The sequence below is a fragment of the Pantoea sp. OXWO6B1 genome, assembly GCF_001641135.1.
GTDB classification, from domain to species: Bacteria; Pseudomonadota; Gammaproteobacteria; order Enterobacterales; family Enterobacteriaceae; genus Pantoea; species Pantoea allii.
The window spans coordinates 200,566-253,399 of the sequence record NZ_LWLR01000001.1 but is presented as its reverse complement, the minus strand read 5'-3'; the positions used below and the strand labels follow the sequence as shown (position 1 = coordinate 253,399).

Annotated in this window: 72 protein-coding genes, 1 tRNA gene, 1 rRNA gene and 2 other annotated features (1 of these 76 cut by a window edge); of the genes, 59 read left to right on the top strand and 15 right to left on the bottom strand. The window is 52.1% G+C overall.

The window, feature by feature from the left end:
• On the bottom strand, positions 1 to 913 hold the beginning of the coding sequence (locus A6A26_RS03570; protein ID WP_063877491.1) for a YccS/YhfK family putative transporter. It extends 1,163 nt beyond the left edge of the window; only the first 913 of its 2,076 coding nucleotides appear in the window; the start codon lies at positions 911 to 913; its stop codon lies off the left edge, out of view.
• A gap of 58 nt (positions 914 to 971) precedes the next feature.
• Positions 972 to 1,604: a cAMP-activated global transcriptional regulator CRP gene (gene crp / locus A6A26_RS03565; RefSeq protein WP_000242758.1), complete on the bottom strand. Its 633-nt coding sequence runs from the start codon at positions 1,602 to 1,604 to the stop codon at positions 972 to 974.
• Positions 1,605 to 1,909: 305 nt separating this feature from the next.
• Here crp and A6A26_RS03560 point away from each other — a divergent pair, with 305 nt between their 5' ends.
• Positions 1,910 to 2,314 (top strand): OsmC family protein, encoded by a 405-nt coding sequence (locus A6A26_RS03560; RefSeq protein ID WP_063877490.1) that lies wholly within the window; start codon positions 1,910 to 1,912, stop codon positions 2,312 to 2,314.
• A 29-nt stretch (positions 2,315 to 2,343) separates the two neighbouring features.
• Here A6A26_RS03560 and A6A26_RS03555 read toward each other — a convergent pair whose 3' ends face one another.
• From A6A26_RS03555 to A6A26_RS03545, 3 genes are all read right to left on the bottom strand, one after another.
• Positions 2,344 to 3,213: a phosphoribulokinase gene (locus A6A26_RS03555; protein ID WP_063877489.1), complete on the bottom strand. Its 870-nt coding sequence runs from the start codon at positions 3,211 to 3,213 to the stop codon at positions 2,344 to 2,346.
• Between the two features lie 61 nt (positions 3,214 to 3,274).
• Positions 3,275 to 3,493, bottom strand: coding sequence for a YheU family protein (locus tag A6A26_RS03550; protein ID WP_063877488.1), 219 nt, complete (start codon positions 3,491 to 3,493; stop codon positions 3,275 to 3,277).
• A gap of 4 nt (positions 3,494 to 3,497) precedes the next feature.
• On the bottom strand, positions 3,498 to 4,514 hold the full coding sequence (locus A6A26_RS03545) for a hydrolase (RefSeq protein ID WP_063877487.1): 1,017 nt from the start codon (positions 4,512 to 4,514) through the stop codon (positions 3,498 to 3,500).
• 54 nt (positions 4,515 to 4,568) lie between these two features.
• Between A6A26_RS03545 and A6A26_RS03540 the strand changes: the two genes are divergently transcribed.
• Positions 4,569 to 5,171 (top strand): LysE family translocator, encoded by a 603-nt coding sequence (locus A6A26_RS03540; protein WP_063877486.1) that lies wholly within the window; start codon positions 4,569 to 4,571, stop codon positions 5,169 to 5,171.
• A gap of 2 nt (positions 5,172 to 5,173) precedes the next feature.
• On the opposite strand, the gene A6A26_RS03535 is transcribed toward A6A26_RS03540, so the two are convergent.
• Positions 5,174 to 6,154, bottom strand: coding sequence for a LacI family DNA-binding transcriptional regulator (locus tag A6A26_RS03535; protein ID WP_063877485.1), 981 nt, complete (start codon positions 6,152 to 6,154; stop codon positions 5,174 to 5,176).
• 235 nt (positions 6,155 to 6,389) lie between these two features.
• On the opposite strand from A6A26_RS03535, the gene tauA reads away from it, so the two are divergent.
• From tauA to tauD, 4 genes are read left to right on the top strand one after another with little or no spacing between them, the layout of a single operon-like run.
• Positions 6,390 to 7,367, top strand: a complete 978-nt coding sequence (gene tauA / locus A6A26_RS03530; protein WP_063877484.1) for a taurine ABC transporter substrate-binding protein — start codon at positions 6,390 to 6,392, stop codon at positions 7,365 to 7,367.
• 10 nt (positions 7,368 to 7,377) lie between these two features.
• Complete coding sequence (gene tauB / locus A6A26_RS03525; RefSeq protein ID WP_063877483.1) at positions 7,378 to 8,145, top strand: taurine ABC transporter ATP-binding subunit; 768 nt, start codon at positions 7,378 to 7,380, stop codon at positions 8,143 to 8,145.
• Complete coding sequence (tauC, locus tag A6A26_RS03520) at positions 8,142 to 8,972, top strand: taurine ABC transporter permease TauC (RefSeq protein ID WP_063877482.1); 831 nt, start codon at positions 8,142 to 8,144, stop codon at positions 8,970 to 8,972. The genes tauB and tauC overlap by 4 nt, the downstream gene beginning before the upstream one ends.
• Positions 8,969 to 9,808, top strand: coding sequence for a taurine dioxygenase (gene tauD, locus A6A26_RS03515; protein ID WP_063877481.1), 840 nt, complete (start codon positions 8,969 to 8,971; stop codon positions 9,806 to 9,808). Before tauC ends, tauD begins: the two co-directional genes overlap by 4 nt.
• 75 nt (positions 9,809 to 9,883) lie before the next feature.
• On the opposite strand, the gene A6A26_RS03510 is transcribed toward tauD, so the two are convergent.
• Positions 9,884 to 11,788 carry an ABC transporter ATP-binding protein gene (locus A6A26_RS03510; protein WP_063877480.1) on the bottom strand — a complete coding sequence of 635 codons (1,905 nt, stop codon included), beginning with the start codon at positions 11,786 to 11,788 and terminating at the stop codon, positions 9,884 to 9,886.
• Positions 11,789 to 11,899: 111 nt separating this feature from the next.
• On the opposite strand from A6A26_RS03510, the gene kefG reads away from it, so the two are divergent.
• The 4 genes from kefG to slyD all read left to right on the top strand — a co-directional run bounded on the left by kefG (position 11,900) and on the right by slyD (position 15,238).
• Complete coding sequence (gene kefG / locus A6A26_RS03505; RefSeq protein WP_063877479.1) at positions 11,900 to 12,451, top strand: glutathione-regulated potassium-efflux system ancillary protein KefG; 552 nt, start codon at positions 11,900 to 11,902, stop codon at positions 12,449 to 12,451.
• Positions 12,452 to 14,257: a glutathione-regulated potassium-efflux system protein KefB gene (kefB, locus tag A6A26_RS03500; protein ID WP_063877478.1), complete on the top strand. Its 1,806-nt coding sequence runs from the start codon at positions 12,452 to 12,454 to the stop codon at positions 14,255 to 14,257. It abuts the gene before it with no gap.
• A gap of 23 nt (positions 14,258 to 14,280) precedes the next feature.
• Positions 14,281 to 14,475 (top strand): YheV family putative zinc ribbon protein, encoded by a 195-nt coding sequence (locus A6A26_RS03495; RefSeq protein WP_063877477.1) that lies wholly within the window; start codon positions 14,281 to 14,283, stop codon positions 14,473 to 14,475.
• A 196-nt stretch (positions 14,476 to 14,671) separates the two neighbouring features.
• Positions 14,672 to 15,238, top strand: a complete 567-nt coding sequence (slyD, locus tag A6A26_RS03490) for a peptidylprolyl isomerase (RefSeq protein ID WP_063877476.1) — start codon at positions 14,672 to 14,674, stop codon at positions 15,236 to 15,238.
• A 91-nt stretch (positions 15,239 to 15,329) separates the two neighbouring features.
• On the opposite strand, the gene A6A26_RS03485 is transcribed toward slyD, so the two are convergent.
• Positions 15,330 to 15,548 carry a protein SlyX gene (locus tag A6A26_RS03485; protein WP_013027478.1) on the bottom strand — a complete coding sequence of 73 codons (219 nt, stop codon included), beginning with the start codon at positions 15,546 to 15,548 and terminating at the stop codon, positions 15,330 to 15,332.
• A gap of 269 nt (positions 15,549 to 15,817) precedes the next feature.
• On the opposite strand from A6A26_RS03485, the gene fkpA reads away from it, so the two are divergent.
• The 11 genes from fkpA (at position 15,818) to bfr (ending at position 24,062) form a co-directional block, all read left to right on the top strand.
• Positions 15,818 to 16,654 carry an FKBP-type peptidyl-prolyl cis-trans isomerase gene (fkpA, locus tag A6A26_RS03480; RefSeq protein WP_024471368.1) on the top strand — a complete coding sequence of 279 codons (837 nt, stop codon included), beginning with the start codon at positions 15,818 to 15,820 and terminating at the stop codon, positions 16,652 to 16,654.
• A 162-nt stretch (positions 16,655 to 16,816) separates the two neighbouring features.
• Positions 16,817 to 17,539 carry a helix-turn-helix transcriptional regulator gene (locus A6A26_RS03475; protein ID WP_063877475.1) on the top strand — a complete coding sequence of 241 codons (723 nt, stop codon included), beginning with the start codon at positions 16,817 to 16,819 and terminating at the stop codon, positions 17,537 to 17,539.
• A complete protein-coding gene (tusD, locus tag A6A26_RS03470; protein WP_063877474.1) occupies positions 17,539 to 17,925 on the top strand; it encodes a sulfurtransferase complex subunit TusD in 387 nt (128 codons plus the stop codon). Before A6A26_RS03475 ends, tusD begins: the two co-directional genes overlap by 1 nt.
• Positions 17,925 to 18,284 carry a sulfurtransferase complex subunit TusC gene (gene tusC / locus A6A26_RS03465; RefSeq protein ID WP_063877473.1) on the top strand — a complete coding sequence of 120 codons (360 nt, stop codon included), beginning with the start codon at positions 17,925 to 17,927 and terminating at the stop codon, positions 18,282 to 18,284. The genes tusD and tusC overlap by 1 nt, the downstream gene beginning before the upstream one ends.
• Before the next feature lie 9 nt (positions 18,285 to 18,293).
• Positions 18,294 to 18,581 (top strand): sulfurtransferase complex subunit TusB, encoded by a 288-nt coding sequence (gene tusB, locus A6A26_RS03460; protein WP_063877472.1) that lies wholly within the window; start codon positions 18,294 to 18,296, stop codon positions 18,579 to 18,581.
• A gap of 128 nt (positions 18,582 to 18,709) precedes the next feature.
• Positions 18,710 to 19,084, top strand: a complete 375-nt coding sequence (gene rpsL, locus A6A26_RS03455) for a 30S ribosomal protein S12 (RefSeq protein ID WP_006120575.1) — start codon at positions 18,710 to 18,712, stop codon at positions 19,082 to 19,084.
• A 96-nt stretch (positions 19,085 to 19,180) separates the two neighbouring features.
• Complete coding sequence (rpsG, locus tag A6A26_RS03450; RefSeq protein WP_063877471.1) at positions 19,181 to 19,651, top strand: 30S ribosomal protein S7; 471 nt, start codon at positions 19,181 to 19,183, stop codon at positions 19,649 to 19,651.
• Between the two features lie 93 nt (positions 19,652 to 19,744).
• Positions 19,745 to 21,859, top strand: a complete 2,115-nt coding sequence (fusA, locus tag A6A26_RS03445) for an elongation factor G (RefSeq protein ID WP_063877470.1) — start codon at positions 19,745 to 19,747, stop codon at positions 21,857 to 21,859.
• A 68-nt stretch (positions 21,860 to 21,927) separates the two neighbouring features.
• Entirely contained in the window at positions 21,928 to 23,112 is a 1,185-nt protein-coding gene (gene tuf / locus A6A26_RS03440) for an elongation factor Tu (RefSeq protein WP_013027471.1), read from the top strand.
• Positions 23,113 to 23,288: 176 nt separating this feature from the next.
• Positions 23,289 to 23,483 carry a bacterioferritin-associated ferredoxin gene (gene bfd / locus A6A26_RS03435; protein ID WP_063877469.1) on the top strand — a complete coding sequence of 65 codons (195 nt, stop codon included), beginning with the start codon at positions 23,289 to 23,291 and terminating at the stop codon, positions 23,481 to 23,483.
• A gap of 105 nt (positions 23,484 to 23,588) precedes the next feature.
• Complete coding sequence (gene bfr / locus A6A26_RS03430; protein ID WP_063877468.1) at positions 23,589 to 24,062, top strand: bacterioferritin; 474 nt, start codon at positions 23,589 to 23,591, stop codon at positions 24,060 to 24,062.
• On the opposite strand, the gene A6A26_RS03425 is transcribed toward bfr, so the two are convergent.
• A complete protein-coding gene (locus A6A26_RS03425; RefSeq protein WP_063877467.1) occupies positions 24,049 to 24,822 on the bottom strand; it encodes a prepilin peptidase in 774 nt (257 codons plus the stop codon). The two genes, bfr and A6A26_RS03425, sit on opposite strands and share 14 nt — an antisense overlap.
• A gap of 404 nt (positions 24,823 to 25,226) precedes the next feature.
• On the opposite strand from A6A26_RS03425, the gene rpsJ reads away from it, so the two are divergent.
• From rpsJ to A6A26_RS03280, 30 genes are all read left to right on the top strand, one after another.
• Positions 25,227 to 25,538: a 30S ribosomal protein S10 gene (gene rpsJ / locus A6A26_RS03420; protein ID WP_006120582.1), complete on the top strand. Its 312-nt coding sequence runs from the start codon at positions 25,227 to 25,229 to the stop codon at positions 25,536 to 25,538.
• Positions 25,539 to 25,570: 32 nt separating this feature from the next.
• Entirely contained in the window at positions 25,571 to 26,200 is a 630-nt protein-coding gene (rplC, locus tag A6A26_RS03415; RefSeq protein WP_013027467.1) for a 50S ribosomal protein L3, read from the top strand.
• 10 nt (positions 26,201 to 26,210) lie between these two features.
• Positions 26,211 to 26,816, top strand: coding sequence for a 50S ribosomal protein L4 (gene rplD / locus A6A26_RS03410; protein WP_063877466.1), 606 nt, complete (start codon positions 26,211 to 26,213; stop codon positions 26,814 to 26,816).
• Positions 26,813 to 27,115, top strand: coding sequence for a 50S ribosomal protein L23 (gene rplW / locus A6A26_RS03405; RefSeq protein ID WP_006120585.1), 303 nt, complete (start codon positions 26,813 to 26,815; stop codon positions 27,113 to 27,115). Before rplD ends, rplW begins: the two co-directional genes overlap by 4 nt.
• Before the next feature lie 17 nt (positions 27,116 to 27,132).
• Entirely contained in the window at positions 27,133 to 27,954 is an 822-nt protein-coding gene (gene rplB / locus A6A26_RS03400) for a 50S ribosomal protein L2 (protein WP_063877465.1), read from the top strand.
• 16 nt (positions 27,955 to 27,970) lie between these two features.
• Positions 27,971 to 28,249, top strand: a complete 279-nt coding sequence (rpsS, locus tag A6A26_RS03395) for a 30S ribosomal protein S19 (protein ID WP_001138115.1) — start codon at positions 27,971 to 27,973, stop codon at positions 28,247 to 28,249.
• Positions 28,250 to 28,262: 13 nt separating this feature from the next.
• Positions 28,263 to 28,595 (top strand): 50S ribosomal protein L22, encoded by a 333-nt coding sequence (gene rplV / locus A6A26_RS03390; RefSeq protein ID WP_002919773.1) that lies wholly within the window; start codon positions 28,263 to 28,265, stop codon positions 28,593 to 28,595.
• 17 nt (positions 28,596 to 28,612) lie between these two features.
• On the top strand, positions 28,613 to 29,311 hold the full coding sequence (gene rpsC / locus A6A26_RS03385; RefSeq protein ID WP_006120587.1) for a 30S ribosomal protein S3: 699 nt from the start codon (positions 28,613 to 28,615) through the stop codon (positions 29,309 to 29,311).
• An 11-nt stretch (positions 29,312 to 29,322) separates the two neighbouring features.
• Entirely contained in the window at positions 29,323 to 29,733 is a 411-nt protein-coding gene (gene rplP, locus A6A26_RS03380; protein ID WP_002438716.1) for a 50S ribosomal protein L16, read from the top strand.
• Positions 29,733 to 29,924, top strand: a complete 192-nt coding sequence (gene rpmC, locus A6A26_RS03375) for a 50S ribosomal protein L29 (RefSeq protein ID WP_006120588.1) — start codon at positions 29,733 to 29,735, stop codon at positions 29,922 to 29,924. The genes rplP and rpmC overlap by 1 nt, the downstream gene beginning before the upstream one ends.
• Positions 29,924 to 30,178 carry a 30S ribosomal protein S17 gene (gene rpsQ, locus A6A26_RS03370; RefSeq protein ID WP_006120589.1) on the top strand — a complete coding sequence of 85 codons (255 nt, stop codon included), beginning with the start codon at positions 29,924 to 29,926 and terminating at the stop codon, positions 30,176 to 30,178. Before rpmC ends, rpsQ begins: the two co-directional genes overlap by 1 nt.
• Positions 30,179 to 30,346: 168 nt before the next feature.
• Complete coding sequence (rplN, locus tag A6A26_RS03365) at positions 30,347 to 30,718, top strand: 50S ribosomal protein L14 (protein ID WP_006120590.1); 372 nt, start codon at positions 30,347 to 30,349, stop codon at positions 30,716 to 30,718.
• Between the two features lie 10 nt (positions 30,719 to 30,728).
• On the top strand, positions 30,729 to 31,043 hold the full coding sequence (gene rplX / locus A6A26_RS03360) for a 50S ribosomal protein L24 (RefSeq protein ID WP_003850150.1): 315 nt from the start codon (positions 30,729 to 30,731) through the stop codon (positions 31,041 to 31,043).
• 14 nt (positions 31,044 to 31,057) lie between these two features.
• Positions 31,058 to 31,597, top strand: coding sequence for a 50S ribosomal protein L5 (gene rplE, locus A6A26_RS03355; protein WP_006120591.1), 540 nt, complete (start codon positions 31,058 to 31,060; stop codon positions 31,595 to 31,597).
• Positions 31,598 to 31,611: 14 nt separating this feature from the next.
• Positions 31,612 to 31,917, top strand: a complete 306-nt coding sequence (gene rpsN, locus A6A26_RS03350; protein WP_006120592.1) for a 30S ribosomal protein S14 — start codon at positions 31,612 to 31,614, stop codon at positions 31,915 to 31,917.
• 32 nt (positions 31,918 to 31,949) lie between these two features.
• On the top strand, positions 31,950 to 32,342 hold the full coding sequence (gene rpsH / locus A6A26_RS03345) for a 30S ribosomal protein S8 (protein WP_013027465.1): 393 nt from the start codon (positions 31,950 to 31,952) through the stop codon (positions 32,340 to 32,342).
• Between the two features lie 12 nt (positions 32,343 to 32,354).
• Complete coding sequence (gene rplF / locus A6A26_RS03340) at positions 32,355 to 32,888, top strand: 50S ribosomal protein L6 (protein WP_063877464.1); 534 nt, start codon at positions 32,355 to 32,357, stop codon at positions 32,886 to 32,888.
• Between the two features lie 9 nt (positions 32,889 to 32,897).
• Positions 32,898 to 33,251: a 50S ribosomal protein L18 gene (gene rplR, locus A6A26_RS03335; protein WP_013027463.1), complete on the top strand. Its 354-nt coding sequence runs from the start codon at positions 32,898 to 32,900 to the stop codon at positions 33,249 to 33,251.
• 14 nt (positions 33,252 to 33,265) lie between these two features.
• On the top strand, positions 33,266 to 33,766 hold the full coding sequence (gene rpsE / locus A6A26_RS03330; protein WP_006120595.1) for a 30S ribosomal protein S5: 501 nt from the start codon (positions 33,266 to 33,268) through the stop codon (positions 33,764 to 33,766).
• A gap of 5 nt (positions 33,767 to 33,771) precedes the next feature.
• A complete protein-coding gene (gene rpmD / locus A6A26_RS03325) occupies positions 33,772 to 33,951 on the top strand; it encodes a 50S ribosomal protein L30 (RefSeq protein WP_013027462.1) in 180 nt (59 codons plus the stop codon).
• A 3-nt stretch (positions 33,952 to 33,954) separates the two neighbouring features.
• Entirely contained in the window at positions 33,955 to 34,389 is a 435-nt protein-coding gene (rplO, locus tag A6A26_RS03320; protein ID WP_063877463.1) for a 50S ribosomal protein L15, read from the top strand.
• Positions 34,390 to 34,396: 7 nt separating this feature from the next.
• On the top strand, positions 34,397 to 35,728 hold the full coding sequence (gene secY, locus A6A26_RS03315) for a preprotein translocase subunit SecY (protein ID WP_063877462.1): 1,332 nt from the start codon (positions 34,397 to 34,399) through the stop codon (positions 35,726 to 35,728).
• Between the two features lie 32 nt (positions 35,729 to 35,760).
• The gene (gene rpmJ / locus A6A26_RS24585; protein WP_004160566.1) at positions 35,761 to 35,877 is read left to right on the top strand and encodes a 50S ribosomal protein L36; all 117 of its coding nucleotides are present in this window, start codon (positions 35,761 to 35,763) and stop codon (positions 35,875 to 35,877) included.
• A 144-nt stretch (positions 35,878 to 36,021) separates the two neighbouring features.
• The gene (gene rpsM / locus A6A26_RS03310; protein ID WP_003850176.1) at positions 36,022 to 36,378 is read left to right on the top strand and encodes a 30S ribosomal protein S13; all 357 of its coding nucleotides are present in this window, start codon (positions 36,022 to 36,024) and stop codon (positions 36,376 to 36,378) included.
• A gap of 16 nt (positions 36,379 to 36,394) precedes the next feature.
• A complete protein-coding gene (rpsK, locus tag A6A26_RS03305; protein ID WP_004160563.1) occupies positions 36,395 to 36,784 on the top strand; it encodes a 30S ribosomal protein S11 in 390 nt (129 codons plus the stop codon).
• A 33-nt stretch (positions 36,785 to 36,817) separates the two neighbouring features.
• Positions 36,818 to 37,438, top strand: coding sequence for a 30S ribosomal protein S4 (gene rpsD / locus A6A26_RS03300; RefSeq protein ID WP_063877461.1), 621 nt, complete (start codon positions 36,818 to 36,820; stop codon positions 37,436 to 37,438).
• Between the two features lie 25 nt (positions 37,439 to 37,463).
• A complete protein-coding gene (gene rpoA, locus A6A26_RS03295; RefSeq protein ID WP_033741519.1) occupies positions 37,464 to 38,453 on the top strand; it encodes a DNA-directed RNA polymerase subunit alpha in 990 nt (329 codons plus the stop codon).
• Between the two features lie 40 nt (positions 38,454 to 38,493).
• Complete coding sequence (gene rplQ / locus A6A26_RS03290) at positions 38,494 to 38,880, top strand: 50S ribosomal protein L17 (RefSeq protein ID WP_003850180.1); 387 nt, start codon at positions 38,494 to 38,496, stop codon at positions 38,878 to 38,880.
• Positions 38,881 to 38,973: 93 nt separating this feature from the next.
• Positions 38,974 to 39,342: a DnaJ family domain-containing protein gene (locus A6A26_RS03285; protein WP_063877460.1), complete on the top strand. Its 369-nt coding sequence runs from the start codon at positions 38,974 to 38,976 to the stop codon at positions 39,340 to 39,342.
• Positions 39,343 to 39,442: 100 nt separating this feature from the next.
• Positions 39,443 to 39,682, top strand: coding sequence for an alternative ribosome-rescue factor A (locus A6A26_RS03280; RefSeq protein WP_063877459.1), 240 nt, complete (start codon positions 39,443 to 39,445; stop codon positions 39,680 to 39,682).
• Here A6A26_RS03280 and mscL read toward each other — a convergent pair.
• From mscL to def, 5 genes are all read right to left on the bottom strand, one after another.
• Complete coding sequence (mscL, locus tag A6A26_RS03275; RefSeq protein ID WP_063877458.1) at positions 39,679 to 40,089, bottom strand: large-conductance mechanosensitive channel protein MscL; 411 nt, start codon at positions 40,087 to 40,089, stop codon at positions 39,679 to 39,681. The two genes, A6A26_RS03280 and mscL, sit on opposite strands and share 4 nt — an antisense overlap.
• A gap of 108 nt (positions 40,090 to 40,197) precedes the next feature.
• The gene (trkA, locus tag A6A26_RS03270; protein ID WP_063877457.1) at positions 40,198 to 41,574 is read right to left on the bottom strand and encodes a Trk system potassium transporter TrkA; all 1,377 of its coding nucleotides are present in this window, start codon (positions 41,572 to 41,574) and stop codon (positions 40,198 to 40,200) included.
• A 17-nt stretch (positions 41,575 to 41,591) separates the two neighbouring features.
• On the bottom strand, positions 41,592 to 42,893 hold the full coding sequence (gene rsmB / locus A6A26_RS03265) for a 16S rRNA (cytosine(967)-C(5))-methyltransferase RsmB (RefSeq protein WP_063877456.1): 1,302 nt from the start codon (positions 42,891 to 42,893) through the stop codon (positions 41,592 to 41,594).
• Positions 42,894 to 42,941: 48 nt separating this feature from the next.
• Positions 42,942 to 43,886 (bottom strand): methionyl-tRNA formyltransferase, encoded by a 945-nt coding sequence (gene fmt, locus A6A26_RS03260; RefSeq protein WP_063877455.1) that lies wholly within the window; start codon positions 43,884 to 43,886, stop codon positions 42,942 to 42,944.
• A 20-nt stretch (positions 43,887 to 43,906) separates the two neighbouring features.
• On the bottom strand, positions 43,907 to 44,419 hold the full coding sequence (def, locus tag A6A26_RS03255; RefSeq protein ID WP_063877454.1) for a peptide deformylase: 513 nt from the start codon (positions 44,417 to 44,419) through the stop codon (positions 43,907 to 43,909).
• Positions 44,420 to 44,536: 117 nt separating this feature from the next.
• On the opposite strand from def, the gene dprA reads away from it, so the two are divergent.
• From dprA to A6A26_RS03225, 6 genes are read left to right on the top strand one after another with little or no spacing between them, the layout of a single operon-like run.
• Positions 44,537 to 45,661: a DNA-protecting protein DprA gene (dprA, locus tag A6A26_RS03250; protein ID WP_063877453.1), complete on the top strand. Its 1,125-nt coding sequence runs from the start codon at positions 44,537 to 44,539 to the stop codon at positions 45,659 to 45,661.
• On the top strand, positions 45,633 to 46,106 hold the full coding sequence (gene smg / locus A6A26_RS03245; protein ID WP_013027451.1) for a DUF494 family protein Smg: 474 nt from the start codon (positions 45,633 to 45,635) through the stop codon (positions 46,104 to 46,106). The genes dprA and smg overlap by 29 nt, the downstream gene beginning before the upstream one ends.
• A gap of 23 nt (positions 46,107 to 46,129) precedes the next feature.
• The gene (locus A6A26_RS03240) at positions 46,130 to 46,675 is read left to right on the top strand and encodes a DNA topoisomerase family protein (RefSeq protein ID WP_063877452.1); all 546 of its coding nucleotides are present in this window, start codon (positions 46,130 to 46,132) and stop codon (positions 46,673 to 46,675) included.
• Between the two features lie 9 nt (positions 46,676 to 46,684).
• On the top strand, positions 46,685 to 47,257 hold the full coding sequence (gene tsaC / locus A6A26_RS03235; protein ID WP_063877451.1) for an L-threonylcarbamoyladenylate synthase type 1 TsaC: 573 nt from the start codon (positions 46,685 to 46,687) through the stop codon (positions 47,255 to 47,257).
• A 3-nt stretch (positions 47,258 to 47,260) separates the two neighbouring features.
• The gene (aroE, locus tag A6A26_RS03230; RefSeq protein WP_063877450.1) at positions 47,261 to 48,079 is read left to right on the top strand and encodes a shikimate dehydrogenase; all 819 of its coding nucleotides are present in this window, start codon (positions 47,261 to 47,263) and stop codon (positions 48,077 to 48,079) included.
• The gene (locus tag A6A26_RS03225; RefSeq protein WP_063877449.1) at positions 48,076 to 48,333 is read left to right on the top strand and encodes a DUF1488 family protein; all 258 of its coding nucleotides are present in this window, start codon (positions 48,076 to 48,078) and stop codon (positions 48,331 to 48,333) included. The genes aroE and A6A26_RS03225 overlap by 4 nt, the downstream gene beginning before the upstream one ends.
• Here the strand turns inward: A6A26_RS03225 and A6A26_RS03220 are convergent.
• Positions 48,288 to 48,854: a gamma carbonic anhydrase family protein gene (locus tag A6A26_RS03220; protein ID WP_063877448.1), complete on the bottom strand. Its 567-nt coding sequence runs from the start codon at positions 48,852 to 48,854 to the stop codon at positions 48,288 to 48,290. The two genes, A6A26_RS03225 and A6A26_RS03220, sit on opposite strands and share 46 nt — an antisense overlap.
• A gap of 490 nt (positions 48,855 to 49,344) precedes the next feature.
• On the opposite strand from A6A26_RS03220, the gene A6A26_RS03215 reads away from it, so the two are divergent.
• Positions 49,345 to 50,884: ribosomal RNA gene (locus A6A26_RS03215) — 16S ribosomal RNA — on the top strand.
• A gap of 163 nt (positions 50,885 to 51,047) precedes the next feature.
• Positions 51,048 to 51,123 (top strand) — tRNA-Glu (locus tag A6A26_RS03210).
• Between the two features lie 365 nt (positions 51,124 to 51,488).
• Positions 51,489 to 51,999: a sequence feature (23S ribosomal RNA rRNA prediction is too short), on the top strand.
• Positions 52,000 to 52,006: 7 nt separating this feature from the next.
• Positions 52,007 to 52,735 (top strand) — a sequence feature (23S ribosomal RNA rRNA prediction is too short).
• The last annotated feature ends 99 nt before the right edge of the window (positions 52,736 to 52,834 follow it).

Genomic DNA, 52,834 nt, shown 5'->3' with positions numbered 1-52,834 from the left:
CGATTTTTTCCAGCGCACCCAGCTGCTTGTCCATATCAAAACGGCTGGAGAGTTGGTGATACAGAATATCGTCGGCCAGCTCGCGCAGTCGGGCTGAAATCGTCCTGGCATTCCAGCGGATAACGGCTTCCGCATGGCTTTGTTCCACCAGCTTCTGGACTTCTTCCGGCTGATGCAGGCTGACGGAGATATGTTCCTGTAAATCCAGCGCCACCTGAAATGCCCGGGTCAGACGTTTATGGCTGTGATCGCGGCTTGCGGACAACATATGCATCTGTTGGTAGCAGGTGTTAATCAGGTCGACTGCTTTTTGCTGACGCACCAGCAGGGGCGGCAGGGCTTTTTCAGGATCGGTAAGCTGCGTCAGCAAGCTGTACTTTGCGTCACAGTAATTTGCCAGCTCACGGTAGATTAAACTCAGGCTTTCGCGCATCGGCTGCTCTTTCCACAGCCAGAACCAAAACCAGTTGAATAATCCGTACCAGAGCGTACCGCCGATATAGAGCAGCGGAGGCACGTAAATGGGCATACGGCCAATCAGGCTGATGGTAAAAATCGCGGCAATGAGCGTACCGGGTAGCAGTCGGGCGTGCAGCGGGCTGATTTCACCGGTGACGCCAAGGAGTAACGGCATCGCAAACAGAATCAACGGCAGAGGGACGTCTTTGAGCAGTAGCCACTGCATCAGCAAACTGCCAAAGGCAAACAGGCTGCCGCCAATAATCAGGCGCTTAAAGAAACGTTTGTGCGGTGTATCCAGGCCAGCAATATTGCAGCAGGCGGGAACTAATGAGAACAGCAACCCTTTTTGCAGATCGCCAAACAGCCAGCCGAGCGCGACCGGAAGGCACAACACCAGAGTCTGGCGCAGCGCATAGTTAACTTCGGGGTGATAAATTATTCTTCGCCACATGGGCTCAACACAAGATATTCACGGCATAATGTTGCCATCACGCCGTGAATAATAAGGCTTAGCGGGTGCCGTAAACAACGATGGTTTTGCCGTGTGCGGAGATCAGATTCTGATCTTCCAGCATCTTCAAGATACGGCCCACGGTTTCACGTGAACAACCAACGATTTGGCCAATTTCCTGACGAGTAATTTTAATTTGCATGCCGTCAGGATGCGTCATGGCGTCAGGCTGTTTAGCCAGGTTAAGCAACGTCTGTGCAATGCGTCCGGTGACATCCAGGAACGCGAGATTTCCCACTTTTTCTGACGTCACCTGGAGACGGCGCGCCATCTGTGAAGAAAGACGCATCAGAATATCCGGGTTAACCTGGATGAGCTGACGGAATTTCTTGTAGGAAATTTCTGCTACTTCGCACGCCGTTTTCGCACGTACCCAGGCGCTGCGTTCCTGACCTTCTTCAAACAGGCCAAGCTCACCAATAAAATCGCCTTGATTCAGGTAAGAAAGAATCATCTCCTTGCCTTCTTCATCCTTAATCAGTACCGCGACGGAACCTTTCACGATGTAGTAAAGCGTTTCGGCTTTTTCACCTTGATGAATCAGCGTACTTTTGGATGGATACTTGTGAATATGGCAATGGGACAGGAACCATTCAAGTGTAGGGTCTGTTTGCGGTTTGCCGAGAACCATTCGCTATTATCCTCTATTGTAATCGTGCCCAAAATACAGGGCTCTGTTTCCCTGCCAGGCGATGAAAGCGTTAAGCGTGTTTCCATTCAGGAAATTATTCGGGCTGCATTCGGCGCAGTGCGCATAATTCTTCCCGGCTTCATCTTCGGATGACGAAAAAATATTTTCAGCACTGTTTGTAGCACAGCTTTCGCCGACTGTCTTGTGTTGTCTCGCTTCAGCAATGAGGCTGATTTCTCTGGATTGCTGTTTACCAGGCAAAAGCGTACTCTGGCGCAAAAACAGGGTATTCTGGGGGCGAAATTATGCAGGCAAGAGTCAAATGGGTTGAAGGGTTAACATTCCTCGGCGAATCATCATCCGGCCATCAGGTCTTAATGGATGGTAATTCCGGTGATAAAGCGCCCAGTCCTATGGAAATGGTGCTGATGGCGGCCGGTGGTTGCAGCGCAATCGATGTGGTTTCAATTTTGCAAAAAGGCCGCAACGATGTGGCTGATTGCGAAGTAAAACTCGAATCAGAGCGTCGGGAAGAAGCCCCTCGCATCTTTACCCGTATCAACCTGCATTTTATCGTGAGTGGAAAAGCACTTTCAGATAAAGCCGTGGCGCGTGCGGTCGACCTGTCGGCGGAAAAATATTGCTCGGTTGCCATTATGTTAGGCAAAGGGGTCGCGATCACCCACAGCTACGAGGTTATCGAGCTGTGATCTCTCAGAGGCCCGCGCGGCCTCTGATTTTATTCAATGCGTTTGCCTTCCATAAGCCGTTTCACCAACGGCGCCATAATCAACTCCATCGCCAGCCCCATTTTTCCGCCCGGTACCACCAGCGTATTGATATTGGAAATGAACGATCCCTGCAGCATGGCCAGCAGATAAGGGAAATCAATATCTTCCAGACACTGAAAGTGAATGACGACAAAACTCTCATCCAGCGAAGGAATGGTGCGGGCCGCAAACGGGTTGGAGGTATCCACGGTAGGGACGCGCTGAAAGTTGATATGGGTGCGTGAGAATTGTGGCGTTATGAAGTTGATGTAATCTTCCATCGAGCGCACAACCGAATCCATGACGGCCTCACGGGAATGACCGCGTTCACCGGTATCGCGGACCAGCTTCTGAATCCACTCCAGGTTGACAATCGGCACCACGCCGACCAGTAAATCCACCTTTTCAGCGACGTTATGCTGAGCCGTCATCACCCCGCCGTGCAGTCCTTCATAAAAAAGCACGTCCGTATCCGGGGGCAGCGGCTGCCACGGCGTAAAGGTGCCCGGCACCTGATTCCAGGGCACGGCTTCGTCGTAGGTGTGCAGGTATTTCCGTGACTGGCCTTTGCCGTGCTCACCGTATTCAATAAAGGTTTGTTCCAGCAGGCCAAAGTCGTTCGCTTCCGGGCCAAAATAGCTGATGTGGCGACCCAGATCGCGTGCTTTACGAATCGCCATATCCATTTCTGGCCGGGTAAAACGGTGAAAGCTGTCACCTTCCAGCTCGGCCGCGTGCAAATTGAGTTGCTGAAAAATTTTACGGAATGCCAGGCTGGTGGTGGTGGTTCCCGCGCCACTGGAACCCGTTACCGCAATGATCGGATGGCGTGCAGACATAGTAAAACTCCCTGTGAAGTCGGGCGATGAGCATTGTTAGCACGATTTTTCATTCTGTGCATCAGCCGCGAAACTCGCTTTTGCGCATGATGTTTACCGATTCGTGAAGCTCAGACCAGACCAGAACCACCTCACCTTGCTGCAGCTGACGTCGCACATCGGCGACTTTTTCCGTCAGGCTGAGTTCCTGTTCACCGTAGTCGGTGCCTTCGCGCAGGACAAAGGCTTCAATTAAATTTTCGAGGGTTTCGGGGGAAACCTGTTGCCAGGGAATCATCACAGGGTTAGCTATCCAGGTAAGGGGAAATCCACTGTGGCACGCGCTGTTCCAGCCACAACTGAGGCTGACGCAAGGTGCCACCAACAAAGCCAACATGACCGCCATGGCGCGTCAGCTGATAGGTAATAGTGGCAGATAATTGGTCATTCTGCGGGATCACCTCATCACTCATAAACGGGTCGTCTTTCGCATGGATGATCAGCAACGGCTTTGCCACCGAGCGAAGCAGCGGCATGGCGCTGGCGCGGCGATAATAATCTGTGGCATCGGCAAAGCCATGTGCGCGGGCGGTGATCGCGTCGTCGAAGTCTCGCAGGCGGCGCAGCGCGCTGAGCTGTTTAAGATCTATGGGTAAAGTGTCAGGCCATGCGTGTAGTTTGCGTTGGGCATTTTTTTTAAGCTGGCTCAGCAGGTAACGCTGATAAACCTGGGAAAATCCACGTTCCAGTCGGGCGCTGCAGGGCTCAAGCAGCAGCGGCGCAGAAACAATAACGCCGGCATCAATGACGGCATCATTGCCCTGTTGCCCCAGCAGGCAACCCAGCATGTTCCCGCCCAGTGAGAACCCCACCGCGGCGGTCGGAACGCGGCCCCAGCGCGTCGTCAGCCAGTTCAGGAAAAAGCGTGCATCCTCGGTTTCTCCTGAGTGATAAATCCGGTTCAGACGATTCGGCTCGCCGCTGCAGCCGCGAAAATGCATCACTACGGCCAGCCAGCCACGTTGCTTGCAAACCTGCATCAGGCCGTGGATATAAGGACTGTGGAAACTGCCTTCCAGACCATGAAACAACACTACGCGCGGTTTATGCTGTGCAAACTGCGGATCTTCACTCCAGGCCAGGTCGACAAAATCACCATCGGGTAAATCAAGCCGTTGCCAGTGAGGCGTGACTCTTATCGTGCGGCGGATGAGGCGCGGCAGCAGGGTTTGCAGATGAGGATTCGCCAGGCCGCGCACAGGGATAAACGCCGCGCCATCCGGGCCCGAAAATTTCATGTTGTAAAGGCTTGTCTGTTCCATATCACACTGTTAGCTTCGATAAGTTTTTACATAATGGAGGGAGAACCCGGTTAAATGGAACTCAGTCTTTTTTTATCACTGTTAGGGTTTCTCTGGGTCGCGGCGATAACACCCGGACCTAATAATATGTTACTCACCGCCTCAGGTGCCAACTTTGGTTTTATTCGCACCATTCCGTTGATGGTTGGCATCATGATTGGTATGCAGCTGATGCTCCTCATGGTGGCGTTTGGCGTAGGAGGATTGATTCTGCTCTATCCCTCATTGCACTTGATTCTGAAAGTGGCCGGTAGCCTCTATTTGCTGTGGCTGGCATGGAAAATCGCCACTGCGGCCTATGAAAAGCTCGAGACCGATGCGGTGCCGGTCGCGCCCATGCCTTTCTGGCAGGGAGGATTGTTGCAGCTGATCAATCCCAAAGCCTGGTTAATGGCCCTGGGGGCGATAGCGAGCTTTAGCCTGGCCGGTGCCGGTTATCATCACTCTGTACTGTTAATCAGCGGGGGGATGTTTATGGTCAATCTGGTGGCGGGCATTATCTGGATGGGCTTTGGCGCCATGATCGGCCGCATTTTACGCAGTCCGCGCGCGTGGAAAATATTTAACCTCAGCATGGGACTGTTAACGGCGGCGTGCGTACTGCTGATCTGGCACTGATCCTAACTGGACGCACGCTCCAGGCGTTTCCAGGGTAACACTTCCCTGACAACTGGCGCGTGCGGCTGGCGAATTTTCTTCAGGAGCAACTGTACGCTGCGTGCACCCAACTGATACATCGGTTGCTCTATGGTGGTCAACGGCGGATTCAGGCTACTGGTAAACGGGATACCGTCAAAACCGACCACAGCGAGATCGTCCGGTACGCGCAAGCCAGCTTCCAGCGCCGCATGGACCACGCCAACTGCCAGCACATCGGAAACGGCAAAGACAGCGTCCGGTCGTTCTGGCAGGCGCAACATCTCCTGTAACGCCCGGCTGCCTTCCTCACAGGAAATGCCTTCGGTATACACCACCTCTGCCCAGCCTAAATCCGACTGTTCGATGGCCTGGCGATAGCCCTGCTCACGATACTGGGAATACAGATAACGCATGTCGCCATTCACCAGCGCGATGCGCTTGCGGCCCCTGGCGGCAAGGTAATGTATGGTGTCACGGGCGGCTTCAAGATGATCAATGGAGACCGAGGAGGCCGCAATCTGTGGATCAAACTCACAGCACTGAATCCAGGGCGAATCGCCGATGATATCAATAAGGCTTTGCAGGCCGGCCGCCGCGTCCATCGTAATGACGCCATCAACCACTTTGCCTGTTAACAGCGTCAGGTAAGCGGCCTCACGTTTAAACTGTGAGGCAGAATTACACAGCAGGATGTGGTAACCGTGCATTTCTGCTTCCGCTTCAATGCCTTGCACCACCCGGGCGCAAAAGGGATTGGTGATATCTGAAATCAGTACCAGCAACATATGGCTTTGCGAGGTACGCAGTTGACGGGCTAACAGGTTGGGTTGATAGCCGCTTGTGGAAATGGCATCCAGCACTTTCTGACGCGTATCCGCCTTCACACCTGGGTGAGCGTTAAGCACGCGGGATACCGTGGCCTTAGACACGCCAGCTAACAGGGCAACTTTGTCGATCGACATCGAACTCGCAGACCTCACCAGGGAGCAAATAATAGCGCATATCAATAGCACAACCTGCATGTGAGCGCCTGACAAATTTATGGCTTTTTGTCTGAATTTTAATTTGCATATAACGGCAATCTATTGCAGATGATGATCTAAGAATTTCTTTCTATTAGGGATAACTTTTAATTCCTTTGTGAAATTAATCTCGCCAGCAACACTGCCCACATCATAAAAGTGATGGGAAAAAATCATGTTGAAAGGGCGATTAACGATTCTGGCTTCTGTGCTGTCACTGCTGGCCTTTCAGGCCTGCGCGGTCAATGTGACGGTGGCTTATCAAACCTCGGCGGAACCGGCCAAAGTGGCGCAGGCAGATAACACCTTTGCCAAAGAGAGCGGTGCGACGGTTGCGTGGCGCAAATTCGACAGCGGCGCGGGCGTACTGCGGGCACTGGCCTCGGGTGATGTCCAGATCGGCAATATTGGGTCCAGTCCGTTAGCCGTGGCGGCGACGCAACAGCTGCCTGTCGAAGCTTTCTTACTGGCTTCACAGTTGGGGAATTCAGAGGCGCTGGTGGTCAAAAAAAACCTCGCCAGTCCTCAGGACCTGATAGGTAAACGCATCGCCGTCCCGTTCATTTCCACCACGCACTACAGCTTGCTCTCTGCCTTAAAACACTGGGGCATCAAGCCTTCCCAGGTTCAACTGGTGAATCTACAGCCGCCCGCCATTGTGGCAGCCTGGCAACGCGGCGACATTGACGGTGCGTACGTTTGGGCGCCCGCAGTGAATGCGCTGGAAAAGGACGGCCACGTCTTAACGGACTCTTCACAGGTTGGCCGCTGGGGATCGCCCACGCTGGATGTCTGGGTCGTGCGCAAAGACTTCGCTCAGCAACATCCTGATATCGTTACCGCCTTTGCCCGCAGCACCCTTGAGGCGCAGAAAGCCTATCTCGACAATCCCGAGCAGTGGCTTAAACAGCCCGACAATCTGCGCAAACTCGCGCGTTTAAGCGGCGTGCCAGAACAGCAGGTTCCGGCGCTGGTTAAGGGCAATACCTACCTCACCGCCGCGCAACAGGTTACGCAGTTGGAACAGCCTGTTAATCAAGCCATTGTGGATACGGCGCAGTTTTTGAAAGCGCAGGGCAAAGTGCCGCAGGCAGGCAATGATTACAGCAGTTATGTGACCAGCCGTTTTGTTGCGCCCCTGGTTAAACCCTGAGGAGAACAGCATGTTACGTATCGCTCACCTGAACGCGAGTTATGCCGGTCAGCCTGTGTTACAGGACATCACGCTGCAGCTTGATAAAAAAGCGCTGATGGTGGTTCTGGGGCCGTCAGGCTGTGGCAAAACCACCTTACTTAACCTGATTGCCGGGTTTTTACCGGTCGAATCCGGCGCGATTTCCCTGGACGAAAAGCCTGTTCTCGGGCCGGGCGCAGAGCGTGGCGTGGTGTTTCAGAGTGAAGGCCTGCTGCCGTGGCGTAACGTACTGGATAATGTGGCTTTCGGTTTACAGCTCGCCGGCATGGCGCGCCAGCCGCGTGAGGTGATTGCACGGCGCTTTATCAAAAGCGTTGGGCTGGAAGGCGCGGAAAAACGGCAGATCTGGCAGCTATCCGGTGGTCAGCGTCAGCGCGTTGGTATCGCCCGGGCGCTGGCGGCCGATCCACAGTTATTGCTGCTGGATGAGCCTTTCGGCGCGCTTGACGCGTTCACCCGCGAGCAAATGCAAACGCTGCTATTAACCCTGTGGCGTAACAGTGGTAAGCAGATTCTGCTTATCACCCATGACATTGAAGAAGCCATCTTTTTGGCCAGCGAGCTGGTGCTGCTCTCTCCGTCGCCGGGCCGGGTACAGGAAAAACTGACGCTTAATTTCGGTCAGCGTTTTGTGGAGGGCGAATCCTGCCGCAGCATCAAATCCGATCCTGATTTTATTGCTCAGCGGGAATATGTACTGAGTCGGGTATTTGAACAGCGGGAGGCATTTGTATGAGTGCGCTGGTCAATGATGAGCCGACAAGCGTGCGCCAGCGTCGCCTGCGCTGGCCTTTTTCCACCCCGTTTACGTTGAGCGCGCTAAGCCTGCTCCTGCTGCTGTTCATCTGGTGGAGTGTGACCGCGCTGGGGCTGATTGCACCGCTGTTTTTACCTTCGCCACAGCAGGTGGTGCGAAAGCTGCTGTTGGTTGCCGGTCCACAAGGCTTTATGGACGCCACGCTGTGGCAGCATTTGTCCGCCAGCCTGACACGTATGCTGATTGCCTTAACTGCGGCAGCGGCGATCGGCATCCCGGTGGGGATTGCCATGGGCATCAGCCCGGTGGTACGTGCGCTGATCGACCCGTTGATTGAGCTTTACCGGCCCGTGCCGCCGCTGGCGTATTTGCCCCTGATGGTCATCTGGTTCGGTATTGGTGAGACATCGAAAATATTGTTGATTTTTCTGGCGATATTTGCCCCGGTGGTGCTGTCGACGGTCGCTGGCGTGCGCAATGCGCAGCAGGTGCGTCTGCGCGCGGCGGCGTCGCTGGGAGCGAACCGCTGGCAGCAGCTGCGTTGGGTCATTTTACCCGGCGCCTTGCCAGAGATACTGACGGGATTACGAATTGGCCTTGGTGTGGGATGGTCAACGCTGGTGGCCGCCGAGCTCATCGCGGCCACCCGGGGTTTAGGTTTTATGGTGCAGTCGGCGGGTGAGTTTCTGGCGACAGATGTGGTGCTGGCGGGGATCGCGGTTATTGCCGTGGTTGCGTTTAGTTTAGAGCTGAGTCTGCGTGCGCTGCAGCGCCGCCTGACGCCCTGGAATGGAGAGCAAAAATGAACGAAAAGTTAGAGATTAAGCCACTCGGGCCTTTTATTGGTGCCCAGGTTGGCAACCTTGATGTATCCCGTCCGCTCAGTGACGCGCAGTTTGAACAGCTCTATCATGCGCTGCTGCGCCACCAGGTCCTGTTCCTGCGTGAGCAGGTTATTACGCCCGAACAGCATCGTGCGCTGGCGATTCGCTTTGGCGATCTTCATATCCACCCGGTTTATCCGCATGCGGAAGGCGTTGAAGAGATCATTGTTCTGGATACGCACCAGGATAATCCGCCAGATAATGATAACTGGCACACCGATGTGACCTTTATTCAAACGCCGCCAGCCGTGGCGTTGCTTGCGTCCAAAGTGCTGCCGGAGTGTGGCGGTGACACGCTGTGGACCAGCGGCATCGCGGCGTATGAGGCGCTGTCTGCGCCTTTTAAAACCTTACTGGCTGAACTGCAGGCTGAACATGACTTTACAAAATCGTTTCCCGAATACAAGCACCGCAACACGCCAGAGGAGCATCAGCGCTGGCAACAGGCCGTCGCGAAAAACCCACCGGTGTACCATCCGGTGATCCGTACGCATCCCGTCAGCGGCAAAAAAGCCCTGTTTGTGAACGAGGGATTTACTACCCGAATCATGGATATCCGTCAGAAAGAGAGCGAGGCGCTATTGGGCTTCTTGTTTGCCCACGTGACGAAACCGGAGTTTCAGGTGCGCTGGCGCTGGCAGCCAAACGATTTGGCCATATGGGACAACCGGGTTACACAGCACTATGCGAATGCGGACTATTATCCAACACGGCGGGTGATGCAACGGGCAACGGTGCTGGGCGATAAACCCTATTGAACCGTACCGGACGCTGAGCCGGTACGGCGGTGTGAACTCAGATGGGATGAAGACGTCCCAACGCAGCCGCCTGGATCAGGCGGTGAGCATCGTTTCCAGTTGCTCCTGCGCCTCCAGCCAGGCCATCTCCACCTCTTCCAGCGCCGATTTACTCTCGGCCTGCTTCTGTAGCGCGGCAGTGAGATCGGCCTTACGCTGCTGTTCGTAGATGGCGCTGTCCGAGAGTAGTGCTTCGGCGTCGGCGAGCTGGCTTTGCCATTTCGCCATCTGCTTTTCTAATTTCTCAATCTCTTTGCGCAGCGGCTGGGTTTGCGTCCGTAGCTCCGCCTCACGGCGCTTCTGATCCTTACGGGCCTGGGCGCTGTTGCCATTGTCCTGCTTAGGTGCCGCGTCCTGCTGCGTCTGCTGTTTTTGCAGATCGCTCAGCCACTGCTGATAATCTTCCAGATCGCCGGGGAACACATCGACGCTGCCATCGTGAACCAGATAGAGATCGTCCGTTGTGGCGCGTAACAGATGGCGATCGTGCGAGACCACCACTAACGCCCCTTCGAAATCGATGAGCGCCTCGGTTAATGCCTGACGCATATCCAGATCCAGATGGTTGGTGGGTTCATCCAGCAACAGCAGGTTAGGGCGCTGCCAGACGATGAGCGCCAGCACCAGGCGTGCCTTTTCTCCACCGGAGAACCGTTCGGTGATCTCCGTGACTTTATCGCCCTGAAAGCCAAAGCCGCCAAGGTAATCACGTAGCTGCTGCTCTAACACTTTCGGTGCGATACGGGAAAGGTGCTGTAAAGGCGATTCGTCGGCACGCAGGAATTCGAGCTGATGCTGGGCGAAGTAACCCAGCTTAATGCCTTTTGCCAGGCCAATCTCGCCCACCTTCGCGCTAAGCTCGCCAGCCAACAGCTTGATCAGCGTGGATTTACCGGCACCGTTGCGGCCCAGCAAGCCAATACGTGAGCCGGGCACCAGGTTAAGCTTAATGGCATCAAGAATAATGCGATCGCCATAGCCTGCGGTCACTTTTTCCATTTTCAGCAGCGGATTAGGCAGACTTTCCGGTGCGCGGAAGCTGAAACTAAAGGGATTATCGACGTGCGCAGGCGCAATCAGCTCCATGCGCTCCAGCATCTTAATGCGGCTTTGGGCCTGCTTCGCTTTGGTCGCCTGAGCGCGGAAGCGATCAATATATTTTTGCAGGTGAGCCACTTTTTCCTGCTGGCTCTGATATAACGCCTGCTGCTGTGCCAGCTTGGCTACGCGCTGGCGTTCGAAGGAGCTGTAGTTGCCGGTGTACTCGATCATCGTTTGCTGCTCGATGTGGATAATTTTATCCACCACAGGATCAAGGAAGTCGCGATCGTGTGAGATTAGAATCAGCGTGCCTTCATAGCTTTTCAGCCAGCGCTCCAGCCAGATAACCGCATCCAGATCGAGGTGGTTAGTCGGTTCGTCCAGCAACAGCAGGTCTGAACGACACAGCAACGCCTGCGCCAGGTTAAGTCGCATGCGCCAGCCGCCAGAAAAATCACTCACCGGACGCTGAAGCTGTTCCTGACTAAATCCCAGCCCGTGCAACAAGCTTGAGGCACGTGACTGAATCGTCCATGCCTGAATGGTGTCGAGCTTAGCGTGCAACAGGGCGATGGCATTTCCGTCATTGCTGCTGTTCGCCTCTGCCAGTTCCGCTTCAAGCTGGCGGTACTCGCGATCGCCATCGATGACATAGTCAAGGGCAGCCTGGCTCAGGGCAGGAGTTTCCTGATTAACCCAGGCGAGTGACCAGTTGCTGGGAAAGGTGAAGGAGCCAGCATCGCTGCTGATCTCGCCTTTCAGCAACGACAGCAGCGTGGATTTTCCACAGCCGTTTTTACCCACCAGCCCGACTTTTTGGCCGGGATTGATGGTAGCGGTCGCGTTATCGAGCAGGACGCGAATACCGCGGCGAATTTGTAGGGCAGAGAAGACAATCATAAGCGCCGTATCGTCAGAATATGTTAATTTACCTGCAACATAATTGGGTTCTTGTTGCGTTGTGCATGGTAGCGGAAATCTGCACCAATGACGACGCTTTGGAGGGAAAGGATGTCGCAGCCACCTAAGATTTTGCTGCTATTTGCTCATCCTGAAGCACAGGATTCGAAAGCAAATCGCATTTTGCTGGAGGCGGCTGAGAAAACAGAACATGTCACCGTTCACGATCTCTATGCTGCCTACCCGGATTTTTTTATCGATGTCTACCACGAGCAGCAGCTGCTGCGTGAGCATGATGTGATTATTTTTCAGCATCCGCTCTATACCTATAGCTGTCCGGCGCTGTTAAAAGAGTGGCTGGATCGCGTACTGTCGCGGGGGTTTGCCAACGGCGTAGATGGTAATGCGCTGGAAGGAAAATACTGGCGCAGCATTGTGACCACAGGAGAGCCAGAAACGGCGTTCCAGAAGCACGGGCTTAACCGTTATTCCATGAATGACATTTTGCGCCCCTTTGAGCTGACGGCGCAGATGTGCCGTATGCACTGGATGCCGCCGATGATTATCTACTGGGCCCGCCGCCAGCACCCCGATTTACTGAAAAATTATGCCCGCGCATACAGCGACTGGCTGGCAGCACCGCTGCCGAATGGAGGGTTATAAATGGAAGGACAAACGCTGCTGACCGCGGGAGTGATCTATCTGGTCGCGGCGGTACTGATCGTACCGGTAGCGGCGCGCCTCGGTATTGGCGCAGTTTTGGGATATTTGCTGGCCGGTATTGCTATCGGACCCTGGGGACTGGGTTTTATTAGCGACGTTGACGAGATCCTGCACTTTTCCGAGCTGGGCGTCGTGTTCCTGATGTTCATCATCGGGCTGGAACTTAATCCGGCAAAGCTGTGGGCGCTGCGCCGGTCCATTTTTGGTATTGGCGCGGCGCAGGTCATTTTTTCAGCGGCGATTCTGGGCACGCTGCTGTGGCTGACGAAGTTTGACTGGCGAGCCGCGGTCATTGGCGGTATTGGCCTGGCAATGTCATCCACGGCGATGGCGCTCCAGCTGATGCGCGATAAAGGCATGAATCGCAGCGAATCCGGGCAGTTAGGTTTTTCGGTGCTGCTGTTTCAGGACCTGGCGGTGATACCGGCTCTGGCGTTGATTCCACTGTTGGCAGGAAATGACAGCGGCAGCATCGACTGGATGAAAGTGGGCATGAAGGTGCTGGCCTTTGCCGGCATGTTAATTGGGGGCCGCTATTTGCTGCGCCCCATTTTTCGCTATATCGCGGCCTCGGGCGTACGCGAGGTGTTTACCGCGGCTTCATTGTTGTTGGTGCTGGGTTCGGCGCTGTTTATGGATGCGCTGGGCTTATCCATGGCGTTAGGGACGTTTATCGCCGGTATCCTGTTGGCGGAAAGTGAATACCGGCACGAGCTGGAAGTGGCGATCGAGCCGTTTAAAGGTTTACTGCTGGGGCTGTTTTTTATTTCGGTAGGCATGGCGCTGAATCTTGGCGTGCTCTATACCCATATTATCGCGATCTTGCTGGGCGTACTGGTGCTGGTGGCGGTGAAGATCCTGGTTTTGTATGTGCTGGGACGGATTTATGGTTTGCGCAGCTCGGAGCGCCAGCAGTTTGCCGGTGTACTGAGCCAGGGCGGAGAGTTTGCCTTTGTGCTGTTTTCTGCGGCCTCATCGGCCAAACTGTTTTCGGGCGATCAACTGCCGCTCCTGCTGGTTACCGTAACCCTGTCCATGATGACCACGCCACTTCTGATGCAGGTCATCGATCGGCTGTTAGCGCGTCGTTTTAATGAAATTGACGAAGATGCTGAAAAGCCGTTCGTCGAGGACGATCAGCCCCAGGTCATCGTGGTGGGCTTTGGTCGTTTTGGTCAGGTCGTTGGTCGTTTACTGATGGCGAACAATAAACGTATCACGGTACTGGAGCGGGATATCAGCGCAGTGAGCCTGATGCGAAAATATGGCTACAAGGTTTATTATGGTGATGCCACCGAGCTGGAGCTGCTACGTGCGGCGGGTGCGGCCAGTGCGCAATCCATCGTAATTACCTGTAGCAATCCTGAAGATGCCATGACGATTGTGCATCTCTGCCAGCAGCATTTTCCGCATCTGCATATCATGGCGCGGGCTCGCGGCCGCGTAGAAGCCCATGAACTGCTGCAGGCAGGCGTCACGCAGTTCTCGCGTGAAACCTTCTCCAGTGCGCTGGAGCTGGGCCGCAAGACATTGATGTCGCTGGGGATGCATCCGCATCAGGCGCACCGTGCGCAGCAGCACTTCCGTCGGCTGGATATGCGTATGTTGCGGGAACTGGTGCCCGCCCAATCTGACAAGGCACAGATTTCTCGGGTACGTGAAGCTCGGCGTGAACTTGAAGATATTTTTCAGCGCGAAATGCAGCACGAAAGGCGTCAGATCCATGACTGGGACGACGATGAGTAATCAGAAGAGGCAGGTAGAGCATCATGCGTAAACGTTTTATTGCCGGTGCGGTTTGTCCGCACTGCCAGGAAAAAGACACGTTGGCTATGTGGCGCGAAAACAATGTCGATGTCGTTGAGTGTGTGAAGTGCGGCCATCAAATGCGCGAAGCGGATAAACAGGCGCGCGATCAGGTTCGTGGCAATGAGCAAGTGATAGGCATTTTCCATCCAGAGTAGCGAAATGGCCCAGCTTTTTTTAAGCTTAACCACACAGCGGGATTGAATTCCGTTACAATTGACGCCATTAACGCTGTGGTCGCAAGAGAAAAAGACAGCCTCTTGTACTCAGCCCCGAACCTTTCTGGTTGGTGTTATTGCACGCAAGAATAGACCAATGAGACGGGATCTTAGTTCTCAACGGTTAGGAGATATCATGAAAGTAGCAAAAGACCTGGTGGTAAGCCTGGCCTATCAGGTACGTACAGAAGACGGTGTGTTGGTTGACGAGTCACCGGTGAGTGCACCGTTAGACTATCTGCACGGTCATGGTTCCCTGATTTCTGGTCTGGAAAACGCGCTGGAAAACCACGTAGCGGGCGATAAGTTTGACGTGCATATCCCGGCAAACGACGCTTACGGTCAGTACGATGACAACCTGGTACAGCGCGTACCTAAAGACGTCTTTATGGGCGTTGACGAATTACAGGTTGGCATGCGTTTTCTGGCGGAAACCGACCAGGGTCCAGTGCCGGTTGAAATCACCGAAGTTGAAGACGAGCATGTTGTGGTTGACGGTAACCACATGCTGGCGGGTCAGAACCTGAATTTCAATGTTGAGGTGGTTGCGATTCGTGAAGCCACACCGGAAGAGCTGGCTCATGGCCACGTTCACGGTGCTGATGGCCATCACCACGATCACGACCATGACCATGACCACGACCACGATCATGACCACGGTCAGGGTGGTTGCGGTACTGGCGGTTGCGGTTGCAGCCACTAAGTTCGACTCTGCATTTCAAGGCCACCTCCGGGTGGCCTTACTTTTTTGCGTCTTTCGGATCGCGCCAGATGTTCGGGGACCCAGGCCTGTATCAGTAATGCGGCGGTGGGGTTTCTTCTGACGGATCGGCAATCATCGATGGCGCGCTGGCTTTAAACTTCTCAAGCAACAGACGCATATGTTCGCGCATCTTACTCATTTCAAGTTCATGCTGGACCACGGTATTGTTCAGTTGATCGATAGTCATCTCCTGAAAAGCCAGTTTGCTTTCAAGCGTTTCAATACGTTGTTCCCACTCTGACTGTTGCATGACCTGTTCTCCTGTTAAGGTGCTACTCAGCGCATAATTCTAAAGGCTGACGTTGCAGAATTGCCCTATTTTTTATGTTTTATTTAGCGTTTAGCTTGAAAAAGGCCCAGATGGCATCATCTCTGGTGAAACTTCCTGACGCAAAAAAGGTCGGAAGTAGACCAGATAATTACGCTGTGGGAGTGTTCGCCACTGCCACGTAAAGTTATAGTGTGGGCCCGCAGTCCGCAATGATTCCCGAGGTGTCAGGCTTCGGTTTTGGAGAAAGGATGAAATCACTGTTCAAAGTCACATTGTTAGCTACCACCATGGCCGTCGCGCTGAATGCTCCGCTGGCAATGGCTGCAGAAACTGCAGCGGCACCGGCAGCAGCCGATGCGCCTCAGACTGCTCCTCAGGCTCCAAAAAATGCAGCCTTCAAAAATGAAGATCAGCAATCTGCGTATGCTTTGGGTGCGTCACTGGGCCGTTATATGGACAACTCTCTGAAAGAACAAGAGAAGCTGGGCATCAAACTGGACAAACAGCAGCTGATTGCCGGTGTTCAGGATGCGTTTGGTGGCAAGAGCAAACTGTCTGACGAAGAGATCGAGCAAACACTGCAGGCGTTTGAAGTGCGTGTGAAAGGCGCGGCTTCAGCCAAGATGGAAAAAGATGCGAAAGAAAATGCCGAGAAAGGTGAAGCTTACAGCGCTAAGTTTGCCAAAGAGAGCGGCGTGAAGAAAACCGACAGCGGTCTGCTGTACAAAGTAGAGAAAGAAGGCACCGGTGATGCGCCGAAAGACAGCGATACCGTGGTCGTTAACTACAAAGGTACGCTGATCGACGGTACGGAGTTCGATAACTCTTACACCCGCGGTGAGCCACTGTCATTCCGTCTTGATGGCGTGATCCCAGGCTGGACCGAAGGCCTGAAGCACGTTAAGAAAGGCGGTAAGATCAAACTGGTTATCCCACCGAATCTTGCCTATGGTAAGAACGGCGTTCCGGGTATTCCAGCGAACTCTACCCTGGTCTTTGATGTTGAACTGCTTGATATCAAACCTGCACCAAAAGCAGATGAAAAAACGCAGGCACCTGCTGCTGACGCGAAGAAATCCCAGTAATCTGTCTGCCGCCACCTTCGGGTGGCGGTTTCTGCGCATTATGACAAACCTCTGGCATAAGCCCGCGACATTTGCCAGACTATCGCCTGCATAATTATCCCAATATTGAGTCTGCCCGTAAGCCGCTGTGACAGGCTCCAGCCATGTAGGGTGATGTCTTCAATGTCTAATCCATTCAATCCCGGTGAACTGAGCGACTTCGATCTTCTGGAGCAGCATCCGTTCGAGCAAACTGATTACGATATTTTAAAGTCGTATGAGGCTGTCGTAGATGGCCTTGCCATGCTGATCGGCTCGCATTGTGAAATCGTCCTGCACTCACTGGAGGATTTGAACTGTTCGGCTGTGCGTATTGCTAACGGTGAGCACACTGGTCGTAAAGTCGGATCGCCCATTACGGACTTAGCGTTGCGGATGCTGCATGATATGCAGGGCGCAGACAGCAATGTTTCCCGCGCTTACTTTACCCGTGCGAAAAGCGGTGTGTTGATGAAGTCAGTGACAATCGCGATTCGCAATCGTCAGCAGCGGGTTATTGGGCTGTTGTGTATCAACATGAACCTTGATGTACCGTTTTCACAGATTATGTCGACATTTCTGCCGCCTGAAATGCAGCAGGTTGACTCCAACGTTAACTTTGCAAGTTCGGTAGACGACCTGGTCATGCAAACGCTGGAATTTACTATTGAAGAAGTGAGCGCCGATCGCAATGTGTCGAATAATGCCAAGAACCGTCAGATCGTATTAAACCTGTATGAGAAAGGTATTTTCGACATCAAAGATGCCATCAACCAGGTTGCAGACCGCTTAAATATTTCCAAGCACACCGTGTATCTCTACATCCGTCAGTTTAAAAACGGTGACTTCCAGGGGCAGGATCGCTAATGCGTTACGCGCTGTTGGTCACGGGCCCCGCCTATGGCACGCAACAGGCGACCAGCGCTCTGCTGTTTGCCAACGCGTTGCTGGCAGCCGGCCATCAACTGGACAGTGTGTTTTTTTACCGGGAAGGCGTGCTGAATGCGAATCAGCTGACGGCACCGGCCAGTGATGAGTTTGATCTGGTCCGGGCGTGGCAGTCACTGAGCCAGGCACAGGGCGTCGCGCTGAATATCTGTGTCGCAGCAGCATTACGGCGCGGCGTGACCGATCAACAGGAAGCGTCAAGGCTGGCGTTGCCCGGCGCCAATCTGCAACCCGGCTTCATGCTGGCCGGCTTGGGTGCGCTGGCTGAAGCGGCACTGCGGTGCGAACGCATGGTGCAGTTCTGATGAATCGTGTTGCGTTTGTCTTTACCCGTGCGCCGCATGGCACCAGTGCAGGTCGTGAAGGGCTGGATGCTGCCTTGGCGACCGGTGCATTAAGCGATGACATCGGCCTGTTTTTTATTGGTGACGGTGTACTTCAGCTCAACAGTGGGCAACAGCCAGAAAATATTCACAGTCGTCATTATGCCGCGACCTTTGGTGTGCTGGCGCTGTATGATATCGAGCAATGTTACCTGTGTCGGGACGCGTTGCGGGTTCGCGGTTTAGCGGAAAGTGCTCCGCGTATTTTGGATGCTGAGATTTTAGATGCGCCGTTACTGCGTCAAAAACTGGCTGGCTTTGACCGAATCCTGACTTTTTAAGAGCGAGTCATGCTGCATACTTTATTTCATTCGCCGGCTTACAGCGACATTGATACGCTGTCCTTACTGTTGAGCCCGGACGACGACCTGTTATTGTTGCAGGACGGCGTACTGGCAGCGATCCAGGGCAGTAGGGCGCTGGAAAAACTGAGCGCCTGCGGTGTAAAACTCTGGGCGCTGCAAGACGATCTGAGCGCACGCGGGCTGAGTGAGCAAATTTCTCCCATTGTGCAGCCAGTAGACTATACTTTTTTCGTTGCGTTAACGGTAAAACATCGACAACAAATGGCCTGGTAATTCGCTGACCCCCTGGTTATTTCTTGACACCCTTTTGACACAGCCCTAAAATTCTGCCTCCTCGTAATTCTACGAGGTGATTTATTACGTGTTTACGAAGCAAAAAGCTAAATCCCAGGAGCTATTTAATGGCAACAGTTAACCAGCTGGTTCGCAAACCACGCGTCCGCAAAGTTGCAAAGAGCAACGTGCCGGCGCTGGAAGCTTGCCCGCAGAAACGTGGTGTTTGTACTCGTGTGTACACTACCACTCCTAAAAAACCAAACTCAGCACTGCGTAAAGTTTGCCGTGTGCGTTTGACTAACGGTTTTGAAGTTACCTCCTACATCGGCGGTGAAGGTCATAACCTGCAGGAACACTCCGTGATCCTGATCCGTGGCGGTCGTGTTAAAGACTTGCCAGGTGTGCGTTACCACACCGTCCGTGGCGCGCTGGACTGCTCAGGTGTTAAAGACCGTAAGCAGTCACGCTCCAAGTACGGCGTGAAGAAGCCAAAGGCTTAATGGTTCTCCGTTAAGTAAGGCCAAACGTTTTAACTTAAATGTCAAACTAAACTCGTAGAGTTTTGGACAATCCTGAATTAACAACGGAGTATTTCCATGCCACGTCGTCGCGTCATTGGTCAGCGTAAAATTCTGCCGGATCCTAAGTTCGGATCAGAGCTGCTGGCTAAATTTGTAAACATCCTGATGGTAGATGGTAAAAAGTCTACTGCCGAAACTATCGTCTACACCGCGCTTGAGACCCTGGCTCAACGCGCTGGTAAAGATGGCCTGGAAGCGTTCGAGGTTGCTCTCGAGAACGTGCGTCCGACTGTCGAAGTTAAGTCACGTCGCGTTGGTGGGTCTACCTACCAGGTTCCAGTTGAAGTCCGTCCGGTTCGTCGTAATGCCCTGGCAATGCGTTGGATTGTAGAAGCTGCTCGTAAACGCGGTGATAAATCTATGGCTCTCCGCCTGGCGAACGAACTTTCTGATGCTGCAGAAAACAAAGGTACTGCAGTTAAGAAACGTGAAGACGTTCACCGCATGGCAGAAGCCAACAAGGCGTTCGCACACTACCGCTGGTAACAGCTTCGTAGTTGTTATTAACCCAGCGGGCGTCCCAGTGACTCACCTGCTGGGCTTTTTTAACTTAGAACGTCTAAGAATCAGAGGAATCAAATGGCTCGTAAAACACCCATTGAGCGCTACCGTAACATTGGTATCAGTGCCCACATCGACGCCGGTAAGACTACAACTACCGAACGTGTTCTGTTCTACACCGGTGTAAACCACAAAATCGGTGAAGTCCATGACGGCGCAGCAACCATGGACTGGATGGAGCAGGAGCAGGAACGTGGTATTACCATCACGTCTGCTGCGACCACCTGTTTCTGGTCTGGTATGGCTAAGCAGTTTGAACCACACCACGTAAACATCATCGACACCCCGGGACACGTTGACTTCACCATCGAAGTTGAGCGTTCTATGCGTGTGCTTGATGGCGCAGTCATGGTTTACTGTGCGGTTGGTGGTGTTCAGCCACAGTCTGAAACCGTATGGCGCCAGGCGAACAAATATAAAGTTCCACGCATTGCGTTCGTTAACAAAATGGACCGCATGGGTGCTAACTTCCTGAAAGTTGTTGATCAGATGAAAGCGCGCTTGGGTGCAAACCCAGTTCCACTTCAGCTGGCCATCGGCGCAGAAGACGGCTTTACCGGTGTTGTTGACCTGGTGAAAATGAAAGCTATCAACTGGAACGATGCCGATCAGGGCGTTACCTTCGTATACGAAGATATCCCAGCTAATATGCAGGAACTGGCTGAAGAATGGCGTGCGAAGCTTGTTGAAGCTGCAGCTGAAGGTTCTGATGAGCTGATGGAGAAATTCTTCGGCGGTGAAGAACTGACAGAAGAAGAGATCAAAACATCTCTGCGCAAACGCGTTCTGAAGAACGAAATCATCCTGGTTACCTGTGGTTCTGCATTTAAGAACAAAGGTGTTCAGGCGATGCTGGATGCGGTTGTTGAATACCTGCCAGCACCGACTGACGTTACCGCGATTAACGGTATGCTGGACGACGGTAAAGACACGCCGGCTGAGCGTCACTCAGACGACAAAGAGCCGTTTGCTGCACTGGCGTTCAAAATCGCTACCGACCCGTTTGTTGGTAACCTGACCTTCTTCCGCGTTTACTCTGGTGTGGTTAACACTGGCGACACCGTGTTCAACCCGGTTAAGTCAAACCGTGAGCGTCTGGGCCGTATTGTTCAGATGCACGCCAACAAACGTGAAGAGATCAAAGAAGTTCGTGCGGGCGACATCGCAGCAGCGATCGGCTTGAAAGACGTAACCACGGGTGACACGCTGTGTGATCCAGACAACGTCATCATTCTTGAGCGCATGGAATTCCCTGAGCCGGTAATCTCTATCGCCGTTGAGCCGAAAACCAAAGCTGACCAGGAAAAAATGGGTCTGGCTCTGGGTCGTCTGGCGAAGGAAGATCCATCATTCCGCGTATGGACTGATGAAGAAACCAACCAGACCATCATCGCCGGTATGGGTGAGCTGCACCTCGACATCATCGTTGACCGTATGAAGCGTGAATTCAACGTTGAAGCAAACGTGGGTAAACCACAGGTTGCTTATCGTGAAGCGATCCGCTCTAAAGTTACCGGTATTGAAGGTAAGCACGCCAAGCAGTCTGGTGGTCGTGGTCAGTACGGTCATGTTGTTATCGACATGTACCCACTGGAGCCAGGTTCGAACCCGAAAGGTTACGAATTTGTCAACGATATCAAAGGTGGTGTAATTCCTGGCGAATTCATCCCTGCGGTTGATAAAGGTATCCAGGAGCAGTTGAAATCAGGCCCACTGGCCGGTTATCCGGTTGTGGATCTGGGTGTTCGTCTGCACTTCGGTTCTTACCATGACGTTGACTCCTCTGAGCTGGCGTTTAAACTAGCCGCGTCTATTGCCTTTAAAGATGGCTTTAAGAAAGCGCAGCCAGTTCTGCTTGAGCCTATCATGAAGGTTGAAGTCGAGACCCCAGAAGAGAACACCGGTGACGTAATCGGTGACCTTAGCCGTCGTCGTGGTATGCTCAAAGGGCAAGAATCTAACGCTACTGGCGTTCAGATCCACGCTGAAGTCCCGCTGTCTGAAATGTTCGGATATGCAACTCAGCTGCGCTCTCTGACCAAAGGTCGTGCTTCGTACTCCATGGAGTTCCTGAAGTATGACGACGCGCCGAACAACGTTGCGCAGGCCGTTATTGAAGCTCGTAGCAAATAAGCTACGGTTTAAATTTGAACTGATGCCTTCGTCCAAAGTGATGAAGGCATAACGTAAGGAATATCGCCATGGCGAAAGAGCAATTTCAACGTAACAAACTGCACGTAAACGTGGGCACCATCGGTCACGTCGACCACGGTAAAACCACCCTGACTGCAGCTATCACTACCGTTCTGGCTAAAACCAACGGTGGCCAGGCGCGTGCGTTCGACCAGATCGACAGCACCCCGGAAGAAAAAGCACGTGGTATCACCATCAACACTGCACACGTTGAGTATGAAACCCCGTCTCGCCACTATGCGCACGTTGACTGCCCAGGCCACGCCGACTATGTGAAAAACATGATCACCGGTGCTGCGCAGATGGACGGCGCGATCCTGGTTGTTGCTGCGACTGACGGCCCAATGCCGCAGACCCGTGAGCACATCCTGCTGGGTCGTCAGGTAGGCGTTCCTTACATCATCGTGTTCCTGAACAAGTGTGACATGGTTGATGACGAAGAGCTGCTGGAACTGGTTGAGATGGAAGTCCGTGACCTGCTGTCACAGTACGACTTCCCGGGCGACGATACTCCAATCGTTCGCGGTTCAGCTCTGAAAGCGCTGGAAGGCAACCCAGAGTGGGAAGAGAAAATCGTTGAGCTGGCTGGTCACCTGGATAACTACATCCCGGACCCGGTACGTGCAATCGATATGCCATTCCTGCTGCCAATCGAAGACGTATTCTCAATCTCTGGTCGTGGTACCGTTGTGACCGGTCGTGTAGAGCGCGGCATCGTTAAAGTCGGCGACGAAGTTGAAATCGTGGGTATCAAAGATACTGCGAAATCAACCTGTACCGGCGTTGAAATGTTCCGCAAACTGCTGGACCAGGGTCAGGCAGGCGAAAACTGTGGTGTTCTGCTGCGCGGTATCAAGCGTGAAGACATCCAGCGTGGTCAGGTACTGGCTAAGCCGGGCTCAATCAAGCCACACACCAAGTTTGAGTCAGAAGTCTACGTTCTGTCTAAAGACGAAGGTGGCCGCCATACTCCGTTCTTCAAGGGCTACCGTCCACAGTTCTACTTCCGTACCACAGACGTGACCGGTTCAGTAGAGCTGCCAGAAGGCGTTGAGATGGTCATGCCGGGCGACAACATCAAAATGGTTGTTACCCTGATTCACCCAATCGCAATGGACGAAGGTCTGCGCTTCGCCATCCGCGAAGGTGGCCGTACCGTTGGCGCGGGCGTTGTTGCTAAAGTTATCGCTTAATTGTGATATCTGATGTGACTGCTTACGCGGTCACAGCAAAATAAAAAAGAGCACTTCGGTGCTCTTTTTTTTGCTTTAAATCGTTCAAAACGCATTTTCCCTTACAAAGGGTAGGTTTGAAATAAAAACGATTCGCATTTACACTGTGTGCACGAAATAGACTGAGTGATGAATAAATGTACGTCTGTCTGTGTAATGCCATCAGTGATAAAACCCTCCGTGAAGTCGTGCGCCGCTATCAGCCAAAATCTATTCAGCAACTGCGCCAAATCGTGCCAGTAGGAAAGCAATGCGGTAAATGCATTCGTGTCGCCCGTGAAATCATGGACGATGAGATGCAGCAGGTTCCGCAGTATAAAGAGATAGCCTGAAGGCTTTCGTCATCGGACATGATAATACCCACAATTTTCATCGCGTTTTTTTGACTTCTTTTTAACCGCATCTACGCTCAAATAAACATGAGCGGAGGACGTGAAATGAAGGGCGATGCGAAAATCATAAGTCATCTCAATAAACTGTTGGGGAATGAACTGGTTGCGATCAATCAGTATTTTCTCCACGCACGGATGTTCAAAAACTGGGGGCTGATGCGTCTTAATGATGTTGAGTACCATGAGTCCATCGATGAAATGAAGCATGCGGACAAATACATTGAACGTATCCTGTTTCTTGAAGGCATCCCGAATCTGCAGGATCTGGGACGGCTCAGGGTTGGTGAGGATGTGGAAGAGATGTTACAGTCCGATCTCAATCTTGAACTCGAAGGTGCAAAAGATCTGCGTGAAGCTATCGCGTATGCCGACAAAATTCATGACTACGTGAGTCGGGATATGATGATCCAAATCCTGGCAGACGAAGAGCATCATATTGACTGGATCGAGACCGAGCTGGAGCTGATCAATAAAATGGGCATTCAAAACTACCTTCAGGCGCAAATCAGAGACGAGTGAGGCTTTGAATCACTATCACTCCCCAGCCCGCGACGGCCAGGAATGGACCAAAGGGAAGCGGGCTGTTTACAGACAACGTCCTGTTGATGACGACCAGTGCGATAAAGGCAAGCAGAGCCGTCAGGCTGGCAACCAGTGCAATCCAGGGTAGGGCCTGCCAACCGCACCATGTGCCCAGCGCGGCAAAAAGTTTAATATCCCCGTAGCCTAATCCCGCCTGATTCTTTATCTGACGATATAGCCAGGCAAGCAGCCACAGCGAGCCATAACCTGCAATTGCGCCACCCACTGCCGCAGATACAGTGACTGGCTTATAGAAAAAGAAGCGTGCGAGTCCCAGCCAAAGTAACGCGCCTGTCAGCACGTCCGGTAGCAAGAGATGACGCTGGTCGATGGCTGCAAGTAACAATAACAGGCAGGATGCCGTCAGAATAAAAGCGGCCACGATGAGGTGGTCACTGAACAACATAGCCAGTAACAGGCAGAGCAGGGCGCCCGTTAACTCAAACAGCAGCGGGAGCAGGCCGACAGGACGTCGGCAAAACCGACAGCGGCCGTGCAGGCGCAGCCAGCTTATCACCGGGATTCTGTCTCGCCATAAGACAGGTGCCTGGCAGTGCGTACAATGCGAGGGCGGCGTCCAGAGGGAAGTGAACCAGTCGTCTGGCGATATGGCCGGATGATAGCGCTGGCAGGCCAACGCAAGAAAGCTGCCGAGTGCGGCACCGAGTGCCGTAACAGTAAACAGAATGATGAGCACCGCTTGTCACCTCGAAGAGACCGGAAATGTCGCTACAGCCTGACTGAAGGCTGATTCGGAGTCATGGGCAGGATCAGCAACGTGGAAGGTCACTCACAGAGGAATTACAGTTTTGCATTTACTCTTCATCATCTTGTGCTGGCTTTAGCAAACAAGCCCGATTGCACTTTTCACGGGCAAAAACGCAACATGGGTTGCTTCCTGAGCAAATATACGTATAATGCGCGGGCCTACCGATATTGGTGGGCGCGATTCGAGCTGAATCGCAGACGGCAGAATTTTGGGCCGTCTGACAATACTCCCAACTGTGGAGTTATATGCTGAACGATTACACTCTCCCATCAATCGTAATGGGCTCGAGTAGTAATTTTTTTCGTCTATAAAATGTTTGGAGCCTTGGTCTCATGTCGAACCAAAGAATCCGTATCCGTCTTAAAGCGTTTGATCATCGTCTGATCGATCAATCAACCGCGGAAATCGTCGAGACTGCCAAGCGCACTGGTGCGCAGGTACGTGGTCCGATCCCGCTGCCAACCCGCAAAGAGCGCTTTACCGTTCTGATCTCTCCGCACGTTAACAAAGATGCGCGTGATCAGTACGAAATTCGCACTCACAAGCGTCTGGTAGACATCGTTGAGCCAACTGAAAAAACCGTTGATGCTCTGATGCGTCTGGACCTGGCTGCCGGTGTTGACGTGCAGATCAGCCTGGGTTAATCAGGTCATCGAGCGATTGAGAGGTTGAAACAATGATTGGTTTAGTCGGTAAAAAAGTGGGAATGACCCGCATCTTCACTGAAGATGGCGTTTCTATCCCAGTAACCGTAATCGAAGTTGAAGCGAACCGCGTTACTCAGGTCAAAGGCCTGGAAAACGATGGTTACCAGGCAATTCAGGTTACCACCGGTGCTAAAAAAGCAAACCGTGTGACCAAACCTGAAGCTGGTCATTTTGCTAAAGCTGGCGTTGAAGCCGGCCGTGGCCTGTGGGAATTCCGCACCGTTGAAGGTGATGAGTATGCCGTAGGTCAGAGCATCAGCGTTGAAATTTTCGCTGACGTTAAAAAAGTAGACGTAACTGGCACCTCTAAAGGTAAAGGTTTCGCAGGTACCGTTAAGCGCTGGAACTTCCGTACCCAGGACGCGACCCACGGTAACTCCTTGTCTCACCGCGTTCCGGGTTCTATCGGTCAGAACCAGACTCCGGGCAAAGTGTTCAAAGGCAAGAAAATGGCAGGTCAGCTGGGTAATGAGCGCGTAACGGTTCAGAGCCTGGACGTAGTACGTGTTGACGCTGAGCGCAACCTGCTGCTGGTTAAAGGTGCAGTTCCCGGTGCTACCGGTAGCGACCTGATCGTTAAACCAGCTGTGAAGGCGTAAGGGGATAGCAATGGAATTAGTATTGAAAGACGCGCAGAGCGCGCTGACTGTTTCCGAAACTACCTTCGGTCGTGATTTCAACGAAGCGCTGGTTCACCAGGTTGTTGTTGCTTACGCATCAGGCGCCCGCCAGGGTAGTCGTGCGCAGAAAACTCGCGCCGAAGTCACTGGTTCAGGCAAAAAGCCTTGGCGTCAGAAGGGTACCGGCCGTGCGCGAGCAGGTTCTGTAAAGAGCCCAATCTGGCGTTCAGGTGGCGTAACCTTCGCTGCGAAGCCACAAGACCACAGTCAAAAAGTTAATAAAAAGATGTACCGCGGCGCGCTGAAAAGCATCCTGTCCGAACTGGTACGTCAAGACCGTCTGATCGTCGTCGAGCAGTTCTCTGTCGAAGCACCGAAAACCAAGTTGCTGGCACAGAAGCTGAAAGACATGGCGCTGGAAGACGTGCTGATCATCACCGGTGAACTGGATGAGAATCTGTTCCTGGCTGCGCGTAACCTGTACAAGGTTGACGTGCGTGATGCAGCGGGTATCGACCCAGTTAGCCTGATCGCCTTCGACAAAGTCGTTATGACTGCTGATGCAGTTAAGCAAGTTGAGGAGATGCTGGCATGATCCGTGAAGAACGTCTGCTGAAAGTACTGCGCGCGCCGCACGTATCTGAAAAGGCATCTAGCGCGATGGAAAAAACCAACACCATCGTACTCAAAGTAGCTAAAGACGCGACTAAAGCAGAGATCGTTGCTGCTGTTGAGAAGCTGTTCGAAGTAGAAGTTAAAGACGTAAACACCCTGGTAGTTAAAGGTAAAGTTAAGCGTCACGGACAGCGTATCGGTCGTCGTAGCGACTGGAAAAAAGCTTACGTCACCCTGAAGGAAGGCCAGAATCTGGACTTCGTCGGCGGCGCTGAGTAAGTCGGAGGAGAAAGACAATGGCAGTTGTTAAATGTAAACCGACATCTCCGGGTCGTCGCCACGTCGTTAAAGTGGTGAACCCAGAGTTGCACAAGGGCAAGCCGTTTGCTCCATTGCTGGAAAAGAACAGCAAATCCGGTGGCCGCAACAACAACGGTCGCATCACTACCCGTCACATCGGTGGTGGTCATAAGCAGGCTTACCGTCTGGTTGATTTCAAACGCAACAAAGATGGTATCCCGGCAACCGTTGAACGTCTTGAGTACGATCCGAACCGCTCTGCGAATATCGCACTGGTTCTGTACAAAGACGGCGAACGCCGTTACATCCTGGCCCCTAAAGGCCTGAAAGCCGGCGACCAGATCCAATCTGGCGTTGATGCTGCGATCAAAGCAGGTAACACACTGCCGATGCGTAACATCCCGGTGGGTTCTACCGTTCACAACGTAGAAATGAAACCAGGCAAAGGCGGTCAGATTGCTCGCTCAGCCGGTGCTTACGTGCAGATCGTTGCGCGTGATGGTTCCTACGTAACCCTGCGTCTGCGTTCAGGTGAAATGCGTAAAGTCGAAGCTGACTGTCGCGCAACTCTGGGCGAAGTCGGTAACGCTGAGCATATGCTGCGCGTTCTGGGTAAAGCCGGTGCAACCCGTTGGCGTGGTGTTCGTCCGACCGTTCGTGGTACCGCGATGAACCCAGTAGATCACCCGCACGGTGGTGGTGAAGGTCGTAACTTTGGTAAGCACCCGGTAACCCCGTGGGGCGTTCAGACCAAAGGTAAGAAGACCCGTAGCAACAAGCGTACCGATAAGTTTATCGTACGTCGCCGTAGCAAATAATATTAGAGGATAAGCCATGCCACGTTCTCTCAAGAAAGGTCCTTTTATTGACCTGCACTTGCTGAAGAAGGTAGAGAAAGCGGTGGAAAGCGGTGACAAGAAGCCTTTGCGCACTTGGTCCCGTCGTTCAACGATCTTTCCTAACATGATCGGTTTGACCATCGCTGTCCATAATGGTCGTCAGCACGTTCCTGTCTTTGTTTCCGACGAAATGGTTGGTCACAAACTGGGTGAATTCGCGCCGACACGTACTTATCGCGGTCACGCGGCTGATAAAAAAGCCAAGAAGAAATAAGTAGGAGGAAGAGATGGAAACTTTAGCTCAACATCGCCACGCTCGTTCTTCTGCTCAGAAGGTTCGCCTTGTTGCTGACCTGATCCGCGGTAAGAAAGTGTCGCAGGCACTGGATATTTTGACCTACACCAACAAGAAAGCGGCTGTACTGGTCAAGAAAGTTCTGGAATCTGCCATTGCTAACGCTGAACACAACGATGGCGCTGATATCGACGATCTCAAAGTCGCGAAAATTTTCGTCGACGAAGGCCCAAGCATGAAGCGCATTATGCCTCGTGCAAAAGGTCGTGCAGATCGCATCCTGAAGCGCACCAGCCACATTACTGTGGTTGTGTCCGATCGCTGAGACTCTGGAGACTAGCAATGGGTCAGAAAGTACATCCTAATGGTATTCGCCTGGGTATTGTAAAACCATGGAACTCTACCTGGTTTGCGAACACCAAAGAATTCGCTGACAACCTGGACAGCGACTTTAAAGTACGTCAGTACCTGACTAAGGAACTGGCGAAGGCGTCTGTATCTCGTATCGTTATCGAGCGTCCGGCTAAGAGCATCCGTGTGACTATTCACACTGCTCGTCCTGGCATCGTGATCGGTAAGAAAGGTGAAGACGTTGAAAAACTGCGCACGGTCGTAGCGAAAATCGCTGGCGTTCCTGCACAGATCAATATCGCCGAAGTCCGTAAACCGGAACTGGACGCGAAACTGGTTGCTGACAGCATCACTTCACAGCTGGAGCGTCGTGTGATGTTCCGTCGTGCTATGAAGCGTGCGGTTCAGAACGCCATGCGTCTGGGCGCGAAGGGTATTAAAGTTGAAGTTAGCGGCCGTCTGGGCGGCGCCGAGATCGCACGTACCGAATGGTATCGTGAAGGTCGCGTGCCGTTGCACACTCTGCGTGCTGACATTGACTACAACACCTCTGAAGCGCACACCACTTATGGTGTAATCGGCGTTAAGGTATGGATCTTCAAAGGCGAGATCCTGGGTGGTATGGCTGCTGTTGAACAACCGGAACCGGCTGCTCAACCTAAAAAGCAGCAGCGTAAAGGCCGTAAGTAAGGAGAGTCGCTATGTTACAACCAAAGCGTACAAAATTCCGTAAAGTGCATAAAGGCCGCAACCGTGGTCTGGCGCAGGGTACGGATGTTAGCTTCGGGACTTTCGGTCTGAAAGCTGTTGGCCGTGGTCGTCTGACTGCCCGTCAGATCGAAGCAGCACGTCGTGCTATGACCCGTGCAGTTAAGCGTCAAGGTAAGATCTGGATCCGTGTATTCCCGGACAAACCGATCACCGAGAAGCCGCTGGAAGTGCGTATGGGTAAAGGTAAGGGTAACGTCGAGTATTGGGTTGCCCTGATCCAGCCTGGTAAAGTCCTGTATGAAATGGACGGCGTACCAGAAGAGCTGGCCCGTGAAGCATTCAAGCTGGCAGCAGCAAAACTGCCTATCAAAACCACCTTTGTAACTAAGACGGTGATGTAATGAAAGCAACAGAGCTGCGTGAAAAAAGCGTTGAAGAGCTGAACACTGAGCTGCTTAATCTGCTGCGTGAGCAATTTAACCTGCGCATGCAGGCAGCATCTGGCCAACTGCAGCAGTCTCATCTGCTGAAGCAGGTTCGCCGTGATGTTGCGCGCGTTAAGACTTTACTGACTGAGAAGGCGGGTTCGTAATGACCGATAAAATCCGTACTCTGCAGGGTCGTGTCGTTAGTGACAAAATGCAGAAATCTGCGGTTGTTGCTATCGAGCGTTTCGTGAAGCATCCAATTTATGGAAAATTCATTAAGCGTACGACTAAGCTGCACATCCATGACGAGAACAACGAATGTGGAATCGGTGACGTGGTAGAAATCCGCGAATGCCGTCCACTGTCTAAGACTAAGTCCTGGACACTTGTTCGCGTTGTAGAGAAAGCAATTCTGTAATAGAATCTGCCCTCTTTAAAAATCGAATGAACGGCTCGGATGAGCCGTTCATTTTTTCTACCCATCTGCGAGAACCGGTGTTATAATGCCGCGCCCTCAATTATGGGGCTTTCAAACGACCTGAGGTCTGGGTCCCGAAGTAGTAGTTGACATTAGCGGAGCACTGAAATGATCCAAGAACAGACTATGCTGAACGTCGCCGACAACTCCGGTGCACGTCGCGTAATGTGTATCAAGGTTCTGGGTGGCTCGCACCGTCGCTACGCAGGCGTCGGCGACATCATTAAAGTTACCATCAAGGAAGCAATTCCACGTGGTAAAGTTAAAAAAGGTGATGTCCTGAAGGCGGTAGTGGTGCGCACCAGGAAGGGTGTTCGTCGCCCGGACGGTTCTGTCATTCGCTTCGATGGTAATGCATGCGTTATTTTAAACAATAACAGTGAGCAGCCTATCGGTACGCGTATTTTTGGGCCGGTAACTCGTGAACTTCGTACTGAAAAGTTCATGAAAATTATCTCTCTGGCACCAGAAGTACTCTAAGGAGCTAACAATGGCAGCTAAAATCCGTCGTAACGACGAAGTTATCGTGTTAACCGGTAAAGATAAAGGTAAGCGCGGTAAAGTTAAGAACGTCCTGTCTTCTGGCAAGGTCATCGTTGAAGGTATCAACCTGGTTAAGAAACATCAGAAGCCTGTCCCGGCTCTGAACCAACCAGGCGGCATCGTTGAAAAAGAAGCTGCAATTCAGGTTTCTAACGTTGCACTCTTCAATGCGGCAACCGGTAAGGCTGACCGTGTAGGCTTTAGATTCGAAGACGGCAAAAAAGTCCGTTTCTTCAAGTCTAATAGCGAAACTATCAAGTAATTTGGAGTAGTACGATGGCGAAACTGCATGATTACTACAAAGACGAGGTAGTCCAGAAACTCATGAGTGAGTTCGGCTACAATTCTGTCATGCAAGTCCCTCGGGTCGAGAAGATCACCCTGAACATGGGTGTTGGTGAAGCGATCGCTGACAAGAAACTGCTGGATAACGCAGCAGCTGACCTGGCAGCAATCTCCGGTCAAAAACCGTTGATCACCAAAGCACGCAAATCAGTTGCAGGCTTCAAAATCCGTCAGGGCTATCCGATCGGCTGTAAAGTAACTCTGCGTGGCGAACGCATGTGGGAGTTCTTTGAGCGTCTGATCACCATTGCTGTACCGCGTATCCGTGACTTCCGTGGCTTGTCCGCTAAGTCATTCGATGGTCGTGGCAACTACAGCATGGGTGTACGTGAGCAGATCATCTTCCCAGAAATCGACTATGACAAAGTCGATCGCGTTCGTGGTTTGGATATTACCATTACCACTACTGCGAAATCTGATGATGAAGGCCGTGCTCTGCTGGCTGCCTTTGACTTCCCGTTCCGTAAGTAAGGTAGGGTTACTTAATGGCTAAGCAATCTATGAAAGCACGCGAAGTTAAGCGTGTGAAATTAGCAGACAAATTCTTCGCAAAACGCGCTGAACTGAAAGCGATCATTTCTGATGTGAACGCTTCCGACGAAGACCGTTGGGATGCCGTTCTCAAGCTGCAGAGTCTGCCGCGTGATTCCAGCCCTTCACGTCAGCGTAACCGCTGCCGTCAAACAGGTCGTCCGCACGGTTTCCTGCGGAAGTTTGGGTTGAGCCGTATCAAGGTCCGTGAAGCCGCAATGCGCGGTGAAATCCCGGGTCTGAAAAAGGCTAGCTGGTAATTGTCACCAATTGAATCACGGGAGTAACACAGATGAGCATGCAAGATCCGATCGCGGATATGCTGACCCGTATCCGTAACGGTCAGGCCGCGAACAAAGTTGCGGTCACCATGCCCTCCTCCAAGCTGAAATTGGCAATTGCCAACGTGCTGAAGGAAGAAGGCTTTATTGAAGATTTTAAAATCGAAGGCGACATCAAGCTGGAACTGGAACTGACTCTTAAGTATTTCCAGGGTAAAGCTGTTGTAGAAAGCATTCAGCGAGTAAGCCGTCCCGGCCTGCGCATCTATAAGAAAAAAGATGAGCTGCCAAAGGTAATGGCTGGTATGGGTATCGCTGTAATTTCTACATCGAAAGGTGTCATGACTGATCGTGCAGCGCGCCAGGCAGGTCTTGGTGGCGAAATTATCTGCTACGTAGCGTAATCGGAGGATACTATGTCTCGTGTTGCTAAAGCACCTGTCGTTGTTCCTGCCGGCGTAGAGGTAAAACTCAACGGTCAGGTAATTTCGATTAAAGGTAAAAACGGCGAGCTGACTCGTACTATCAATGATGCTGTTGAAGTTAAGCATGCTGACAACGCTCTGACTTTCGCCCCGCGCGAAGGTTATGTTGACGGCTGGGCGCAGGCGGGTACATCTCGCGCGCTGCTGAACTCGATGGTTATCGGTGTTACCGAAGGCTTCACTAAGAAGCTGCAGCTGGTTGGTGTTGGTTATCGTGCTGCCGTAAAAGGCAACGTAGTTAACCTGTCTCTGGGCTTTTCTCATCCAGTTGATCACCAGCTGCCCGCGGGTATCACTGCAGAGTGTCCGACTCAGACTGAAATCGTGCTGAAAGGCGCTGATAAGCAGGTGATCGGCCAGGTTGCAGCTGACTTGCGCGCCTACCGTCGTCCTGAGCCTTATAAAGGCAAGGGTGTCCGTTACGCCGACGAAGTCGTGCGTACCAAAGAGGCTAAGAAGAAGTAAGGTAACACTATGGATAAGAAATCTGCTCGTATCCGTCGTGCGACCCGTGCACGTCGCAAGCTCAAAGAGCTGGGTGCTACTCGCCTGGTGGTACATCGTACCCCGCGTCACATTTACGCACAGGTAATCGCCCCGAACGGTTCCGAAGTTCTGGTTGCTGCTTCTACTGTAGAAAAAGCTATCACTGAACAACTGAAGTTTACCGGTAATAAAGAAGCCGCAGCTGCTGTAGGTAAAGCTATTGCAGAACGCGCAATCGAAAAAGGCATCACTGGTGTTTCTTTCGACCGTTCCGGTTTCCAATATCATGGTCGCGTCCAGGCACTGGCAGATGCTGCCCGTGAAGCTGGCCTTCAGTTCTAAGGTAGAGGTCTAAGATGGCACACATCGAGAAACAAGCTGGCGAACTGCAGGAAAAACTGATCGCGGTAAACCGTGTTTCTAAAACTGTAAAAGGTGGTCGTATTTTCTCCTTCACCGCACTGACTGTAGTGGGTGATGGTAACGGCCGCGTTGGTTTTGGTTACGGTAAAGCGCGCGAAGTTCCAGCAGCGATCCAGAAAGCGATGGAGAAAGCCCGTCGCAACATGGTAAATGTCGCGCTGATCAACGGCACCCTGCAGCACCCTGTTAAAGGTGCGCACACTGGGTCCCGTGTGTTCATGCAGCCGGCTTCAGAAGGTACCGGTATCATCGCCGGTGGTGCAATGCGCGCCGTTCTGGAAGTCGCTGGAGTACATAACGTTCTGGCAAAAGCCTATGGTTCTACTAACCCGATTAACGTGGTTCGTGCAACTATTGACGGTCTGGGCAATATGAAGTCTCCGGAAATGGTCGCTGCTAAGCGTGGTAAATCCGTTGAAGAAATTCTGGGGTAATCACGATGGCTAACACTATTAAAATCACCCAAACCCGTAGTTCAATCGGCCGCTTGCCTAAGCATAAAGCCACTCTGGTTGGCCTGGGTCTGCGTCGTATTGGTCATACCGTAGAGCGTGAAGATACGCCAGCTGTACGCGGCATGGTCAACGCGGTTTCCTACATGGTTAAAGTGGAGGAGTAAGAGATGCGTTTAAATACTCTGTCTCCGGCCGAAGGGTCTAAGCACGCTAGCAAGCGTCTGGGTCGTGGTATTGGTTCTGGCCTCGGAAAAACCGGTGGTCGTGGTCACAAAGGTCAGAACTCACGTTCTGGCGGTGGCGTACGTCGCGGTTTCGAAGGTGGTCAGATGCCTCTGTACCGTCGTCTGCCGAAGTTCGGTTTCACCTCTCGCAAAGCAATGATCACCACAGAGATTCGTCTGTCTGATCTGGCGAAAGTTGAAGGCGGTATCGTCGACCTGAACGCGCTGAAAGCAGCCAACATTGTCGGTGTTCAGATTGAATACGTTAAAGTTATTCTTTCTGGTGAAGTTTCTGCACCGGTAACGGTTCGCGGCTTACGTGTCACCAAAGGTGCGCGTGCTGCAATCGAAGCTGCTGGCGGTAAAATCGAGGAATAAGTAGCAGATGGCTAAACAACCGGGATTAGATTTTCAAAGTGCCAAAGGTGGCTTTGGTGAACTGAAACGCAGACTTCTGTTTGTTATCGGTGCACTGATTGTCTTCCGTATTGGCTCTTTCATTCCGATCCCTGGTATTGATGCCACTGTACTTGCCAAACTGCTTGAGCAACAGCGTGGCACCATCATTGAAATGTTTAACATGTTCTCTGGTGGTGCTCTCAGCCGTGCTTCTATTTTTGCTCTGGGTATCATGCCGTACATTTCGGCATCGATTATTATCCAGCTGTTAACGGTGGTTCATCCTGCGTTAGCTGAAATCAAGAAAGAAGGGGAGGCTGGCCGTCGTAAGATTAGCCAGTACACCCGTTACGGTACGTTGGTATTGGCCGTATTCCAGTCAATCGGTATTGCTACCGGTTTACCGAATATGCCTGGTATGCAGGGCCTGGTGATGAATCCAGGCTTTGCATTCTATTTTACCGCTGTTGTGAGTCTGGTTACCGGGACAATGTTCCTGATGTGGCTGGGCGAACAGATTACTGAACGTGGTATCGGTAACGGTATTTCGATCATTATCTTCGCAGGTATTGTTGCGGGTCTCCCGCCGGCCATTGGCCATACCATCGAGCAAGCGCGGCAAGGTGACCTGCACTTCCTTCTGTTGCTGTTGGTTGCAGTTCTCGTATTTGCAGTGACCTTCTTTGTTATTTTCGTTGAGCGTGGTCAACGCCGCATTGTGGTGAACTATGCGAAACGTCAACAAGGTCGCCGTGTATACGCTGCACAGAGCACACATTTACCGTTGAAAGTGAATATGGCAGGGGTTATCCCGGCAATCTTCGCTTCCAGCATTATTCTGTTCCCGGCAACGATTGCATCGTGGTTCGGGGGCGGTACCGGTTGGAACTGGCTGACAACAATTTCGATGTATTTGCAGCCAGGACAGCCGCTTTATGTGCTACTCTATGCGACTGCTATCATCTTCTTCTGTTTCTTCTACACGGCGTTGGTTTTCAACCCGCGTGAAACAGCAGATAACCTGAAGAAGTCTGGTGCATTCGTACCGGGAATTCGTCCGGGAGAGCAAACGGCGAAGTATATTGATAAAGTAATGACGCGGTTAACCTTAATCGGTGCCCTGTATATTACGTTTATCTGCCTTATCCCGGAGTTCATGCGTGATGCGATGAAAGTTCCTTTCTACTTTGGCGGTACATCACTGCTCATCGTAGTGGTCGTCATCATGGACTTTATGGCTCAAGTGCAAACTCTGATGATGTCAAGTCAGTACGAGTCTGCATTGAAGAAAGCTAACCTGAAGGGCTACGGCCGTTAATTCAGGTGGTTGAGAAGTTACGGAGAGTAAAAATGAAAGTTCGTGCTTCCGTCAAGAAATTATGTCGTAACTGCAAAATCATTCGTCGCGACGGTGTCGTTCGTGTGATCTGTAGCGCCGAGCCAAAGCATAAACAGCGCCAAGGCTGATTTTCACATATTTTTCTTGCAAAGTCGGGTTGAGCTGGCTAGATTAGCCAGCCAATCTTTTGTATGTCTGTACGTTTCCATTTGAGTATCCTGAAAACGGGCTTTTCGGCATGGTACGTACATATTAAATAGTAGGAGTGCATAGTGGCCCGTATAGCAGGCATTAACATTCCTGATCAGAAACATACCGTTATCGCATTAACTTCGATCTTCGGTATTGGTAAGACTCGCTCAAAAGCCATCTGCGCTTCAACGGGTATTGCTGAAAATGTTAAGATCAGTGAGCTGTCTGAAGAACAAATTGATCAGCTGCGTGATGCAGTTGCTAAATTCGTTGTAGAAGGTGATCTGCGCCGTGAAATCACCCTGAGCATCAAGCGTCTTATGGACCTTGGTTGCTACCGTGGTTTGCGCCATCGTCGTGGTCTTCCGGTTCGCGGTCAGCGTACTAAGACCAACGCACGTACCCGTAAGGGTCCGCGTAAACCGATCAAGAAATAATCGGGGTGAGTAAATAATGGCAAAGGCACCAGTTCGTGCACGTAAGCGTGTAAGAAAACAAGTCTCAGATGGCGTGGCTCATGTCCATGCTTCTTTTAACAACACAATCGTTACCATTACTGATCGTCAGGGTAACGCACTGGGTTGGGCAACCGCCGGTGGTTCCGGTTTCCGCGGTTCACGTAAATCCACTCCGTTTGCTGCTCAGGTCGCTGCAGAGCGCTGTGCAGAAGCGGTAAAAGATTACGGTATTAAGAACCTGGAAGTTATGGTTAAGGGTCCGGGTCCGGGTCGCGAATCAACAATTCGTGCACTGAACGCCGCTGGTTTCCGCATCACGAATATTACTGATGTGACTCCGATCCCTCATAACGGTTGTCGTCCGCCGAAAAAACGTCGCGTATAACGCCCCGTTTTTTAGGATAGTTGGAGAAAGAAAATGGCAAGATATTTGGGTCCTAAGCTCAAGCTGAGCCGTCGTGAGGGCACTGACTTATTCCTTAAGTCTGGCGTTCGCGCGATTGATTCCAAGTGTAAAATTGAACAAGCTCCTGGTCAGCACGGTGCGCGTAAGCCACGTCTGTCTGACTACGGCGGCCAGTTACGTGAAAAGCAAAAAGTTCGTCGTATGTACGGTGTTCTTGAGCGTCAGTTCCGTAACTATTACAAAGAAGCAGCACGTCTGAAAGGCAACACCGGTGAAAACCTGTTGGCTCTGCTGGAAGGTCGTCTGGACAACGTCGTTTATCGTATGGGCTTTGGTGCCACGCGTGCGGAAGCACGTCAGTTGGTGAGCCATAAGTCTGTTCTGGTCAATGGTCGCGTTGTTAACATCGCTTCTTATCAGGTATCTCCGAATGATGTCGTTAGCATCCGTGAGAAAGCCAAAAAGCAATCTCGCGTGAAGGCCGCTCTGGAGCTGGCTGAGCAGCGTGAAAAGCCAACCTGGCTGGAAGTTGATGCAACTAAGATGGAAGGTGTGTTCAAACGTATTCCTGAACGTACCGATCTGTCTGCGGACATTAACGAACACCTGATCGTCGAGCTTTACTCCAAGTAAAGCTTAGTACCAAAGAGAGGACACAATGCAGGGTTCTGTGACAGAGTTTCTAAAACCGCGCCTGGTAGATATCGAGCAAGTGAGTTCGACGCACGCCAAGGTGACCCTTGAGCCTTTAGAGCGTGGCTTTGGCCATACTCTTGGTAACGCGCTGCGCCGTATTCTGCTTTCATCAATGCCGGGTTGCGCGGTGACCGAGGTTGAAATTGATGGTGTACTGCACGAGTACAGCACCAAAGAGGGTGTACAGGAAGATATCCTGGAAATCCTGCTCAACCTTAAAGGTTTGGCGGTAAGAGTTCAGGGCAAAGATGAAGTTATTCTTACCTTGAATAAATCTGGCATTGGCCCTGTGACTGCAGCCGACATTACCCATGATGGTGATGTCGAAATCGTCAAGCCGCAGCATGTGATCTGCCATCTGACCGATGACAACGCATCTATTAGTATGCGTATCAAAGTTCAGCGTGGTCGTGGTTATGTGCCGGCTTCTGCCCGAATTCATTCGGAAGAAGATGAGCGCCCGATCGGCCGTCTGTTAGTTGACGCTTGCTACAGCCCTGTAGACCGTATCGCCTACAATGTTGAAGCAGCGCGTGTAGAGCAGCGCACCGACCTGGACAAGCTGGTCATCGAAATGGAAACCAACGGCACAATCGATCCTGAAGAGGCGATTCGTCGTGCGGCAACCATCCTGGCAGAACAACTGGAAGCTTTCGTTGACTTACGTGATGTACGTCAGCCGGAAGTGAAAGAAGAGAAACCAGAATTCGATCCGATCCTGCTGCGCCCTGTTGACGATCTGGAATTGACTGTCCGCTCTGCTAACTGCCTTAAGGCAGAAGCTATCCACTACATCGGTGATCTGGTACAGCGTACCGAGGTTGAGCTGCTTAAAACGCCTAACCTTGGTAAAAAATCTCTTACCGAGATTAAAGATGTGCTGGCCTCACGTGGTCTGTCTCTGGGCATGCGCCTGGAAAACTGGCCACCGGCAAGCATTGCTGATGAATAACCCGATCACAGGTTAAGGTTTCACTGAGAAGGATAAGGTCATGCGCCATCGTAAGAGTGGTCGTCAACTGAACCGCAACAGCAGCCATCGTCAGGCTATGTTCCGCAACATGGCTGGCTCTCTGGTTCGTCATGAGATCATCAAGACGACTCTGCCGAAAGCCAAAGAGTTGCGCCGCGTAGTTGAGCCGCTGATTACTCTTGCCAAGACCGACAGCGTAGCTAATCGTCGTCTGGCATTCGCCCGCACTCGTGATAACGAGATCGTGGCAAAACTGTTTAATGAGTTAGGCCCGCGTTTCGCGAGCCGTGCAGGTGGTTACACTCGCATTCTGAAGTGTGGCTTCCGCGCTGGTGACAACGCTCCGATGGCATACATCGAGCTGGTTGATCGTCCAGAAGCTCAAGCAGAGGCTGCAGCAGAGTAATCTGTTGCAACGTGAAAAACCCGCTTCGGCGGGTTTTTTATTGCCTGCTATTTGCCCTCTGCTACGCTTGTGGTGTGACATAGGAGGCTAACAATGTGGTTAATCGATCAGCTGGCTGAACAGCATATTAAAGCGGCGCAGGAGAAAGGCGAACTCAGCAATCTTGCCGGAGAAGGTGCGCCATTAGTGTTGGACGATGACAGCCATGTTCCACCTGAATTACGCGCGGGCTATCGTTTACTCAAGAATGCGGGGTTTCTTCCCCCTGAGCTTGAATTACGTCGTGAAGCGCTGGAAGTAAACGATCTTTTACGCCAACTGGACCCGGGCGATCCTGCAGCAGAAATGCATGCGCGCAAATTGCGGCACCTGACAGTGAAACTGCGTCAGGCGGGCATGAGCACAGCGTTTCTTGAGGGCGAATACGGTCCGGCCATTACCCATAAGCTCACGGTTGAATAGCGACTATTTTTATCTGGCGTCAAGGCGAGTATAATTTCTTTCACTGCGGCAAGGTTTCGCGCAGTTGGATCTTCGGGTCACCTAAACTGATGGAGGAGATATGTCCCGTTATCGTCATACCAAAGGGCAAATACGTGATAATGCGATTGAGGCACTACTGCACGACCCTTTATTTAGACAGCGTGTTGAACAGAACCAAAAAGGGAAAGGCAGCTTTAAACGTAAAGAGAAACATGCAAAAGGTCGGGGATGGGAGGGCAGTGATAAGTGCAGGACTTATCACTGCCCTTCTGCTTTTAATGACAAAAAAGCCGCAATGTCTGCGGCTTTAACGTTTTAGATTTTTGTATTCTGCTGTTTGAGCAAGTCACGAATTTCCGTTAACAGAACTTCCTCATTAGAGGGTTTCGGCGCAGGCTTTTCGACTTCTTTTTTCTGGTAGAGTTTATTCATCAGTTTAATCGCCATGAAAATGGCAAACGCAACGATGATAAAGTCGAAAACGGTCTGCAGAAAAATGCCGTATTGCATTACAACCGCTGGCGCATCACCCACAGCAGGTTTAAGTACCCAGCCGAATGATTTGAAATCAACGCCGCCGATCAATAAGCCCAGCGGTGGCATGATGATATTTGCCACTAATGATGAAACAATTTTACCAAATGCCGCACCAATAATGACACCCACGGCCAGATCAACAACATTGCCGCGCATCGCAAAATCACGAAACTCTTTGAATAAACTCATACTTCTCTCCTTGCCTTAGCCAATGCCATAAAGTTTAACAAAGCTTGCCATATTTGCCATCGCTGCGAGCAATTAGCCGGATTATGTCAGACAACGCGCGACCTTTTATTACAGGAAGAACGGACTTGGCTGGAACAGGCGCTCGACGTCCGGTACAAATTTCTTATCGGTTAAAAACATCACCACGTGGTCGCCCTGTTCGATGCGCAAATTGTCATTCGCGATCATCACATCATCCCCCCGGACCACTGCGCCAATAATTGTGCCCGGTGGCAGCTTGATATCATCAATGGAGCGGCCCACAACTCTTGACGTAGTTTCATCACCATGTGCAATCGCCTCGATGGCTTCGGCGATACCACGACGTAATGACGAGACGCCAACAATATCCGCTTTACGTACATGTCCCAGCAATGCCGAGATCGTCGCCTGCTGTGGCGAGATGGCAATATCGATAACGCTGCCCTGAACCAGATCAACATAAGCCCGTCGTTGAATCAGTACCATCGCTTTCTTGGCACCCATTTTTTTCGCCAGCATGGCGGACATAATATTGGCTTCGTCATCATTGGTAACGGCGATAAATAAATCGACCTGCTCAATGTGTTCTTCTGCCAGCAATTCCTGATCGGACGCATCGCCATAGAACACCACAGTATCGTGCAACTGTTCAGCCAGCTCGGCAGCGCGCTGCGGATTGCGCTCAATAAGTTTTACGCTGTAATTTTTTTCGAGTTGCTGCGCCAGACCAAATCCAATATTCCCGCCGCCCACTAACATGATGCGCTTATAGGGTTTCTCCAGACGCTGCATTTCGCTCATTACCGCGCGAATATGTTGGCTGGCGGCAATGAAAAAGACTTCATCGCCGGCCTCAATAATGGTCGAGCCTTGCGGGCGGATAGGACGATCCTGTCGGAAGATAGCCGCAACCCGCGTATCAATATGCGGCATGTGGTCGCGCAGAATCGACAGCGGATTACCCACGAGCGGGCCACCGTAATAAGCTTTTACAACGGCCAGACTGACCTTGCCTTCGGCAAAGTTGACCACCTGCAGCGCACCAGGATACTGAATCAGACGATAAATATTGTCGATAACCAGTTGCTCAGGCGAAATCAAATGATCAATGGGCACAGCCTCGGGGATAAAAAGCTTATCGGCATCACGCAAATAGTCTGCCGCACGAATACGGGCAATGCGATTCGGTGTATTGAAAAGCGAATAGGCGATCTGACAGGCAATCATATTGGTTTCATCAGAACTGGTGACGGCGACCAGCATATCGGCATCTTCTGCACCGGCTTCGCGTAAAATACGCGGATGAGAACCATGACCCTGTACAACGCGTAAATCAAACTTATCCTGCAGTTGGCGTAAACGCGTGGAGTCCGTGTCGACAACGGTAATGTCGTTGTTTTCGCCAACCAGGTTTTCAGCCAGGGTACCGCCGACCTGACCGGCACCAAGAATTATGATTTTCATCGCTTTTCAATGCCTTCTCAGTGTGGACTCGCGAGCTTCACAAGCTTAGCGTAGAAAAAACCGTCTCCGCCTTCTGCTTCAGGAAAGACCTGCCAGCCGTTAAGGGGAGCACCAGACAGCGACACAGCCTGAGCATCCGCGTGGCGCTGTACAAAGTCGCTGATTTGCTGCTGATTCTCATCTGGCAGCACAGAGCAGGTTGCATAGATCATCGTACCGCCCGGTTTAAGCAGTGGCCATGTCGCATCCAGAATGTCACGCTGTAAGGCTGCCAGCTCAGTAATATCACGATCGCGACGTAACCACTTGATATCAGGATGACGACGGATAACGCCAGTTGCTGAGCAGGGCGCATCCAGCAGTATGCGATCAAACTGACGTTGGTCACACCATTGCTGCGGGGTACGTCCATCTCCCTGTTTCACTTCTGCGGTCATACCAAGACGGCCCAGATTTTCATGCACGCGCTTCAGGCGCTGCGCGTCAACATCGACAGCAAGCACCTGAGCCTCAGGGGCGATTTCGAGTATATGGGTCGTTTTACCTCCCGGCGCCGCGCAGAGATCCAGAATTTGCTCACCGTTTTTGGGCTCAAGCAGAAGCGCACAACGCTGGGCGGAGAGATCCTGTACGGTAATCCAGCCTTGTTCAAAGCCGGGTAACACATTAACGGATGCCGGCGATTCAAGACGCAAAGCTTCAGGCACATCGTCAGCAACAGCTGCGTTCCTTTCATCCGCCGTCAGCAGGGCCAGCCAGCTGTCACGCGAATGGTGCTGACGGTTAACCCTTAACCACATTGGCGGACGCTGGTTGTTCGCCTCAACAATTTGCTGCCAGTGCGCTGGCCAGGCCTGTTGAAGCCGGTTCAGTAACCAGCCCGGATGCAGGTGACGCTGTGGGCCATCCTGAATACTGGCAAGCAGTTCTTCCTGACGACGCTGGAACTGACGTAATACGCCATTAATTAACCCTTTCAGGTTTGCTCGTTTCAGCACTTCAGCACCGGCAACTGTCTCATCTAATGCCGCATGAGCAGGTGCACGTGTATAGAGCAGCTGATATAAGCCCACCATAATCAGGAAGTGCAGTGTACGCTGCTTACCCGTTAACGGGCGTTCCATCAATTTGCCGATAAGCGCTTCCAGCTGCGGTAAGGTGCGCAACACACCAAAGCAGATCTCCTGGACCAGCGCGGCATCTTTGTCTGAGAGCTTTTTCTGTGCCGCAGGCAAGACGGTATTCAGGGACTCGCCTTTATCGACAACGCGCTCGATCAGTTGAGCAGACAGGCTACGAAGATTGGTTGGTTTAGTCATAAGATAGTGCCATCAAGCAAATGGCCCGGTTTTTGCCGGGCCTGAGGGTCAGTCCAGAAGAGTGCCGGCTTCAAACCATTCTCGGCGCGAGTTAAGCAGATCCTGTGCCGACATCGGTTTTTTACCGGCGGGTTGAAGCTGAAGCAAATTCAGCACGCCGTCGGCAGTGGCAATTTGAATGCCTTGTTTGTCAGCCTGGATAATCTCTCCTGGCTGTTTGTTCACATGAGGTAAGACGCAGGCTTGCCAGACTTTAACCGGCTGATCATTCACCATAAAAAAGCTTATCGGCCAGGGATTGAAGGCACGGATGCAGCGTTCCAGCTGTTCGGCCGACAGCGTCCAGTTAAGGCGCGCTTCCTCTTTACTGAGCTTCTCCGCATAGTTGGCCTGGCTTTCGTCTTGCTGAATGGCCTGCGCTTGACCATCACGTAACTGAGCTAAGGTTGTCAGCAGTCCTGCCGGGCCCAGATCTGCCAGCTTGTCATAAAGCGTGGCACTGGTATCTTCCGCGCTAATTGGACAGGCCAGTTTCAATAGCATATCACCGGTATCCAGCCCAACATCCATCTGCATGATGGTCACACCGGTTTCACTGTCGCCCGCCCAGAGCGCGCGCTGAATGGGCGCGGCGCCACGCCAGCGTGGCAGCAGGGAACCGTGTACGTTGATACAGCCCAGTCGGGGCATATCAAGCACGGCTTTTGGCAGAATGAGCCCATAAGCGACCACCACCATTACGTCAGCCTGCAAATCTGCAATCAGCTGTTGGTTTTCTGCAGGGCGCAAGGATTTGGGTTGAAATACCGGAATGTTTTGGGCCAGGGCTAAGGATTTAACCGGGCCGGCGGTCAACTTATTGCCACGACCTGCGGGACGATCCGGTTGGGTAAAGACGCCAACCACCTGATGCTCAGAAGCAAGCAGCGCGTCAAGGTGACGCGCTGCAAAGTCTGGCGTGCCAGCAAAAATAATTTTAAGCGGAGCAGACACGTTTATCCCTTTTTCAGATCTCAGGAAGCCTGGGCGTTTTGTCGCGCCAGTTTTTCTAACTTAGTTTTGATGCGCTGACGCTTTAAAGGCGAAAGATAATCAATAAACAGTTTGCCATCGAGATGGTCGATTTCGTGTTGAATACAGATAGCCAGCAGATCACCGGTTTCAAGTTCGAAACTTTTACCGTCACGATCTAACGCACGGACTTTTACTCGCTCAGCACGTGGCACAAAAGCGCGTTGCTCAGGAATGGACAGACAGCCTTCTTCAATACCTGTTTCACCGCTTTTTTCCAGAAGCTCAGGATTAATTAATACCAGACGCTCATCGCGGTTCTCTGATACATCAATCACAATGATGCGCTGGTGAATGTCCACCTGCGTGGCAGCCAGGCCGATACCTTCTTCGGAATACATGGTTTCGAACATATCATCAACGATACGCTGAACGTCCGCGTTAACTTCTTTAACAGGCGCGGCAATTTTGCGCAGGCGCTCGTCAGGAAAATGTAATACCTGTAAAACTGACATAAATATCCAGATATATATTCTAAAAGGGAAAGATTACTGCCCCATATTGTAGACTTTTTAGCACCTGATTGACAGCATTCTGCGGAGGGAAGCAACGGTTATCAGGAGGCTGTAAAGATGCAAAAAAGGGAGCCGTTACTGCGGCTGGCCGCCATTCCGGGCATAACGGGCAGGCGCTGGTTAAGCGCGGCACAGCAACTGTCTGAAGACAAAGATGTTGATGATGTGTTAACTCTGAACGGGTTTGAGGCTTCACAACGCCACTATTACCATCATATCTCCCCCCGTTGGCTGGCGACAGTTAAGACGTGGCTGGCAACGAACCCGTTGCACCATCTGATTACCGCACTTGATCCGCTTTATCCCGCTCAACTGGCTGAAACGGCCTGTTTTCCTCCGCTGCTGTATGTGAAAGGCGACCCCGCCGTGTTGGGGGCACCGCAGTTAGCGGTGGTCGGCAGCCGTCAATGTTCCCACTCTGGCCGCTACTGGTGTGACTGGTTTACTCAACAGTTATCGCTAAGTGGCTTTACTATCACCAGCGGCCTGGCGCTTGGTATCGATGGCGTTGCGCATCGCGCCGCGCTGAGGGTTCAGGGGAAAACCGTTGCGGTGCTGGGCAGCGGACTGGAGCATCTTTATCCCAAAAAGCATGGTGCATTGGCGCAGGAGATTGTCGGGCAGGGCGGCGCCGTGGTATCTGAGTTTCCGCTGGATGCCGTACCGCTGGCACATCGTTTTCCACGCAGAAACCGTATTATCAGTGGGCTGAGCCAGGGCGTTTTAGTCATAGAAGCGTCATTAAAGAGTGGTTCATTAGTCACAGCCCGTTATGCATTAGAGCAAAATCGCGCGGTTTATGCCTTGCCCGGCGCATTAGGAAACAGCGGCAGTGAGGGAACAAACTGGCTGATTCAACAGGGCGCGATGCTGGTGGCACATCCTAATAACATCATTGAAGATTTACGCGCTATGCTTAACTGGTTACCTGTTACACAATCAGACGAAATTTATTCTGATGCCAGTGACGATGCTCCATTGCCATTTGCCGAGCTGTTGGCTAACGTAGGTGATGAGGTTACACCTGTTGACGTTGTCGCTGAACGTGCCGGCCAACCTGTGCCAGTTATTACAGCTCAATTGCTGGAACTGGAGTTAGCAGGATGGATCGCAGCTGTACCCGGCGGCTATGTCCGATTGAGGAGGGCATGCCATGTTCGACGTACTCATGTACTTGTTTGAGACCTATATCCACAACGAAGCAGAAATGGGTGTTGATCAGGACAGATTGACAGATGACTTGACGGATGCCGGTTTTCATCGCGAAGATATCTATAACGCGTTGAACTGGTTAGAAAAATTGGCAGACTACCAGGAAGGTCTGGTCGCCCCAATTTTACTGGCAAATGATCCGCTCTCCATGCGCATCTATACAGATGAAGAGAGCAAGCGTTTAGATGCCGAAAGCCGCGGTTTCCTGCTTTTCCTGGAGCAAATCCAGGTCTTGAGTCTGGAAACACGAGAAATGGTCATTGAACGTGTCATGGCGCTTGATACTCTTGATTTCGATCTTGAGGATCTTAAATGGGTGGTGTTGATGGTGTTGTTTAACATCCCAGGATGTGAAAACGCCTATCAACAGATGGAAGAACTGTTATTCGACGTCAACGAAGGTATGCTGCATTAAATTTTCACTGATGCATTATCGTTATGAGTAAAACCGCACTCTTTACTGCGCGTAAACAGGACCCCTGCCCCGCTTGCGGGGCAGAACTTGTTATACGTTCAGGAAAACACGGCCCTTTTTTGGGCTGTGCAAACTACCCTGCCTGCGACTACATCCGGCCCCTGGGAAACCAGGCCGACGGACATGTAGTAAAAGTTCTGGAAGGTCATGCTTGCCCGCAATGTGGTGCTGATAAAGTGTTACGTCAGGGCCGTTTTGGCATGTTTATTGGCTGTAGCGACTATCCAGCGTGTGATTACACGGAAACGATCGATAAACCTGATGAGACAACCATCGACTGCCCGCAGTGTCAGCAAGGTAAACTGGTACAGCGGCGATCGCGTTTTGGCAAAACCTTCCATTCCTGTGACCGCTATCCAGCCTGCCAGTTTACCGTTAATCTGACGCCAGTCGCTGGACGCTGTCCACATTGTGAATTTCCGCTTTTAGTTGAAAAAAAGACGGCGCAGGGCACCCGGCTTTTTTGCGCCAGTAAAAGTTGTGGCAAAGTTATCACTGAAGAGACGTAAGACATAACCATGCAAAATCAACCAGTTTCCGGCTCACTACAGGATTGTGTGAACCATCTGAAGCAACATGCCGTGATTGCTTATCCCACTGAAGCGGTATTCGGCCTGGGCTGCGACCCCGACGATGAATCGGCAGTGATGGCTCTGCTGGCATTGAAAAGACGCCCAGTGGAAAAAGGGTTGATTCTGATAGCGGCCGATTACGGCCAGCTTATGCCCTACGTCTCCGATCATGTCTTAACGGCGATGCAGCGTGAACGTATGTTTGCCTGCTGGCCAGGCCCGGTCACCTTTGTTGTGCCAGCAGCACCGCAAACGCCACGTTGGTTAACCGGACAGTTTGATTCCCTGGCTATTCGCGTCAGCGACCATCCTGACGTTCAGGCGTTGTGCCGGGCGTTTGGTAAACCTCTGGTTTCAACCAGCGCGAATCTTTCTGGTCAGCCACCTTGCCGTTCAGTAGAAGAGGTTAAACTGCAGTTTGGTGCTGCGTTTCCCGTACTCAATGGAGAGACGGGAGGAAGGCTAAACCCTTCTGAGATCCGTGACGTGATTAGCGGCAACCAGATACGGCAGGGCTAGCAGATGGCATATTTTGCAGTTTTCGGACATCCGATCAGTCACAGCAAATCCCCGCAAATTCATCAGGCCTTTGCCAGGCAAACGGGTATTACGCTTCAATACGATCGTATTGAAGCGCCTGTCGATGCCTTTCCCCAGGCTATCACCACTTTTTTCTCTCAGGGTGGGGCAGGCGCCAATATCACGTTACCTTTTAAACAACAGGCCTGGGGATATGCAGACCAGCTCACCGAACGTGCCTCTCTCTCTGGTGCCGTCAACACGTTGAAGAAATGCCAGGATGGTCAGATTCTTGGCGATAATACGGATGGCATCGGTTTAGTCAGCGATCTGCAGCGTCTGTCGATGATCAAACCTGGCGATCATATTTTGCTGGTGGGGGCGGGAGGTGCGGCGCGTGGCGTCATCCTTCCTCTGCTTTCGCTGGGCACGTCAATTACGCTGGTAAACCGTACGGCTGCTAATGCCCAGAGCATGGCAAAGACGTTTGCGCACCGTGGGGCGGTGAGTGCCCTTTCTTTTGAGGAGCTTGAAGGTAAACATTTTGATTTGCTGATTAACGCAACGTCGAGCGGCATCAATGGCGATGTGCCACCGTTATCGTCTTCATTAATTCATGCGGATTTACGCTGTTATGACATGTTCTACCAGAATGGATTGACCGCTTTTTTGGGCTGGTGTCACCAGCAGGGTTCATCTCATCTGGCTGATGGGTTAGGCATGCTGGTGGGTCAGGCCGCGCATGCCTTTCATCTGTGGCATGGCATCATGCCGGAGATTGCGCCTGTCATTGCGTCCTTAAAAGCCGAGATACAGTCATGAATCAGGCTATCCAGTTTCCAGACCGTGAAACGCTGGATGTCACATTAAAGGCTGTTTGTTTTCCCGTTTTGGTTAATGGCATGGGACTGACCTGTGCTATCAGCGTGGATGCGTTACACCAACAGTTCGGGGAGGGAGACACGATGGCCCTGTTTCGTGACCATCGCTGGGATCTGGAAGATGTGGCTGAAGACTGTATCCGTAACGATCAGGTAGATAATGAAGGATGGGTCTGGCTGTCGCCTGCCAGATAGTCGTTCTTCCAGCTAACATAGTTGCGGGCAGAGTAGAGCAATCCTTCAATTTCTTTTTCATTCAGCGGTCGAATTTGTTTTACCGGGCTGCCTACATAAAGATAACCGCTTTCCAGTCTCTTACCCGGCGGGACCAGACTCCCGGCACCAATCAGAACATCATCTTCAACAATCACGCCATCCAGCACGATTGAACCCATCCCAACCAGCACGCGATTACCGATGGTGCAGCCATGCAGCATCGCCTTATGCCCAACGGTAACATCCTGACCGATAACCAGTGGGAAACCTGCTGGATTGGCATCAGACTTATGGGTTACATGAAGTACGCTGCCATCCTGAATATTGGTACGGGCACCGATGCGAACCTGATTCACATCACCACGAATAGCCACTAAAGGCCAGATACCTACATCATCTTCGATAATGACGTCGCCCACCACCACGCTTGTGGAATCAACCATGACGCGCAGACCCAACTGCGGGAAAAGATGTTTATAAGGGCGTAACGCTACAGTCATTGTATTCTCCTTTACTGAGTTTACCGGCAGCCTGCTGTGATTCTGACCTGCTGGCAAGGGGATTTTGCCCCGGATCGTTGGCGATCTAACCAATATGAATGTTTTCTCGACAGTCAGAAAAAAGATCCAAAAAAAGGGTTGTGCAATTTATTCGGATCCCTATAATGCGCCTCCACTGACACGGCACAACGGCTTACGGAATGCGGTGTCGGGAGGTTCAGGAAACTGAACCGCCGGAGAAAAACTTCTGAAAAAGAGGTTGACTCTGAAGGAGGAAAGCGTAATATACGCCACCTCGCGACAGACGGTTAACCCGCTGTTCGCACTGCTCTTTAACAATTTATCAGACAATCTGTGTGGGCACTCGCAGGATTGATATCAGCGTCTCCGGACGTAAAAAATATCAAGTCTCACGAGTGAACACATAATGAAATTCATTATGACGTTTTACAGATGAGCACCGCTGAACTGGTTTCAGCAAATCAAACTTAAATTGAAGAGTTTGATCATGGCTCAGATTGAACGCTGGCGGCAGGCCTAACACATGCAAGTCGGACGGTAGCACAGAGAGCTTGCTCTCGGGTGACGAGTGGCGGACGGGTGAGTAATGTCTGGGGATCTGCCCGATAGAGGGGGATAACCACTGGAAACGGTGGCTAATACCGCATAACGTCGCAAGACCAAAGAGGGGGACCTTCGGGCCTCTCACTATCGGATGAACCCAGATGGGATTAGCTAGTAGGCGGGGTAACGGCCCACCTAGGCGACGATCCCTAGCTGGTCTGAGAGGATGACCAGCCACACTGGAACTGAGACACGGTCCAGACTCCTACGGGAGGCAGCAGTGGGGAATATTGCACAATGGGCGCAAGCCTGATGCAGCCATGCCGCGTGTATGAAGAAGGCCTTCGGGTTGTAAAGTACTTTCAGCGGGGAGGAAGGCATTGTGGTTAATAACCGCAGTGATTGACGTTACCCGCAGAAGAAGCACCGGCTAACTCCGTGCCAGCAGCCGCGGTAATACGGAGGGTGCAAGCGTTAATCGGAATTACTGGGCGTAAAGCGCACGCAGGCGGTCTGTTAAGTCAGATGTGAAATCCCCGGGCTTAACCTGGGAACTGCATTTGAAACTGGCAGGCTTGAGTCTCGTAGAGGGGGGTAGAATTCCAGGTGTAGCGGTGAAATGCGTAGAGATCTGGAGGAATACCGGTGGCGAAGGCGGCCCCCTGGACGAAGACTGACGCTCAGGTGCGAAAGCGTGGGGAGCAAACAGGATTAGATACCCTGGTAGTCCACGCCGTAAACGATGTCGACTTGGAGGTTGTTCCCTTGAGGAGTGGCTTCCGGAGCTAACGCGTTAAGTCGACCGCCTGGGGAGTACGGCCGCAAGGTTAAAACTCAAATGAATTGACGGGGGCCCGCACAAGCGGTGGAGCATGTGGTTTAATTCGATGCAACGCGAAGAACCTTACCTACTCTTGACATCCACGGAATTCGGCAGAGATGCCTTAGTGCCTTCGGGAACCGTGAGACAGGTGCTGCATGGCTGTCGTCAGCTCGTGTTGTGAAATGTTGGGTTAAGTCCCGCAACGAGCGCAACCCTTATCCTTTGTTGCCAGCGATTCGGTCGGGAACTCAAAGGAGACTGCCGGTGATAAACCGGAGGAAGGTGGGGATGACGTCAAGTCATCATGGCCCTTACGAGTAGGGCTACACACGTGCTACAATGGCGCATACAAAGAGAAGCGACCTCGCGAGAGCAAGCGGACCTCACAAAGTGCGTCGTAGTCCGGATCGGAGTCTGCAACTCGACTCCGTGAAGTCGGAATCGCTAGTAATCGTGGATCAGAATGCCACGGTGAATACGTTCCCGGGCCTTGTACACACCGCCCGTCACACCATGGGAGTGGGTTGCAAAAGAAGTAGGTAGCTTAACCTCCGGGAGGGCGCTTACCACTTTGTGATTCATGACTGGGGTGAAGTCGTAACAAGGTAACCGTAGGGGAACCTGCGGTTGGATCACCTCCTTACCTGAAGATACCTTCCCGCGAAGTGCTCACACAGATTGTCTGATAGAAAAGTAATGAGCAAAGCGTCTACGCGTTGGGGTGCGGTAACAATAACTATTGTCGCCTGATTATATAATCTCACCTTCACGTGAAATTACCCGTGTCTGTTGCACAAGTATTTCACGTCCCCTTCGTCTAGAGGCCCAGGACACCGCCCTTTCACGGCGGTAACAGGGGTTCGAATCCCCTAGGGGACGCCACTTGCTTGGTGACAGGTGAAAGGTGTTGCCCACATATCTTAAAGATGACTTACGAGTCATGTTTAAGATGTTGCTCTTTAACAATCCGGAACAAGCTGAAAATTTGAAACGACGCATTGTCGTGTTCCTCCGTAATAAGGAACACAGCACAACGCGTTCGAGTCTCTCAAAAGCTTACAGCTTACAAGCTAACTGTTATGCAGTAGCGCGCGAGCAGTGAAGAAAGCAAGACGCGTCGGCGCGCAGCCAGCGGAGCGTACTGAAGTACGTGAGCATGGCGAGCACCGCGCAACGACGCATTCTTTACGCGCAGCCGTTACGGTAATACAGATAAACGCCTGTGGGTTGTGAGGTTAAGCGACTAAGCGTACACGGTGGATGCCCTGGCAGTCAGAGGCGATGAAGGGCGTGCTAATCTGCGATAAGCGCCGGTAAGGTGATATGAACCGCAATAACCGGCGATACCCGAATGGGGAAACCCAGTGTGACTCGTCACACTATCATGCAGTGAATACATAGCTGCATGAGGCGAACCGGGGGAACTGAAACATCTAAGTACCCCGAGGAAAAGAAATCAACCGAGATTCCCCCAGTAGCGGCGAGCGAACGGGGAGGAGCCCAGAACCATCATCAGCTTGTGCATCAGTGGAAGCGTCTGGAAAGTCGCAGGGTACAGGGTGATACTCCCGTACACAAAGGTGCACAGGCTGTGAGTTCGATGAGTAAGGCGGGACACGTGGTATCCTGTCTGAATATGGGGGGACCATCCTCCAAGGCTAAATACTCCTGACTGACCGATAGTGAACCAGTACCGTGAGGGAAAGGCGAAAAGAACCCCGGCGAGGGGAGTGAAACAGAACCTGAAACCGTGTACGTACAAGCAGTGGGAGCCTTCTTTATGGGGGTGACTGCGTACCTTTTGTATAATGGGTCAGCGACTTATATTCTGTAGCAAGGTTAACCGTATAGGGGAGCCGCAGGGAAACCGAGTCTTAACTGGGCGTTAAGTTGCAGGGTATAGACCCGAAACCCGGTGATCTAGCCATGGGCAGGTTGAAGGTTGGGTAACACTAACTGGAGGACCGAACCGACTAATGTTGAAAAATTAGCGGATGACCTGTGGCTGGGGGTGAAAGGCCAATCAAACCGGGAGATAGCTGGTTCTCCCCGAAAGCTATTTAGGTAGCGCCTCGTGAACTCATCTCCGGGGGTAGAGCACTGTTTCGGCTAGGGGGCCATCCCGGCTTACCAACCCGATGCAAACTGCGAATACCGGAGAATGTTATCACGGGAGACACACGGCGGGTGCTAACGTCCGTCGTGAAGAGGGAAACAACCCAGACCGCCAGCTAAGGTCCCAAAGTCATGGTTAAGTGGGAAACGATGTGGGAAGGCACAGACAGCCAGGATGTTGGCTTAGAAGCAGCCATCATTTAAAGAAAGCGTAATAGCTCACTGGTCGAGTCGGCCTGCGCGGAAGATGTAACGGGGCTAAACCATGCACCGAAGCTGCGGCAGCGACACTATGTGTTGTTGGGTAGGGGAGCGTTCTGTAAGCCGTTGAAGGTGTGCTGTGAGGCATGCTGGAGGTATCAGAAGTGCGAATGCTGACATAAGTAACGATAAACAAGGTGAAAAACCTTGTCGCCGGAAGACCAAGGGTTCCTGTTCAACGTTAATCGGAGCAGGGTGAGTCGACCCCTAAGGCGAG

Coding starts and splice junctions, on each gene's coding strand:
- crp (WP_000242758.1), bottom strand. CDS start 1,604: ATGGTTCTCGGCAAACCGCAAACAGACCCTACACTTGAATGGTTCCTG.
- A6A26_RS03560 (WP_063877490.1), top strand. CDS start 1,910: ATGCAGGCAAGAGTCAAATGGGTTGAAGGGTTAACATTCCTCGGCGAA.
- A6A26_RS03555 (WP_063877489.1), bottom strand. CDS start 3,213: ATGTCTGCACGCCATCCGATCATTGCGGTAACGGGTTCCAGTGGCGCG.
- A6A26_RS03545 (WP_063877487.1), bottom strand. CDS start 4,514: ATGGAACAGACAAGCCTTTACAACATGAAATTTTCGGGCCCGGATGGC.
- A6A26_RS03540 (WP_063877486.1), top strand. CDS start 4,569: ATGGAACTCAGTCTTTTTTTATCACTGTTAGGGTTTCTCTGGGTCGCG.
- A6A26_RS03535 (WP_063877485.1), bottom strand. CDS start 6,154: ATGTCGATCGACAAAGTTGCCCTGTTAGCTGGCGTGTCTAAGGCCACG.
- tauA (WP_063877484.1), top strand. CDS start 6,390: ATGTTGAAAGGGCGATTAACGATTCTGGCTTCTGTGCTGTCACTGCTG.
- tauB (WP_063877483.1), top strand. CDS start 7,378: ATGTTACGTATCGCTCACCTGAACGCGAGTTATGCCGGTCAGCCTGTG.
- tauC (WP_063877482.1), top strand. CDS start 8,142: ATGAGTGCGCTGGTCAATGATGAGCCGACAAGCGTGCGCCAGCGTCGC.
- tauD (WP_063877481.1), top strand. CDS start 8,969: ATGAACGAAAAGTTAGAGATTAAGCCACTCGGGCCTTTTATTGGTGCC.
- A6A26_RS03510 (WP_063877480.1), bottom strand. CDS start 11,788: ATGATTGTCTTCTCTGCCCTACAAATTCGCCGCGGTATTCGCGTCCTG.
- kefG (WP_063877479.1), top strand. CDS start 11,900: ATGTCGCAGCCACCTAAGATTTTGCTGCTATTTGCTCATCCTGAAGCA.
- kefB (WP_063877478.1), top strand. CDS start 12,452: ATGGAAGGACAAACGCTGCTGACCGCGGGAGTGATCTATCTGGTCGCG.
- A6A26_RS03495 (WP_063877477.1), top strand. CDS start 14,281: ATGCGTAAACGTTTTATTGCCGGTGCGGTTTGTCCGCACTGCCAGGAA.
- slyD (WP_063877476.1), top strand. CDS start 14,672: ATGAAAGTAGCAAAAGACCTGGTGGTAAGCCTGGCCTATCAGGTACGT.
- A6A26_RS03485 (WP_013027478.1), bottom strand. CDS start 15,548: ATGCAACAGTCAGAGTGGGAACAACGTATTGAAACGCTTGAAAGCAAA.
- fkpA (WP_024471368.1), top strand. CDS start 15,818: ATGAAATCACTGTTCAAAGTCACATTGTTAGCTACCACCATGGCCGTC.
- A6A26_RS03475 (WP_063877475.1), top strand. CDS start 16,817: ATGTCTAATCCATTCAATCCCGGTGAACTGAGCGACTTCGATCTTCTG.
- tusD (WP_063877474.1), top strand. CDS start 17,539: ATGCGTTACGCGCTGTTGGTCACGGGCCCCGCCTATGGCACGCAACAG.
- tusC (WP_063877473.1), top strand. CDS start 17,925: ATGAATCGTGTTGCGTTTGTCTTTACCCGTGCGCCGCATGGCACCAGT.
- tusB (WP_063877472.1), top strand. CDS start 18,294: ATGCTGCATACTTTATTTCATTCGCCGGCTTACAGCGACATTGATACG.
- rpsL (WP_006120575.1), top strand. CDS start 18,710: ATGGCAACAGTTAACCAGCTGGTTCGCAAACCACGCGTCCGCAAAGTT.
- rpsG (WP_063877471.1), top strand. CDS start 19,181: ATGCCACGTCGTCGCGTCATTGGTCAGCGTAAAATTCTGCCGGATCCT.
- fusA (WP_063877470.1), top strand. CDS start 19,745: ATGGCTCGTAAAACACCCATTGAGCGCTACCGTAACATTGGTATCAGT.
- tuf (WP_013027471.1), top strand. CDS start 21,928: ATGGCGAAAGAGCAATTTCAACGTAACAAACTGCACGTAAACGTGGGC.
- bfd (WP_063877469.1), top strand. CDS start 23,289: ATGTACGTCTGTCTGTGTAATGCCATCAGTGATAAAACCCTCCGTGAA.
- bfr (WP_063877468.1), top strand. CDS start 23,589: ATGAAGGGCGATGCGAAAATCATAAGTCATCTCAATAAACTGTTGGGG.
- rpsJ (WP_006120582.1), top strand. CDS start 25,227: ATGTCGAACCAAAGAATCCGTATCCGTCTTAAAGCGTTTGATCATCGT.
- rplC (WP_013027467.1), top strand. CDS start 25,571: ATGATTGGTTTAGTCGGTAAAAAAGTGGGAATGACCCGCATCTTCACT.
- rplD (WP_063877466.1), top strand. CDS start 26,211: ATGGAATTAGTATTGAAAGACGCGCAGAGCGCGCTGACTGTTTCCGAA.
- rplW (WP_006120585.1), top strand. CDS start 26,813: ATGATCCGTGAAGAACGTCTGCTGAAAGTACTGCGCGCGCCGCACGTA.
- rplB (WP_063877465.1), top strand. CDS start 27,133: ATGGCAGTTGTTAAATGTAAACCGACATCTCCGGGTCGTCGCCACGTC.
- rpsS (WP_001138115.1), top strand. CDS start 27,971: ATGCCACGTTCTCTCAAGAAAGGTCCTTTTATTGACCTGCACTTGCTG.
- rplV (WP_002919773.1), top strand. CDS start 28,263: ATGGAAACTTTAGCTCAACATCGCCACGCTCGTTCTTCTGCTCAGAAG.
- rpsC (WP_006120587.1), top strand. CDS start 28,613: ATGGGTCAGAAAGTACATCCTAATGGTATTCGCCTGGGTATTGTAAAA.
- rplP (WP_002438716.1), top strand. CDS start 29,323: ATGTTACAACCAAAGCGTACAAAATTCCGTAAAGTGCATAAAGGCCGC.
- rpmC (WP_006120588.1), top strand. CDS start 29,733: ATGAAAGCAACAGAGCTGCGTGAAAAAAGCGTTGAAGAGCTGAACACT.
- rpsQ (WP_006120589.1), top strand. CDS start 29,924: ATGACCGATAAAATCCGTACTCTGCAGGGTCGTGTCGTTAGTGACAAA.
- rplN (WP_006120590.1), top strand. CDS start 30,347: ATGATCCAAGAACAGACTATGCTGAACGTCGCCGACAACTCCGGTGCA.
- rplX (WP_003850150.1), top strand. CDS start 30,729: ATGGCAGCTAAAATCCGTCGTAACGACGAAGTTATCGTGTTAACCGGT.
- rplE (WP_006120591.1), top strand. CDS start 31,058: ATGGCGAAACTGCATGATTACTACAAAGACGAGGTAGTCCAGAAACTC.
- rpsN (WP_006120592.1), top strand. CDS start 31,612: ATGGCTAAGCAATCTATGAAAGCACGCGAAGTTAAGCGTGTGAAATTA.
- rpsH (WP_013027465.1), top strand. CDS start 31,950: ATGAGCATGCAAGATCCGATCGCGGATATGCTGACCCGTATCCGTAAC.
- rplF (WP_063877464.1), top strand. CDS start 32,355: ATGTCTCGTGTTGCTAAAGCACCTGTCGTTGTTCCTGCCGGCGTAGAG.
- rplR (WP_013027463.1), top strand. CDS start 32,898: ATGGATAAGAAATCTGCTCGTATCCGTCGTGCGACCCGTGCACGTCGC.
- rpsE (WP_006120595.1), top strand. CDS start 33,266: ATGGCACACATCGAGAAACAAGCTGGCGAACTGCAGGAAAAACTGATC.
- rpmD (WP_013027462.1), top strand. CDS start 33,772: ATGGCTAACACTATTAAAATCACCCAAACCCGTAGTTCAATCGGCCGC.
- rplO (WP_063877463.1), top strand. CDS start 33,955: ATGCGTTTAAATACTCTGTCTCCGGCCGAAGGGTCTAAGCACGCTAGC.
- secY (WP_063877462.1), top strand. CDS start 34,397: ATGGCTAAACAACCGGGATTAGATTTTCAAAGTGCCAAAGGTGGCTTT.
- rpmJ (WP_004160566.1), top strand. CDS start 35,761: ATGAAAGTTCGTGCTTCCGTCAAGAAATTATGTCGTAACTGCAAAATC.
- rpsK (WP_004160563.1), top strand. CDS start 36,395: ATGGCAAAGGCACCAGTTCGTGCACGTAAGCGTGTAAGAAAACAAGTC.
- rpsD (WP_063877461.1), top strand. CDS start 36,818: ATGGCAAGATATTTGGGTCCTAAGCTCAAGCTGAGCCGTCGTGAGGGC.
- rpoA (WP_033741519.1), top strand. CDS start 37,464: ATGCAGGGTTCTGTGACAGAGTTTCTAAAACCGCGCCTGGTAGATATC.
- rplQ (WP_003850180.1), top strand. CDS start 38,494: ATGCGCCATCGTAAGAGTGGTCGTCAACTGAACCGCAACAGCAGCCAT.
- A6A26_RS03285 (WP_063877460.1), top strand. CDS start 38,974: ATGTGGTTAATCGATCAGCTGGCTGAACAGCATATTAAAGCGGCGCAG.
- A6A26_RS03280 (WP_063877459.1), top strand. CDS start 39,443: ATGTCCCGTTATCGTCATACCAAAGGGCAAATACGTGATAATGCGATT.
- mscL (WP_063877458.1), bottom strand. CDS start 40,089: ATGAGTTTATTCAAAGAGTTTCGTGATTTTGCGATGCGCGGCAATGTT.
- trkA (WP_063877457.1), bottom strand. CDS start 41,574: ATGAAAATCATAATTCTTGGTGCCGGTCAGGTCGGCGGTACCCTGGCT.
- rsmB (WP_063877456.1), bottom strand. CDS start 42,893: ATGACTAAACCAACCAATCTTCGTAGCCTGTCTGCTCAACTGATCGAG.
- def (WP_063877454.1), bottom strand. CDS start 44,419: ATGTCAGTTTTACAGGTATTACATTTTCCTGACGAGCGCCTGCGCAAA.
- dprA (WP_063877453.1), top strand. CDS start 44,537: ATGCAAAAAAGGGAGCCGTTACTGCGGCTGGCCGCCATTCCGGGCATA.
- smg (WP_013027451.1), top strand. CDS start 45,633: ATGTTCGACGTACTCATGTACTTGTTTGAGACCTATATCCACAACGAA.
- A6A26_RS03240 (WP_063877452.1), top strand. CDS start 46,130: ATGAGTAAAACCGCACTCTTTACTGCGCGTAAACAGGACCCCTGCCCC.
- tsaC (WP_063877451.1), top strand. CDS start 46,685: ATGCAAAATCAACCAGTTTCCGGCTCACTACAGGATTGTGTGAACCAT.
- aroE (WP_063877450.1), top strand. CDS start 47,261: ATGGCATATTTTGCAGTTTTCGGACATCCGATCAGTCACAGCAAATCC.
- A6A26_RS03225 (WP_063877449.1), top strand. CDS start 48,076: ATGAATCAGGCTATCCAGTTTCCAGACCGTGAAACGCTGGATGTCACA.
- A6A26_RS03220 (WP_063877448.1), bottom strand. CDS start 48,854: ATGACTGTAGCGTTACGCCCTTATAAACATCTTTTCCCGCAGTTGGGT.